This is a genomic window from Xanthomonas bonasiae, from assembly GCF_017163705.1.
In the GTDB taxonomy this organism is placed as follows: Bacteria; Pseudomonadota; Gammaproteobacteria; order Xanthomonadales; family Xanthomonadaceae; genus Xanthomonas_A; species Xanthomonas_A bonasiae.
Genome location: NZ_JAFIWB010000002.1, coordinates 168,211 through 225,881 on the forward strand (window position 1 = coordinate 168,211; position 57,671 = coordinate 225,881).

Here is a 57,671-nt window from a genome sequence, read left to right on the forward strand (position 1 = left end):
GGCTGCTCGGCAACCAGGTCGGCCATGGCAATGGCCGCAAGGCGGCGACCGCGGCCGGCGCAGTGGCCGGCGGCTTCATCGGCAACCAGGTCGACCGCAATCACGTCGGCGGCCGCGTGGTCGATCGCACCGAGCGCCAGTGCCACACCGAGAACAGCACCGCCGAGTCCTCGCGCATCACCGGCTACAACGTGACCTACCGCAACGACGACGGCAGCACCGGCACCATGCGCACCGACAGCAAGCCAGGCAGCCGCATCGCCTTGGGCAAGGACGACGTGGTCAAGGGCTACGAGGTCACCTACCGCTACGACGGCCAGGAGAAGACCGTGCGCATGGACGACAAGCCCAGCAGCGACCGCTTGCCGGTGCTGGACGGGCGCCTGGTCACCCAGACCGCCTCGGCCGGCGACGTGATCAGCCAGCGCTGAGTCTCGCCGCGGCAGCAGGGAGAAAAGGTCGGCCAGGTGCCGGCCTTTTCTTTTTCCGGAGCGCGGGCAGGCCGATACAATGCGGCTTTCGCCTGCCGAGTCCCGCCATGCCGTTGCCTTGCGACGATCTGTTCAACGTGGCCGCGCTGCTGAGCGAGGAGGAGCGCGCGATCCAGCAGGCGGTGGCGCGCTTCGTCGATGCCAGGGTGCTGCCGATCATCGGCGACGCGTTCGACCAGGCGCGGTTCCCCGCCGAACTGGTGCCGGACCTAGCGCAACTGGGCCTGCTCGGCGCCACGCTGCCGCCCGCCGACGGCGGCGCCGGGCTCAATGCGGTCTGCTACGGCCTGATCTGCCAGGAACTGGAACGCGGCGACAGCGGGCTGCGCAGCTTCGTCAGCGTGCAGTCCTCGCTGTGCATGTATCCGATCCACGCCTATGGCAGCCAGGCGCAGCGGCAGCGCTGGTTGCCGGCGATGGCCGCCGGCACCGCGATCGGCTGCTTCGGCCTGACCGAGGCGCAGGGCGGTTCCGACCCGGCCGCGATGCAGACCCGCGCGGTGCGCGACGGCGACGGCTGGCGCCTGAGCGGCAGCAAGATGTGGATCACCAACGGCAGCCTGGCCGACGTGGCGATCGTATGGGCGCAGACCGAGGACGGGGTGCAGGGTTTCCTGGTCGAAGCCGGCACGCCGGGCTTCGCGACGCAGGACATCGCGCACAAGATGAGCCTGCGCGCCTCGGTGACCTCGGCGCTGTTCCTGGACGACGTGCGCGTGGCGGACGCGCAGCGGCTGCCGGGCGTGCGCGGGCTGAAAGGCCCGCTGGGCTGCCTGACCCAGGCCCGCTACGGCATCAGCTGGGGCGCGATCGGCGCGGCGATCGCCTGCCTGCGCGAGGCGCTGGCCTATGCCGGCGAACGCATCCTGTTCGGACGCCCGCTGGCGGCCACGCAGAGCGCGCAGATCAAGCTGGCCGACATGGCCCGGCGCATCGCCGGCGCGCAGCTGTTGGCGCTGCAGCTGGGCCGGCTCAAGGATGCAGGCGCACTGCAGCCGGCGCAGGTGTCGCTGGCGAAGTGGAACAACGTGCGCATGGCGCTGGACATCGCCCGCGAATGCCGCGACCTGCTCGGCGGCGCCGGCATCACCACCGAATACGGCGCCATCCGCCATGCCTTGAACCTGGAATCGGTGATCACCTACGAAGGCACCGAGACCGTGCACCAGCTGGTGGTCGGCCGCGAGCTGACCGGCATCAATGCGTTCTGAACCGGTACGCGCCGCGGCCATGGCGCCCGGGGCAATGGACAGGCACGAGGAGGCGAGGGCATGAGCATTTTCGATCTGCAACTGGACACCGGGCGTCTGCTGCTGCGCCCGCCGAGCGCGGCGGATTTCGACGACTTCTGCCGGTTCACCGGCGATGCCGAGACGATGCGCCATCTGGGCGGCGTGCAATCGCCGCCGGTGGCCTGGCGTGCGCTGGCGGCGCTGGTCGGCAGCTGGCAGTTGCAAGGGTTTTCGATGTTCTCGGTGATCGAGAAGCGCAGCGGGCAATGGATCGGCCGGGTCGGGCCGTGGCAACCGCATGGCTGGCCGGGGACCGAGGTCGGCTGGGGGATCGCGCGCCCGTACTGGGGTCAGGGCTATGCGCCGGAAGCGGCGCGCGCCTCGATCGACTGGGCGTTCGCGCAATTGGGCTGGACCGAGGTGATCCACACCATCGCCGCCGACAACGCCAATTCCAAGGCGGTCGCGGCCAAGCTGGGCGCGCGCTACCTGCGCCAGGATCGCCTGCCCGAGCCGCTGCAGGCGCACGAGGTGGAAGTGTGGGGGCAGTCGCGCGCGGACTGGCAGGGGCGGCGCTGAGCGGCCTGGCGGCGGTCGCCCTGGCCGTATTCACCTGGCCGCGCTGCGCCGGCGGCTAGGCTGCAAGCCCCAAATCGGTCAGGAGTACGCCATGAGCCAGTACCGCATCGCCGTCTTCGTCGGCAGCCTGCGCAAGGAGTCGTTCAACCGGCGCCTGGCGCTGGCGCTGGAGAAACTGGTCGGCGACCGCGCCCGCTTCGAGTACGTGGAAATCGGCGACCTGCCGCTGTACGACCAGGACCAGGATCACGACTATCCGGAGCAGGGCAAGCGGCTGAAGGCGCAGGTCAGCGACGCCGACGCGGTGCTGTTCGTCACCCCCGAGTACAACCGCTCGATCCCCGGCCTGCTCAAGAACGCGATCGACCTGGGCTCGCGGCCCTACGGCGACAGCGCCTTCGCCGGCAAGCCGGCAGCGGTGTGCGGAGCGTCGCCGGGCACGCTCGGCACCGCGCTGGCGCAGCAGCACCTGCGCAACGTACTGGCCTACCTGGACATGCCGGTGCTGAGCCAGCCGGAGGTGTTCGTGCAGTTCAAGGACGGCCTGATCGAGGCCGACGGCAGCATCGGCAACGACGATACGCGCAAGTTCCTGCAGGGCTTCGTCGACAAGTTCATCGCCTGGGTCGACGAACTGCAGGCCTGAGCCGGCGAACCCGCGATCTCAGTGGATGCGACGCACAACGGCGATGCTGCATCGCCGCGGCGATCGCCTTGCGTGGCGCGGCCTGCGCGCAGTTCTCAACGGGTTGTCCACAGACTTGTCCCTAGCCGCGCCGCACGCCGCTGACTAAGATGGCCGGCCGGGTCGCGCCATCGGCGCCGCCCGCCGACCGCGCCCCCCAGAGAGAAGATCCAGCCCATGTCCGCCCGTCCCGGCTACCGCGGCGACCGCAAAAGCGAGCGTGGCGAACGCAGCGAGCCGCGTATCGATCAGTTGCGCGTGCCGCCGCATTCGATCGAGGCCGAACAGGCCGTGCTCGGCGGCCTGATGCTGGCGCCCGACGCCTACGATCGGGTCAACGACCAGCTCACCGACAACGATTTCTACCGGCGCGATCATCAGCTGATCTACCGCGCGATCCGCGAGCTGGCCGAGAAGGGCCGCCCGTTCGATGCGGTGACCCTGGGCGAGTGGTTCGAGTCGCAGGGCAAGCTGGAGATGGTCGGCGACGGCGCCTACCTGATCGAACTGGCCAGCACCACGCCGTCGGCGGCCAACATCGCCGCCTATGCCGAGATCGTGCGCGACAAGGCGGTGCTGCGGCAGCTGATCGAGGTCGGCACCACCATCGTCAACGACGGCTTCCAGCCGGAAGGGCGCGAGAGCGCGGAGCTGCTGGCCAGCGCCGAGAAGGCGGTGTTCAAGATCGCCGAGGCCGGCGCGCGCGGGCGCAGCGATTTCGTGGCCATGCCCGGCGCGTTGAAGGACGCGTTCGAGGAATTGCGCAGCCGCTTCGAGAACGGCGGCAACATCACCGGCCTGCCCACCGGCTACAGCGACTTCGACGCGATGACCGCCGGACTGCAGCCGACCGACCTGATCATCCTGGCCGCGCGTCCGGCGATGGGCAAGACCACCCTGGCGCTGAACATCGCCGAGTACGCCGCGATCAAGTCGAAGAAGGCGGTGGCGGTGTTCTCGATGGAAATGTCGGCCTCGCAGCTGGCGATGCGCCTGATCTCCTCCAACGGCCGCATCAACGCCCAGCGCCTGCGTACCGGCCAGCTCGAGGACGAGGACTGGGCGCGGGTCACCGGCGCGATCAAGATGCTGAAGGAAACCAAGATCTTCATCGACGACACGCCCGGCGTGTCGCCGGAGATCCTGCGCTCCAAGGCGCGCCGGCTCAAGCGCGAGCACGACCTGGGGCTGATCGTCATCGACTACCTGCAGCTGATGTCGGTGCCGGGCAACAGCGAGAACCGCGCCACCGAGATCTCCGAGATCTCGCGCTCGCTCAAGGGCCTGGCCAAGGAGCTGGGCGTGCCGGTGATCGCGCTGTCGCAGCTCAACCGCTCGCTGGAAACGCGTACCGACAAGCGCCCGGTGATGGCCGACCTGCGCGAATCCGGCGCGATCGAGCAGGACGCGGACATGATCGTGTTCATCTATCGCGACGATTACTACAACAAGGAAAATTCGCCGGACAAGGGCCTGGCCGAGATCATTATCGGCAAGCATCGCGGCGGCCCGACCGGCTCGTGCAAGCTCAAGTTCTTCGGCGAATACACCCGCTTCGACAACCTGTCGCACGATTCGGTGGGCGCGTTCGAGTAGGCGCCGCACGCGACCGCGACGGCGGCCGCGCGATTGCTGCGCTGCAGTGGATGCGGCCGGCGGCGCGCGTATTCATCCGGGCACAGCGATACTTCTGTCACAGAGCGCTTTGACTGCGCTCAACCTCAATCCGTGATGGTCGATACCCGGAGGGAACCCTTCCTGGATCCCCGCCCATGCCGCTGACCGTCACCCATGCGGAAACCGCCGACCGCGATGCCGTCGCTGCGGTCGCCGCGTTGCGCGCGCAACTGGGCGCCGCGCCGCTGGACGCCGTGCTGCTGTTCTGCGATGCCGAATACGATCTGGACGCGTTGGGTCCGGCGATCAAGGCCGGCTTCGACTGTCCGGTGATCGGCTGCACCGCTGCCGGCCAGATCGGCGAGCACGGCTTCCAGAGCAACGGCATCCTGGTCGCCGGCCTGCGCGGCGGCGTGCTGCAGGCGCAGCCGCTGCTGATCGCCCCGCTGAGCGACCTGCAGGCGCAGGTCGCGGTGGTGGCCGAGACGGTGCAGGCGGCGACGGCCGACAAGGCCGGGCAGTGCTTCTCGCTGCTGCTGGTCGACGGACTGTCCACCTGCGAGGAATACCTGGCGGCGGCGCTGTACCGGATGATCGGCGACGTGCCGCTGCTCGGCGGCTCGGCCGGCGACAACCTGCGTTTCGAGCGCACCCTGGTCTACTACGACGGCCGCTTCCTGGCCGATGCGGCGGTGCTGACCCTGTTCCATTCGCGGCACCCGTTCGTGGTGTTCAAGCTGCAGCACTTCGTCGCCAGCGAGATCGAACTGGTGGTCACCGACGCCGATCCGGCGCGGCGCCTGATCCGCGAGATCAATGGCGAGCCGGCCGCGCTGGCCTACGCGCAGGCGATCGGCGTGCCGCTGGAAGAACTGGAGCCGAAGGTGTTCTCGACCTATCCGCTGCTGCTGACCTTGAGCGGCGAGCCCTACGTGCGTTCGATCCTGCGCGTCAACGAGGACTTGTCGATGACCTGCTACTGCGCGGTGGAAGAGGGCATGGTGGTGTCGGTCGGCCAGGCGGTGGACGTGATGGAAACGCTGCAGCAGGCCTTTGCCGAAGTGCACGAGACGATATCCGACCCGGCGCTGGTGATCGGTTGCGATTGCATCCTACGCCGCCTGGAGTTCGGCCAGTCGCAGATGCAGCAGCAGGTCGGCGCGTTCATGGCGCAGCAAGGCGTGTTCGGTTTCTCCACCTACGGCGAGCAGTTCAACGGCTTGCACGTCAACCAGACCTTTACCGGCGTGGCGATCGGGAGATGAGCATGTCCGCAGATGCAGCGACGGTCCCGATCCTGGCGCATGCCGCAACCGCGCCGCTGGAGAGCGGCGAGACGGCGTTGATCGCCGAGTTGCGCCGGCAACTGGCCGCGCGCGACAAGGTGATCGCCGTGTTGAAGAAGCGGGTCACCGCGCGCGACGATGCGGCGGCCTCGCCGCTGGCGACGCTGCAGCAGAACATCGCGCTGGGCAAGGTGGTGGCGCTGAAGACGCAGGAGCTGAGCCGCGAGCGGCAGGAGCTGGAGCATGCCCTGGCCGACCTCGGCAAGGCCCAGGTCGCGCTGCTGCAGGCGCAGAAGATGGAGTCGATCGGCCAGCTCGCCGCCGGCATCGCCCACGAGATCAACACGCCGGCGCAGTACGTGCGCGACAACCTGGCCTTCGTGTGCAAGGCCAAGCAGATCCTCGACCACGTGTTCGACATGACCTTCGCTATCGTCGATGCGGCGCGTGCGCAGGGCGTGGCGCCGGAGCTGGTCGCCGCGCTCGACGCGCAGGTGACCTCGTCCAAGTTCCAGTACCTGCGCAAGCAGACCCCCGAGGCCTTGCAGCAGTCGCTGGAAGGGCTGGACCGCATCACCAAGATCGTCAGTGCGATGAAGACCTTCTCGCATCCCTCGGCCGGCGAGAAGGAACCGGTCGACCTGCGCGAGCTAGTCGCCACCACCATCACCGTCGCCCGCAACGAGTGGAAATACGTGGCCGAGATCGAGACCGATTTCGCCGCGGACGTGCCAATGGTGCCGTGCCTGCGCGACGAGATCGGCCAGGTGTTGCTGAACCTGGTGGTCAACGCGGCGCATGCGATCGGCGACACGCTGGTGCCGGGCGAGCGCGAGCAGGGCCGGATCCGCATCATCCTGCGGCGTGCCGGCGACAGCCACGTGGACCTGTGCGTCAGCGACGACGGCCCGGGTATTCCCGAGGCGATCCGGACCAAGGTGTTCGATCCGTTCTTCACCACCAAGCCGGTCGGCAAGGGCACCGGCCAGGGCCTGGCGATCGCCTATTCGGCGGTGGTGGAAAAGCACCAGGGACTGATCTTCTTCGAACCGCCGGCGGACCAGCGCGGCACCACGTTCGTGGTGCGGCTGCCGTTGAACGCCGTGGCGGGCTGAACGATGCGCGTGCTGTTCGTCGACGACGAGAAGCAGGTACTGGCCGGCCTCGAGCGCACCATGTTCATGGCCGACCGCGATTGGGACGTGGCCTTCGCCGGCAGCGGCGCCGAGGCGCTGGTCGCGCTGCGGGCGCAACCGGCCGACGTGGTGGTCTCGGACATGCGCATGCCGATGATGGACGGCGCCGAACTGCTACGCCAGGTGCGCGACAGTTGCCCGCGCACCATCCGCATCATCCTGTCCGGGCATACCGAACAGGAAGCGGCGCTGCGTTCGCTGGACGTGGCCCACCAGTTCCTGGCCAAGCCCTGCGAGGGCGATGCGCTGATCGAAGCGATCGACCGCGCCGTGGCGCTGCAGGTGCTGCTGAACGATCCGGCGGTGCAGGCGGTGGCCGGACGCATCGGCGGGTTGCCGTCGGCACCGCGCATGTTCGCGCGGCTCAACCGCCTGCTCGGCGACCCCGCTGCCGGCCTGGCGCAGGTGGCCGCGGTGGTGGAAGGCGACCCGGCGCTGGCGGCCAAGGTGCTGCAGCTGGCCAATTGCGCGTTCTTCGGCAACGGCCATCGCGTGGCCGAGATCAAGGACGCGGTCAACCGCATCGGCATCGGCCTGCTGCGTACGCTGGTGCTGGCCAGCGAGGTGTTCCACAGCGACGCCGGCGACTCGGCCGACGCGATCCGCACCGATGCGGTGCGCGCGTCGCGGCTGGCGGCGGTGGTCGGCAAGGGCCACGTCGCCGAGGACGTGGTCACGACCGCGGCGCTGCTGGCCAACGTCGGCGCGTTGCTGCCGGACGTCGAGCGCCTGTGCCGCGATGCCGATCCGCACGGGCGCGGCTTCCCGTCGCATGCGGAGATCGGCGCCTACCTGCTCGGCGTGTGGGGCCTGCCCGGGGCGATCGTCGAGGCGGTCGCCCATCACCGCGCGCCGCGCCGGGTCGAGCATCGCCAGTTCGACGCGATCGGCGTGGTGCATGTGGCCGTGGCGCTGGCCCAAGGCCAGGCGCCGGACCTGGAGTACCTGCAGGCGATGGGCGTGGCCGCGCAGCTGCCGCAGTGGCAGGCGGCGTGCGCGCAGATTCGCGAAGCGGAGATCGTGTCATGAGCGAGCCGGAACTGCCGCGCATCCTGTGCGTGGACGACGAACCCAATCTGCTGGCGGCGCTGGAGCGCAACCTGTTCGGCCAGTTCGACGTGGTCACCGCCAACGGCGGCGAGGCCGGACTGGCCGCGATCGCCGCCGGCCCGCCGTTCGCGGCGATCGTGTCGGACATGCGCATGCCGGGCATGGACGGCGCCGCGTTCCTGGCCGCGGCGCGCGCGCGCGCGCCGGACAGCGTGCGCCTGCTGCTGACCGGGCAGGCCGATGCGACCTCGGCGATCGCCGCGATCAACCAGGGCGCGATCTTCCGCTTCCTGTGCAAGCCGTGCCCGACCGAGGAACTGGTCGCCGCGCTGGAACAGGCGGTGGCGCTGCATCGCGCCACGCTGCTGGAACGCGAGCTGCTGGAAACCACGCTGGCCGGCACCACGCGCATGCTCACCGAGGTGCTGTCAATGGTCGCGCCGTGGGCGTTCCAGCGCTCGGCGCAACTGCAGGCCTGCGTCAGCCACGTCACCGCCAAGCTGCCGTGGCCCAACCGCTGGATGGTGGAAGTGGCCGCGGCGTTGAGCCACATCGGCTGCGTCAGCGTGCCGGGCGACATCGTGCAGCGCGAGATCGCCGGCGACGAACTGTCCGAGGAAGAGCAGAAACTGATCGACGGCCATCCGCTGGTCGCGTACCGGCTGCTGACGGCGATCCCGCGCATGCAGGCGGTGGCCGAGATCGTGCGCTACCAGGCGCTGCCGCCGCCGGCTGACGCCTCGCCGGACGTGGTCCGCGGCGCGCAGCTGCTGCGCGCCTCGCTGCTGCTGGTGCGCGGGCTGGCGCGCAAGCTGCCGTTGGCGCACGCGGTGCAGGAGCTGCGCAAGGTCGAGCCGCCGCTGCCGCGCGGCCTGATCGACGCGCTCGCCGACCTGCAGCTCAATACCCGCAGCGGCATCCGCAAGGCCAAGGTCTGCGATCTGGTGCCGGGCTGGCGCCTGGAGCAGGACGTGGTGTCCAAGCGCGGCATGATGCTGCTGGCGCATGGCAGCGAACTGAGCCTCACCTCGATCCTGGCCTTGCGCAATCTGCAGGCGGCCGGCGCCATCGTCGAGCCGCTGCTGGTCAGCTACGGCAACCAGGAACAGTCCGGCGCGCCGGTCGCGGCCTAGCCAGCACGCCAGCCGGCACCCGCGCCGGCGCCGTGCGCGCTCACGCCGGCTGCGCGCCGGCCCCGCGTATCCTTGCGCGTCCTTTTCCGGCCCGTCCTGCGCATGAGCTACGCCATCGTCTGGTTCCGGCGCGACCTGCGCCTGCACGATCAACCCGCGTTGCACGCGGCGCTGGCCGCCGGGCACACGCCGGTGCCGGTGTACGTGCACAGTCCCGGCGACGAGGGCGCCTGGGCCGCCGGTGCGGCCTCGCTGAGCTGGCTGCAGCGCTCGCTGGCCGCGCTCGACGCGCAACTGCAATCGCGCGGATCGCGGCTGATCCTGCGCCAGGGTCCGGCCGAGACCGTGCTGCGCGAGCTGATCGCCGAATGCGGCGCGGTCGCGGTGTACTGGCACCGCCGCTACGAACCGGCCACGCAGCCGCGCGACGCCCGGCTCAAGCGCGAACTGCGCGAGCAGGGCCTGGAGGTGCACAGCCACAACGGTGCGCTGCTGTTCGAACCGTGGCAGCTGGCGACCCAGCAGGGCGGGCCGTACAAGGTGTTCACGCCGTTCTGGCGCAGCGCGCTGAGCCATTGGCAGGTGCCGGCGCTCTTGCCCGCGCCGAAAACGCTGCCGCCACCGCCGCCGGCACTGCACAGCCTGCCGCTGGAACAACTGGGACTGGCGCCGGCGTTAGGCTGGGACCGCGGTTTCTGGGAGGTATGGCGACCGGGCGAAGCGGGCGCGCACGAGGCGCTGGAGGTGTTCGTCGACGGCGCCCTGCGCGGCTACGTCGCCGGCCGCGACCGTCCCGACCAGGTCGGCACCTCGCGCCTGTCGCCGCACCTGCATTTCGGCGAGATCGCGCCGTGGCGGATCGTCGCCGCACTGGAAAACGAGCGCAGCGCCGCCACCGGCGCGGCGATCGACGGCTACATCCGCCAGCTCGGCTGGCGCGACTTCGCCCATCACCTGCTGCACCATTTCCCGGCCACACCCGAGCACAACCTCAATCCGCGCTTCGCCCGGTTCCGCTGGGCCACGCCGGATCCGGCGCAACTGCAGGCCTGGCAGCGCGGCCGCACCGGCGTGCCGATCGTCGACGCCGGCCTGCGCGAACTGTGGCATACCGGCTGGATGCACAACCGGGTGCGGATGATCGTCGCCAGCTACCTGTGCAAGCACCTGCGCGTGCATTGGTCCGAAGGCGCGCGCTGGTTCTGGGACACGCTGGTCGATGCCGACCTGGCCAACAACACGCTCGGCTGGCAGTGGGTGGCGGGCACCGGCGCCGACGCCGCGCCGTACTTCCGCGTGTTCAATCCGGTGACGCAGGCGCAGAAGTTCGATCCGCAGGGCCGCTATATCGCGCGCTGGGTGCCGGAGCTGGCGGCGCTGCCGGTGGCTGAGCGCTTCGCGCCGTGGCTGTCGCCGCAGCGCCTGGCCGCCAGCGCGCCGCACTATCCGCGGCAGCCGATCGTGGACCTGGCCGCCGGACGCGACGCCGCGCTGGCCGCCTACCGCGAGACCGGCGGCGGCTGACCCGGGCGCACGCGGTGCGCGCGTGCTGCACTGCGGCGTGAACCGCGGCAGCGCGGGGCAGGGCGCCGCGATTGACGCCCTTCGCCGCGCCATGATTCACTCCGGCCAGGCACAGGAGCATGCATGGCCACCAGCACAGCCCGCCGCAAGCCGCGGCGCGAACCGATGTCGCGCGTGGATACCGCCTGGTTGCGGATGGAGCGGCCGACCAATCCGATGATGATCACCGGCGTGCTGATGCTCGACGAGGCGCTGTCGCTGTCGCAGTTCAAGCAGTTGGTGCGCAAACGCTTCCTGTCGTTTCCGCGCTTCCAGCAAAAGCCGGTGGACACCGCGACCGGCGCCTACTGGCAACACGACGACGACTTCGACCTGGACTGGCACGTGCGCCTGTCGGCCCTGCCCGGGCGCGGCGGCAAGAAGGCGCTGGAACGCTTCGCCGGGCAGATGGCGTCCACGCCCTTGGACAAGACCAAGCCGCTGTGGCAGTTCCATCTGATCGAACGCTACGAAGGCGGTTCGGCGCTGGTCGCGCGCATCCACCACAGCTATGCCGACGGCATCGCCCTGGTGCAGGTGCTGCTGTCGCTGACCGACATGCAGCGCGTGCCGGAACCATCGGCGCAGCTCGGCCGCGCCTGGCTGAAGGACGACGGCAAGGAAGTGGTGCGCCGGGTCGGCGCCATCGACCGCTACCTGAAACTGGGCGGGCGCATGCTCGACAAGGGCCGCGAGATGTACCAGGACCCGAACCTGGCGCAGATGCTGGCCAAGGAAGGCGGCCTGATCGGCCGCGAACTGGCCAATGCGCTGCTGCTGTCCGACGATCCGCCGACGCTGCTGCGTGGGCGCCTGGGGGTCAGCAAGCGGGTGGCCTGGGCCGCGCCGCTGGACCTGGACGAAGTGAAGGCGGTCGGCCGCGCCTGCGACTGCACGGTCAACGACGTGCTGATGGCGACGATGGCCGGCGCCCTGCGCGACTACATGCTCGAGCGCGGCGAGCAGTTGGACGGGGTGACCCTGCGCGCCACGGTGCCGGTCAACCTGCGCCCGCTGGAACACGCGCGCAAGCTCGGCAACCATTTCGGGCTGGTGTTCCTGGACCTGCCGGTCGGCGAGGCCAATCCGGTGCGGCGCGTGCAGCGCGTGGCCGAATCGATGCAGCAACTCAAGCAGTCGCGGCAGGCGATGGTGGTGTTCGGGCTGCTGGCCGCGGTGGGCATGGCGCCGGCGGCGCTGCAGTCGCTGGCGCTGGACCTGTTCAGCCGCAAGGCGACCACCGTGGCGACCAACGTGCCGGGGCCGCAGCAGCCGCTGTATCTGGCCGGCAGCCGCGTGCGCGAGATGATGTTCTGGGTGCCGCAGACCGGTTCGATCGGGGTCGGTGTGTCGATCATGAGCTACAACCACCGCGTGCACTTCGGCCTGATCGGCGACGCGCGGCTGATTCCCGACCCGGATGCGGTGATGCGCCGGATCGGCGCCGAATTCGAGAAGCTGCTGTACCTGGCGCTGATGGGCGACTGGGAGCATCCGCTTCGCGCAGCGGATGCGGACGCGCTGCTGCCGGTTTCCTGAACAGGGCGCATGCGGACGCAGCGCGACCCGCGCGGCGTTCATGCCCGTCTCGCAGGCGCTTGTTTATGCTTGCTCCCACTTCAATCCAGATGTGGGAGAGAGCGCGATGAAACGCACCGTCATTCAAGGCATGTCCGTGGCGCTGGCCAGCGCGCTGGTGTTGTCCGCCTGCGCCACCGGCGGTTCCTACGTGCAGCGCGACCAATACGGCAATCCGACCGAACAGCAGAACAACCGCACCGGCCGCGGCGCGCTGATCGGCACCGCGGTCGGCGTCGCCGCCGGCCTGCTCAGCGGCAGCAGCGCCACCGAGCGCCGCCAGCACGCGATGATCGGCGCCGGCATCGGCGCGCTCAGCGGCGCGGCGATCGGCAACTATCAGGATCGCCAGGAACGCGCGCTGCGCGAGCGCACCGCCAACACCGGCATCGACGTGCGCCGCGACGGCGACAACATCACCTTGAACCTGCCCGACGGCATCACCTTCGACTTCAACCAGTCCACGCTGAAGCCGCAGTTCTATTCGGCGCTCAACGGCGTGGCCTCGACCCTGGGCGAATACAACCAGACCATGATCGAAGTGGTCGGGCACACCGACAGCATCGGCAGCGATGCGGTCAACCAGCGCCTGTCCGAGCAGCGTGCCGCCTCGGTGGCCGCGTACCTGACCGCGCAGGGCGTGCAGCGCGAGCGCATCGAGACGCTGGGTGCGGGCAAGAAGTACCCGATCGCCGACAACAGCACCGAGGCCGGCCGCGCGCAGAACCGCCGGGTCGAGATCCGCGTGGTGCCGCTGCGTTCCTGAGCGGCGTCCTCCAAGCCGGAAATGCGAACGGGCCGCGGATGCGGCCCGTTTCGCGTTGTGCGCCACCGGCGCGCCGGCGTGTGCCGAGGTCGTCCCGGGATCGCCGCGCGCAGGACCGGGGCCAGCGGCCGCGGTCGCTGCCCGCTCAGACCAGCGCTTCTTCCTCCAGTTCCGGCACAGGTTCCGCCTCCGCCTCTTCCAGCGATGGCAGTTCGGCCAGCTGCGGCAACGCCAGGGTCTGGGTATTCATCGCCACGCCGCTGCACAGGGTGAACTCGGCGCCGCTGTCGGCGTGTTGCGTGGCCAGCTTGGCCGGGCACTGCGCCAGCATGTAGTTGACGTCGAAGTTGAGCTTGTCGACCAGGAAATCGACGAAGGCGCGGACCTTCGGCGACAGCATGCGCCCGCCGGGAAACACCGCGTTGAAATCCAGGTCCGGGCCGACCCAGCCGCCGAGCACGCGGCGCGCCTTGCCGGCCTCGATCAGCGGCTTGATCGTCGCGTCGCTGGCCAGCACCAGGCCTTCGCCGCACACCAGCCCGCCGATCAGCGCGGCCGAGTCGTTGGCGACCAGGATCGGCTGGATCGCGAAGTCGCCGCTCTGCTTGCCGTTGCGCAGCGGCCAGCTGAGCCGGTTGTTGCCGTTGCGGCCATTGCTCAGCGCCAGCGTGCGGTGGTGTTGCAGGTCGTCCGGATGCAGCGGCTCGCCGTGGCGCTCGATGTAGTTGGGGCTGGCGAACACCTGGGTGCGGAAGGTGGCCAGCTTGCGCGCGACCATGGTCGAGTCCAGCAGAGCGCCCATGTGCAGGGCCACGTCCACGCCTTCGGCGATCGGATCGACCTTGTCGCTGGTCATGACCATTTCCAGGCGCACTTCCGGATGCTGCTTGTGGAATTCGCCCAGGATCGGCGCCACCCAGGAAATGCCGGCGGAGTAGGGCACGCTGAAGCGCAGCCAGCCGCGCGGGCCGGCCTGCAGCTGCCCGACCGCGCTCTCGGCTTCCTCCAGTTCGCGGGCGATGCGCTGGCAATGTTCGTGATAGACCGCGCCGGCTTCGGTCAGGCCAAGGCGGCGCGTGGTCCGGTGCAGCAGGCGCGCACCCAGGCGCGCCTCCAGATCCTGCACCTTTCTGCTGACGGTGGTCTTGGGCAGGCCGAGCGCATTGGCCGCGGCGATGAAGCTGCCTTGCTCGACCACCTTGACGAAGATCAGGGTGTCGTTCAGATCGTGGGTCATGGCGGGTTCCTGAGGGGTGGAGACGATTGGACCGGTGACGGGACGATTATTCCCCTTAATTCGGACTAATCAAGTGCGGCTTTGGCGCCTAATTTGTACGCATTCGCCGCCACCCAGGCCATTTGCTCATGCTGTTGCGCACTCTGTTCCAGTTTCTCGCAGGCGTCCGTCGCCCGAATCGAGTCGATGGTACGCCCATCGACGCGCTGGAAACCGGTTACCTCAAGGCATTTCGTGAATTCACCCCGCCGCCGCGCAGCCAGGCCGGCAGTTCGATGCAGCTTGGCCAGCGCGGCAGCGGCCGACTCGGTCGGATCTCGATTGTCCCGTTTGCGGGAGTAAAAGTCCCGTGAGCGGGACGCTGGACCCGGAGGTGCTGGTGCTCGGCGGCACCGGCAACATCGGTCTGGGCGTGGTCCGCGCCTTGCTCGAAGCCGGCAGTCCGGTCGTGGCCGTGGCGCGCGACCGCGGCCGGTTGCGCGCCTTGCGCGATCGCTACAGCGACGAACCGGCGTTGGACGTGCTGCAGGGCTCGGTCGCCAACGATGCCACGGCCGCCGCCCTGGCGGCGGCCGTGGCGCAGCGGCCGCGGCCGCTGGCCGGGGTGGTCGCCAGCCTCGGCAGCCCGTTGCGCTGCGGGCGCCTGCTGGACCAGCCGGTGACCGCGCTGCGCCGGCGCATGGAAGCCGACCTGCTGCCGCATCTGGCCGCCGCCCGGCACCTGCTGCCGCTGCTGGCGCAGGCCGAGCGCGGCGGCCGCTACATCCTGCTCGGCAGCCCGTGCGCGTTGCGCGCCTGGGCCGGGCATGGCGAAAGCTCGGTGGCCGCGGCCTCGATCCGCATGCTCGCCCAGGTCCTGCACGAAGAAGCCAAGCCGCTGGGCGTGCGCGTGCAACTGCTGTCGCTGACCCATCCGGTCTGCCGCAGCGAAGCCGGCGCCGACGACTGCCCGGAATGGTTCACCACGCTCAGCGTGGGCCGCGCCGCGGTGGCGCTGCTCGCCGACGCCGGCGTGCCGGGCCAGGCCATCGTCGACATCGACAAACACCACTACGCGCATCCACGCACCTCGTTGATGACCGCACCGCATTTTTCTCCTTCCACTCACGAGGTTTCTCCATGAACCCGATTCCGATGTCGTTCCATTCCCCATCGCGTGCCCTGCGCCCGCTGGCCATCGCGCTGCTGGCCGCGGCCCTGGCCGCCTGCGGCGGCAAGGCCGAACAGCAGGGCGCGCCGCCGCCGCCGGCGGTCGGCGTGGCGCCCGCGCTGCAGAAGGAAATCAGCCAGTGGGACGAGTTCAGCGGCCGCGTCGAGGCGGTCGAACACGTCGACCTGCGCCCGCGCGTGTCCGGCTACATCGACAAGGTCAACTACGTCGAAGGGCAGGAGGTGAAGAAGGGCGATGTGCTGTTCACCATCGACGCGCGCAGCTACCGCGCCGAACTGGCGCGCGCCAACGCCGAACTGGCGCGGGCGCGGACCCAGTCCAAGCTCAGCGGCAGCGAGGCGTCGCGCGCCAAGAAGCTGTCCGACCAGCAGGCGATCTCCACCGAGACCTGGGAGCAGCGCCACGCCGCCGCCGAACAGGCCGATGCCGACGTGCTCGCCGCCCAGGCCGCGGTGGACACCGCGCGCCTGAATCTGGAGTGGACCCAGGTCCGCGCGCCGATCGACGGCCACGCCGGCCGCGCCCTGGTCACCGCCGGCAATCTGGTCAGCGCCGGCGACAGCGCCAGCGTGCTGACCACGCTGGTGTCGCTGGACAAGGTGCATGTGTATTTCGATGCCGACGAAGGCACCTTCCTGCGCTATGCGCAGATGGCGCGCAAGGGCGAGCGGCCCAGCGAGCGCGACGGGCAGTTGCCGGTGCAGGTCGGCCTGGTCGGCGAGGACGGGTTCCCGCACGCGGGCAAGGTCGATTTCCTCGATAACCAGATCACCCGCAGCACCGGCACCATCCGCGTGCGCGCCGTGCTCGACAACGCCGATCGCAGCTTCACCCCGGGCCTGTTCGCCCGCGTGCGCCTGCTCGGCAGCGGCCGCTTCAACGCGCTGCTGATCGACGACAGGTCGGTGCTGACCGACCAGGATCGCAAGTATGTCTATGTCGTCGACAAGGACGGCAAGGCGCAGCGTCGCGACGTGCAGCTGGGACGCAGCGCCGAAGGCTTGCGCATCGTGCTCGGCGGGCTCAACCCCGGCGACCGCGTCATCGTCGACGGGGTGCAGAAAGTGTTCATGCCGGGCATGCCGGTGCAGGCCAAGCCGGTGGCCCTGGCCACGGCGTCGCCGGCGGCCGCACGCAAGGCCGTCGCGCTCGACTGATCGCTTCCGACTGACGCCGGAGGCGCGCACAGCGTCGTAGACCGGCCGCGCTGGCGGCCGGTGCTTGCCGGCCGGGCCACCGTCGTGGCCCGGCGTAGCCGCCGCTTTGCCCGCCTTCCTGTTCGGCCATCCGTTTCACCTTAGTTTCCAGGACCACCACCCATGGACTTTTCCAGATTCTTCATCGACCGGCCGATCTTCGCGGCCGTGCTGTCGATCGTCATCTTCGCCGCGGGACTGATCGCGATCCCGATGCTGCCCATCGGCGAATACCCCGAAGTGGTACCGCCGTCGGTGGTAGTGCGCACGGTGTATCCGGGCGCCAACCCCAAGGTCATCGCCGAGACCGTGTCCACGCCGCTGGAGGAAGCGATCAACGGCGTCGAGAACATGATGTACATCAAGTCGGTGGCCGGCTCCGACGGCGTGCTGCAGATGACCGTGACCTTCCGCCCGGGAACCGACCCGGACGACGCCGCGGTCAAGGTGCAGAACCGCGTCGCACAGGCGCAGGCGCGCCTGCCCGAGGACGTGCGCCGGCAGGGCGTGACCACGCAGAAGCAGTCGCCGACCTTCCTGATGGTGGTGCACCTGACCTCGCCCAAGGGCAAGTACGACAGCCTGTACCTGCGCAACTACGCGCGCCTGCACGTCAAGGATGCGCTGGCGCGGATCCAGGGCGTGGGCGATGCGCAGGTGTTCGGCGGCGGCGACTACGCCATGCGCGCCTGGCTGGACCCGGAGCGGGTGGCCGCGCGTGGGCTCACCGCCGGCGACGTGGTCGCGGCGATGCGCGAGCAGAACGTGCAGGTCTCGGCCGGCCAGCTCGGCGCCGAGCCGATGCCCGACAGCAAGTTCCTGACCCTGATCAACGCGCAGGGCCGCCTGCGCAGCGAAAAGGAGTTCGGCGACATCGTGCTCAAGGTCGGTACCGATGGCGAAACCGTGCGCCTGGGCGACGTCGCGCGCCTGGAGCTGGGCGCCGGCGACTACACCCTGCGCTCGCAGCTGGACGGCAAGAACGCGGTCGGCATCGGCATCTTCCAGGCGCCGGGCGCGAACGCGCTGCAGATCCGCGACCAGGTGATCGCCAAGATGGACGAGCTCACCAAGCAGTTCCCGGAGGACGTCAAGTACGAGGCGGTCTACGACACCACGATCTTCGTACGCGACTCGATCACCGCCGTGGTCCACACCTTGCTGGAAGCGGTGCTGCTGGTGGTGCTGGTGGTGATCCTGTTCCTGCAGACCTGGCGCGCCTCGATCATTCCGTTGATCGCGGTCCCGGTGTCGGTGGTGGGTACCTTCGCCGCGCTGTACGTGCTGGGTTTCTCGATCAACACGCTGACCCTGTTCGGCCTGGTGCTGGCGATCGGCATCGTCGTGGACGATGCGATCGTGGTGGTGGAGAACGTGGAACGCAACATCGAGGAAGGGCTGGCCCCGCTGGCCGCCGCCCACCAGGCGATGCGCGAGGTGTCCGGCCCGATCGTGGCGATCGCGCTGGTGCTGTGCGCGGTGTTCGTGCCGATGGCGTTCCTGTCCGGTGTGACCGGCCAGTTCTACAAGCAGTTCGCGGTGACCATCGCCATCTCCACGGTGATCTCGGCGATCAACTCGCTGACCCTGTCGCCGGCGCTGGCCGCGCGCCTGCTGCGTGCGCACGACGCGCCCAAGGACGGCCCGTCGCGGCTGATGGACCGCCTGTTCGGCGGCTGGCTGTTCCGTCCGTTCAACCGTTTCTTCAACCGCAGCTCCGAGCGCTACCAGGGCAGCGTGTCGCGCATCCTCGGCAGGCGTGGCGTGGTGTTCGTGGTCTATCTCGGCCTGCTGCTGGTCACCGGCGTAATGTTCAAGGCGGTGCCGGCCGGCTTCATCCCGACCCAGGACAAGATGTACCTGATCGCCGGCGTGAAGCTGCCCGAAGGCGCCTCGCTGGAACGCACCGATGCGTTGCTGCGCAAGGTCACCACCATCGCCATGCAGACCGAGGGCGTCGAGCACTCGATCTCCTTCCCCGGTTTGAACGCGTTGCAGTTCACCAATACGCCCAATACCGGCGTGGTGTTCCTGACCTTGAAGCCGTTCGCCAAGCGCCATCGCAGCGCGTTGGAGATCAACGCCGAAATCAACCAGCGCATCTCGCAGTTGGGCGAAGGCATGGCGTTCGCGTTCATGCCGCCGCCGATCCTCGGCCTGGGCAACGGCAACGGCTATCAGCTGTTCATCGAGGACCGCGCCAACCTGGGCTACGGCGCGCTGCAGAATGCGGTCAGCACGATGCAGGGCGCGGTGGCGCAGACCCCGGGCATGAGCTTCCCGATCGGCACCTACCAGGCCAACGTGCCGCAGCTGGATGCCGAGGTCGACCGGGTCAAGGCCAAAGCGCAGGGCGTGGCCCTGACCGATCTGTTCGATACCTTGCAGACCTACCTGGGCTCGGCCTACGTCAACGACTTCAACCAGTTCGGCCGCACCTGGCAGGTGATCGCCCAGGCCGACGCGCCGTTCCGCGAGAACGTGGAGGACATCGCGCGGTTGCGCACCCGCAACGCCGCCGGCGAAATGGTGCCGATCGGCTCGATGGTGACGATCAAGCAGAGCTTCGGTCCGGATCCGGTGTTGCGCTACAACGGCTATCCGGCGGCCGATCTGGCCGGCGAGGCGGATGCGCGCATGCTGTCCTCGGCCGAAGCGATGGCCAAGATCACCCAGATCGCCAAGCAGGTGCTGCCCAACGGCATGGAGATCGAATGGACCGACCTGAGCTATCAGCAGGCGAGCCAGGGCAATGCGGCGATGGTGGTGTTCCCGCTGGCGGTGATGCTGGCGTTCCTGGTGCTCGCCGCGCTGTACGAAAGCTGGACGCTGCCGCTGGCGGTGATCCTGATCGTGCCGATGACGCTGCTGTCGGCGCTGTTCGGGGTGTGGTTGACCGGCGGCGACAACAACGTGTTCGTGCAGGTCGGCCTGGTGGTGCTGATGGGCCTGGCGTGCAAGAACGCGATCCTGATCGTCGAGTTCGCCCGCGAACTGGAGCTGCAGGGCAAGGGCATCGTGGAATCGGCGCTGCAGGCCTGCCGCCTGCGTCTGCGTCCGATCGTGATGACCTCGATCGCGTTCATCGCCGGCACCGTGCCGCTGGTGTTCTCGCACGGCGCCGGCGCGGAAGTGCGCTCGGCCACCGGCATCACCGTGTTCGCCGGCATGCTCGGCGTGACCCTGTTCGGCCTGTTCCTGACCCCGGTGTTCTACGTCGCCCTGCGCAAGCTGTCCGGGCGTCCGCTGGTGTCGCACGCGCCGCCGCACGCCGATGCGCCGATCCACGCTTGATCCTTTCATTCCCCCTTTTCAGGACATCCGCATGAACACGACCCACAAGATCGCCCTCGTCACCGGCGCCACCCGCGGCATCGGCCTGCATACCGTGCGCCAGCTGGCCGAGGCCGGCGTGCACACGCTGCTGGCCGGCCGCGATTCCACCCGCACCACGGCCGCTGCGCTGGAACTGCAGGGCGAAGGCTTGCCGGTGGAGGCGCTGACCCTGGATGTCACCGACGCCGCCAGCATCGCCGCCGCGGTGGAGGCGGTGCAGGCGCGCCATGGCCGGCTCGACATCCTGGTCAACAACGCCGGCATCATGATCGACGATATGAAGCTGGCGGTCTCGCAGCAGAGCCTGGAGACCTGGCGCAAGACCTTCGACACCAACGTGTTCGGCCTGATCGCCGTCACCCAGGCATTCCTGCCGCTGCTGCGCGCCGCGCCCGCCGCGCGCATCGTCAACGTGTCCAGCCTGCTCGGCTCGCTTGCCCTGCACAGCCAGCCCGGCTCGCCGATCTACGACTTCAAGGTGCCGGCCTACAACGTGTCCAAGAGCGCGGTGAACGCGTGGACCGTGCAACTGGCCTACGAACTGCGCGACACCCCGATCAAGGTCAACACCATCCACCCCGGCTACGTGAAGACCGACATGAATTCCGGCGAGGGCGAGCTGGAAGTGGCCGACGGCGCGCGCAGCAGCGTGATGATGGCGCTGCTCGACGCCGATGGCCCGACCGGCAGCTACACCCATGTGGGCCAGGTGCTGCCATGGTGATCCGTCCCGCGATCGGCGCGCTGGCGTTGGCGCTGCTCAGCGCCTGCGCCAGCGTCGGCCCCAACTACCGCGCCCCGGAACAGGCGCCGGTGACGCTGCAGGGCGCGGCGGCACCGGTGTTCGCGACCGCCTCGCCGGTGGCATCGTGGTGGGCGCAGTTCGACGACCCGGTGCTGGAACAGCTGGTGCACCAGAGCCTGGTCGCCAACCTCGACCTGCGCATCGCCCTGTCGCGGGTGCACGAGGCGCGCGCGGTCTTCGCCGAACGGCGCCTGGACCAGGCGCCGCACGTCACCGCCAACGGCGACTACAGCCGCGGCAAGGCGCCGGATGCGGACGCCGGCGGCGCGCGGGTGCTGACCGAGAGCTACAGCCTGGGCTTCGATGCCGGCTGGGAACTCGATCTGTTCGGGCGCCAGCGCCGCGCCACCGAGGCGGCGCGCGCCGACCTGGAAGCCGAACAGGCCGGCATGGCCGATGCGCAGGTCACCGTGGCCGCGGAAGTGGCGCGCAACTACTTCGAGTTGCGCGGCGCGCAGAAGCGCATCGCGGTGGCGCGCACCACGCTGGACAACCTGCGCGATACCCAGCGGCTGACCGAGACCCGCTGGCAACTGGGCGCCGGCAGCGAACTGGACGTGCAGAGCAGCCGCGCCCGGCTCAAGGCGATCGAGGCCGACATCCCGTTGCTGGAAGTCAGCGAAGCGCAGGCCCGGCATCGGCTGGCGGTGCTGCTGGGCCGCCCGCCCGGCGCGCTGGACGAGCTGCTGGCGCCGCGCGCGACGCCGGCCTATGCGCGCGCGCTGCCGCTGGGCGATACCACCCAGCTGTTGCGCCGGCGTCCCGACGTGCGTATCGCCGAGCGCCGGCTGGCGGCGGCGACGGCGCGGATCGGCGTGGCCACCGCCGACCTGTTCCCGCGGATCAGCCTCAGCGGCTTCGTCGGCTTCCTGTCCGGCGATGCCGGCTCGCTGCTGCAGGGCAGCAGCAAGGCCTGGTCGCTGACCCCGTCGATCAGCTGGGCGGCGTTCGACTTCGGCACCGTGCGGGCGCGGCTGCGCGCCAGCGAGGCGCAGGCCGACGGTGCCGCCGCCGACTACGAGAAGGCGGTGCTGGGCGCGCTGGAGGATACCGAGAACGCGTTGACCTCCTACGCCAAACAGCAGGCGCGGCTGGCGATCGTCGCCGAGCAGGCGCAAGCGGCAGGCCGTGCCGAAGCGCTGGCGCAATTGCGCTACCGCGAGGGGTCGGAGGATTTCCTGACCCTGCTCGATACGCAGCGCACCAAGCTGTCCGCCGACGATGCCCTGGCCGATGCCGAGGCGTCGGTCAACGTCGGCGTGGTGCGGGTGTACAAGGCGCTCGGCGGCTGGGGCCAGGATGCGGTGCTGCCGCCGGAGGTGGCGCTGGCGACGCCGCCTGCGCCGGCGCCAGTTCCGCGCTGACCGCCTGGGCGTTTTCTCGCTGCTGTTTACGGCCGCCGGTCTCTCGCTGGCGGAGCGACCCCAGTCGCGTTGGGCGGTAGCGAAAACGCCCAGCGCGACTGAGCAGCGCGTGGCAGGCGAGGGCGCTGCGGCCGGCATGCCGCGGCAGCTGCGCGGCAGAGGATGGTGCGACCGCGCATGGCGACAACATCGCCATGCAGGTCGATGCCGATCCTGCCGCCCTTGCCCAGGCATCGTCGGCAGTGCGGCCCGCTGGCGCACCACCGGCGCCAGCGATCAGCCCTCGATCAGGTCGTCGGCGATCACGTAGGTGTCGCGGCCGCCGTTCTTGGCGTGGTACAGCGCCGCGTCCGCGCGCGAAAACCAATCCTGCCAGTGTTGCTCGCCGCACAGCATGGCCGCGCCGAGGGAGACGCTGATGCGGCCGCCGGGGCCGCGCAAGGCCTCACGCGTGACCTGGTGCAGGCGCTTGGTGAAGGCGGCCAGCTCGCTGCGCGACTGCACGCGCGTCACCACCACGAATTCCTCGCCGCCGAAGCGGAACACCTCGTCCGGCGCGCGCACCTGGAAGCGCAGCAGTGCGGCCAGCTCGGCCAGCGTGCGGTCGCCGGCGGCGTGTCCGTAGAGATCGTTGACCTCCTTGAAGTGATCGATGTCGATCACGATCAGCCCATGCCGGCGCGGCTTTCGGCGCGCATCGGCCACGCGCTGCGACAGGCTGCGTTCCAGCATGCGCCGGTTCGGCAGCCCGGTCAGCGCGTCGTTCGACGCCAGCTGTTCCAGCTGCACGCGGTCGCCCTCCAGGCGCAGCGACAGCACGTAGCCCAGGCCGGTGATCAGCAGGGATACCGCGAGCAGCGAGAACGTGTGCTCGGTGCCGAGCAGGGTGCCCGGGGTGACCAGCATGATCACGATCAAGGTGGCGTTGCAGGCCAGCCCGACGCCGCGCGCGACCACGAAGAAGTTGCTCATCATCGCCAGGTACAGCCACGGCACCGCGGCCTGGTGAAGGGCATGGCTGGCCAGCGCGCTGCCCAGCAACCAGCTCAGGGTCAGCAGCGCGTCCATGCGGCCGTCGCCGCGGCGCAAGGCCAGCGAGGTGGCCAGCGCCGCCAGGCCGGCCAGCGTGGCGCCGGCGGCGGCGCTCCAGGCATGGCCCTGGAGCCACTGATAGGCCCCGAACAGCAGCAGTACCGCGGCGGTGGTCGGCCCCAGGATCTTGATGATGCCGAGCCGGAAGTGCCGGCGCATCGATGCGCTCACGGCCGTACGGCGCTCTGCGTGGCGTGCGCTATCGGCTTGGCAACGACACGCTGGGGAACGGGGAGAAAGGCGTGCATGCGGGCATCGCGCTGCGTTAGGGTCGCAGTGAACAGGCAAATTCTGTGCCGTCCGCCGCATCGGCTGCGTGAGTGCGGCAGGGCGGGGAGATCGCGAGGCAGCTGGCGTCGCCCCGGTCGTGGCCGCGTGCCGGTTCGCCGTGCCCCGTATCGGCGCAAGGCGTGAGCCGGCGCAGCGCCGGCGTCGCACCCGCGCGCTTTACTCCCGCACAGGCATAGGCGCAGCTGCCGCCGCGGGCCCGGGCCCGGTGCCGGCGACGCGGGCGGCGTGCGGCCTGGCGGCCTGGCTCGGGTCGGGCGCCAGCCGCTGGCAGTCGTGGTGGAACGTGGCCTGCGGCAGGCGTTCGGCCAGGAAATCGACGAAGCTGCGGATCGCCGGCAGCAGGCCGCGGCGGCTCGGGTAGACGAAATGCAGCAGGTCCTGGGCGGTGCTGTAGTCCGGCAACACCCATTCCAGCATGCCGTTGGCGAGCAGCGGGGCGCAGAATTCCTCGGGCAGCAGCGCCACGCCGCAGTCCTGTACGGCCGCGGCCATGAGCACGGAGAAATCGCCGCTGACCAGCCGCGGCGTCATCTCCACCGCGGTCTTGTTGCCGTCGCCGTCGAGCAGTTCCCACAGCTGCGCGCCCTCGTGTTCGAACATCGACAACGCCGGCAGCCGGACCAGCTCCTGCAGCGTCTGCGGACGGCCCTGCGCGTCCAGGAACGCGCGGCTGGCCACCAGCATGCCGCGCGCATGGCCGATGCTGCGCACCACTAGGGTGGCATCGGTATCGAGCTTGTCGCGCACCCGGATCGCCACGTCGTAGCCTTCGCCGATCACGTCCACGCGGCGGTTGGTCGCGGTGAGCCGCACCTGCACCTTGGGGTGCGCGAGCAGGAACGCCGGCAGGATCGGGCCCAGCACGTTCTGCGCCAGCGACACCGGGCAGCTGACCCGGACCACCCCGCGCGGTTCGGTGCGCAGTTCGTCGACCGCCTCCTGCGCGGCGCGCGCTCCTTCCAGCACCGCGCGGCAATGCTGGTAGAAGCGCGTGCCGACCTCGGTGACCACGAAGCGTCGCGTGGTCCGCTGCAGCAGGCGCACGCCGAGCCGCTCCTCGAGCTGGGCGACGCGCTTGCTCAGCCGCGACTTGGGCAGGCCCAGCGCCCGCCCGGCGGCGGAAAATCCGCCGTGTTCGACCACCGAAGCGAAGAAATACAGATCGTTGAGGTCGTGCAGGACGCCGTCCATCGTCGGGATCATCGTTTCTCGTTGCGAACGATCAGTGTACTTCAGGCGGACTAATCGTTCGATTGTTTCGCATGTATCGTCTCCGCCATGCCGCTCCGCGGCCAACGCAAAGGAACCTTCCATGAAACTCCTGCACATCGACAGCAGCGCGCTCGGCGCGCATTCCGTCTCGCGCGGACTGACCGCGGCCATCGTCGCCGAGTTCGTCGCCGCGCATCCGGGCGTGGACGTCGCCTACCGCGACGTGCACGCCGCGCCGCTGAGCCACTGGGCGCCGCCGGCCGGCGATGCCGACCCGGCAGCCATCGAAAATAGCCAGGTGCTGGAAGAGTTCCTGGCCGCCGACGTCGTCGTGGTCGGCGCGCCGATGTACAACTTCGGCATCGCCAGCTCGCTGAAGGCCTGGATCGACCGCCTCGCCGTGGCCGGCAAGACCTTCCGCTACGGCGCAGCCAGTCCGGAAGGCCTGGCTGGCGGCAAGCGCGTGATCGTCGCGTCCTCGCGTGGCGGCATCTACAGCCCGGGCAGCCCGGCGGCGGCGCACGATTTCCAGGAGACCTACCTGCGCGCGGCATTCGGCTTCTTCGGCATCACCGACATCGCGTTCGTCCGCGCCGAAGGCGTGGCGATGGGCGACGACCATCGCACCCAGGCGATCGGCGGCGCGATCGCGGGCATCGGCGGCTTGTTGCGCGAGGCGGCGTGAACCGTCGCTTCGCGCGTTGCCGGGACGTCTGCCGGTAGGGCGGGGCATCGGTGAGGCAAGAGCGGTCGGCGCAAATAGGCCCGGCCGCTTTGGCATGTGTGCTGGCGTGGCGCGTGTTTCGCGCAGAGCGTCGGCAACAGCCAGCATGGCCTCGATGGCAAGACTGCGCGTGGGCCATGCCGCAGAGATCGGGATGCGCCCGTCGATCCGATGGCGTCCGTGCCACCGCGCGCGGCCGTTGCCGGCGCCAGCCGGCGCCGTGGCTGCTCTACGGTGTTTCGCCGTCGATCAGGCGCATGCCCTGCGGGCTGAGCGCGATGTCGCCGTCTTCGCCTTGCGCGGCGTGGTTTTCGCGCACCGCCCAGTTCGCCTCTTCTTCGGTGACCGGCTTCGTGGCGTGGATGTCTTGCAGAATGCGCAGTTGTTCGCGGGTCAGTTGCATGGCGCACCAGGGTGGCAATCGATGCCGTCACCGTACAGGCCGCGCGTGATGGGTATGTCGCCGGCATCGGCCTGGGCTGGCTGCGTTTCTTCGGGCGGCGCAGCGCCACACACCGTCCATTGTGGGATCCGCAACGCAAGTCTGGATGCCGCCCCTCGCATGTCGTCGTTCCGACATGCCGCGAGGACATGTTCCTAACAGTGCCTGCCGCATCCTTGCCCTACCAGCTGTGCGGCCGTAGGTAAAATCTCAGGGCTGCTTCAAGGGTGCAGGCATCCGCGGCTGGACCATTTCCTTTCGACGTGTTGCAGATGCCCCACCGCTGGGCGTCTGCGATCTTCTGCTGCGCCGTGCGCTACCGGCGCTCCCGTAACGACTCGCAGCAACTCCGATCCGCTCGCTTGCAGCATCGAACCGACGTGCTGGGCGAAGCGGTTCGCTGCGAAGCCTGCCCGTCGCGGTCGCTCCGCGATGGTCGCGCCTATCCCGGAGCCGCGCGCAGATGCATCGCTGTGCCGTCAACGGCGTCCTGTCGGTGGCAGGGGTACAAACAAAAAAGGCCGGATTGCCCTGGAATCCAGGAAAATCCGACCCTTGTCGTACGTCCGCGAATTGCTGCGAACGTTCAGATGGTGGAGGTGGGCGGAATCGAACCGCCGTCCGAAGGCACTCCATCCCCGGCACTACATGCTTAGCTCATCGTTGGATCTCATCCCGGAACAGCACGATGTGCGAAGCGCATCCCGGGACCAGCCTGCTTTATTTAGCCAATGGCTGACAGGCAGCCACCACCGGCGATTCCGTGATAATGACCCTACGTCGCGAGCACGGACACAAGCGATTTCGGGGCTAGGCCTTAAGCGGCCAGTGCGTAGTTGTCGTCGTTGGCAACTATAAGTTTGCTGCTGGATTTACGAGGAAAGCGGCCCCCTCGGCATGCGCCAAGCGATTTTGCAACCCCCGTCGAAACCAGTGCACCCCCGGGGAAAACGTAAAACGCTGACCGACACAGTGTAGGGATCGGGGAGGGCAGTCACAAGTCTTGCGACAGGGGCGGCTTAAGCTGGCTTCACTCGGTGCGGCAGTTGGCGGTAGGCGCCGACGGATCTCCCCCAGGCATGGAGCACCGCGATGGCAACCAGGCAACAGCGTGCGCGCGACGGCGGGCGCGATGGGAAACGAGCAGCCGCGGCAGCGGTCGCCGCAGCGAAACCAGCGAACGCGTCCGTCCCGGCCGGCCGGGCAGGGCCTGCACGGCAGGGCGTTGCGGCGAAGAAGGCCAAGCCCAAGAAGGCCGCCGCGCAGCGGGTCGAGGCGAAGAGCGCGGGAAAGACGGCCGCTCGGTCGAGCGGGCCGGCGCGGCGCAGCGCGGCGAAGGCAGTGGCTGGCGACAGATCCAGGACAGGCGCGCCCAAGGCGGCCAAGCCCAAGACAGTCAAGCCCAAGACGGGTAGATCCGGGGCAGCCAAGCCGGACGCCGCCGCCAAGCGCGCGCCGTCGTCTCATCGCGGCACAGATGCCGCCACCGCCGCCAGCGTTCAGGCCCCTGCGCGCAACACCAGGCCCAAGGCCACCGGCGAAGGCTCGCTGGCACAGGGCCAGGCGCGCACGGTCATCTACATCCATGGCATCGGCAACAAGCCGCCGGCCGAGGTGCTGCGCTGCCAGTGGGATCGTGCCCTGTTCGGCCGCGAGATGGGCGAGCGCACGCGCATGGCGTACTGGGTCAGCCGCGAGCGCTATCCGTCGCCGGAACCGGGCAGTTGCCAGGACCAGGACCGCGGCCCGGCGCTGAACCAGGCCGAGCAGCGGGTGCTCGGCGCGCTGGGCGTGGTGCCGCAGCTGGCCGATCTGCGCCAACTGGCCGATACGCTGGCCGGCAGCGACGCCGAGCGCGCGTGCCTGCGGCAGTTGCTGGACGAGGTGCAGGCCGCCGCGCCGGAGGCGGCCGGCCTGCATGCGCAGGGCCCGATCGACGTGCTGAACCGGATGCTGCTGAAACTGATCTCCGCCGCGCTGCTGCAGGACGTGCACGATTTCTTCTTCGTGCCGGCGCGGCGCGCGCAGATGCGCGAAAGCCTGCTGCAGCGCATGCGCGCCGGCGGCGGTCCGTTCGTGGTGGTCGCGCACAGCCAGGGTTCGCTGATCGCCTACGACGTGCTGCGCGAGTTCGAGGCCGAGGGCTGCGAAGTGTCGCTGCTGCTGACCCTGGGGTCGCCGCTGGGCCTGCCGGTGGTACGCAGCATGTTCAAGCAGTGGACCGGCACGCCGAAGTTGCCGTTTCCGGCCTGCGTGAAGCGTTGGGTCAACGTCGCCGAGCGGCGCGATCCGGTGGCGCTGGACGACGATCTGAGCGACGACATCGCCGATGCGCAGGGGCGCTTCCACAACATCGCCGGATCGCGCATCAACCCGGATTGGCAGCGCAATCCGCATTCCGGCTCCGGCTATCTGTCCATCCCCGAGGTCCGCGCCGAGGTGCGGCGCGCGGTGGGCGTGGGCTTCGATCAGCCGATCGCGCATCCGGTGCTGATCAAGGATCTGTCCGACCAACTGGAGGCGCACGCGCCGGACTATCGCCACGAGGTGCTGATCGAGCTGGACCGCCTTCCGGACGCGCGCGAGCCGGCGCAGTTGAAGCGCGACCTGGTCGCGGCGCTGCGCGAGCTGACCCAGGCGTCCACCGGATTGCACGGCGAGGCGCTGGACGCGGCGATCGAGCTGGAAGACACGCTGCAGCGCTACGTGTCGGCGCGCCTGACCCGGTTCGAGATCGAAAGCCTGCGCGAGCGCTATCGCACGTTGAGCCTGAAACGGCTGTGGCGCGACGCCGGCAAGCGCGCCCTGATCTACCAGTCGCGCAGCACCGTGCAGGCCGATGCGGCGCAGGTGGCGTACCGCGCGCTCGGCACCGGCATCGGCTGGGCGGTGCTGGACAGCGGCATCGCCGCGGCGCATCCGCATTTCCAGCAGCCCGGTCTGCCGGAAACGGTGCTGGCGCAATGGGACTGCACGCAGCGCGGCCGCGCCCGCGAACTGCGCCACGGCGATGGCGCCGGTTTCGCCGTGCTGGACGGCAACGGCCATGGCACCCACGTGGCCGGGATCATCGCCGGGCAGTGCGAGGCGCCGCTGCCCGGGGCGGCGCCGGCCACGCCACTGCGCTTCGCCGGCATGGCGCCGCAGGCGCGGCTGTACGGGCTGAAGGTGCTGGACGACGACGGCAACGGCCGCGACTCGTGGATCATCAAGGGCGTGCAGCAGGTCGCCGAGATCAATGAGCGCGCCGGCGAGCTGGTCATCCACGGGGTCAACCTGAGCCTGGGCGGCTACTTCGATGCGGAAAGCTACGGCTGCGGCTTCACCCCGCTGTGCAACGAACTGCGTCGGCTATGGCGGCAGGGCGTGGTGGTGGTGATCGCGGCCGGCAACGACGGCCTGGCCTGGCTGATGCAGGACGATGGGCAGGCCTACCCGATGAACCTGGACCTGAGCATCGGCGACCCGGCCAACCTGGAGGAGGCGCTGGCGGTGGGCTCGGTGCACAAGAGCAGCCCGCACAGCTATGGCGTGTCGTATTTCTCCTCGCGCGGCCCGACCGCCGATGGCCGGCACAAGCCGGACCTGGTGGCGCCGGGCGAGAAGATCGTCTCGGCCCACCATCGCTACGACGCCGATGACCCCAGCACCTGGATGGTGGAGATGAGCGGCACCAGCATGGCGGCCGCGCACGTGTCCGGGCTGATCGCCGCCTTCCTGTCGGTGCGCCGCGAGTTCATCGGCTTCCCGGACCGGGTCAAGCAACTGCTGCTGGACCAGTGTCTGGACCTGCAGCGCGATCCCTACATGCAGGGCCGCGGGTTGCCGAGCCTGATGCGGATGCTTGGCGGGACGTGATGGGGTGCCGGGAATCGGGAATGGAGAAACGGGAATAGGAAAAGCGGCATTGCGGCCGTGCGCTGTTCCGTGGCGATGGGGCAGGCAGCTTGCTCACCCTTCGCGGGTGATGCGGAGTGTCAGGAACCTGCTTGTCACCATTCCCGATTCCCCACTCCCCATTCCCAGTTTTCACGCATTTTTATTGTGCAGCCGCATGATCCGCTGCTTGTCGCGGGCCCAGTCGCGGTCCTTGGCGGCATCGCGCTTGTCGTGGTCCTGCTTGCCCTTGGCCAGCGCGATCTCGAGCTTGATCTTGTTCTTGCTCCAGTACATCGCGGTGGGCACCAGGGTGTAGCCGTCGCGCTCGACGCGGCCGATCAGCTTGTCGATCTCGCTCCGGTGCAGCAGCAGCTTGCGGGTGCGGCGGTCGTCGGCGACCACGTGGGTGGAGGCCTGGATCAGCGGGGTGAACTGCGCGCCGAACAGGAACAGCTCGCCCTGGCGCACGAACGCGTAGCTCTCGCCGATGTTGGCGCGGCCGGCGCGGATCGACTTGACCTCCCAGCCCTGCAGGGCCAGGCCGGCTTCGTAGCGGTCCTCCAGGTGGTATTCGTGGCGCGCACGCTTGTTCAACGCGATGGTCTTGTTGGCCGTCGCGCCGTTTGCTTTATCCTTGGCGGGTTTCTTGCTCATCTTGCTATTGTCTCCGATTCGGGGCCTCCCGAACGTCTTGGTCCACTTTCCCCGCACCGAATGCCTATCATCCGCCGCAGCGCCCTGGTCGAACACCCCGCAACGCGCATGTTCGACCTGGTCAATGATGTCGCCGCCTATCCGCGCCGCTTCGCCTGGTGCGATGCGGCGCATGTGCTCGAGCACAGCGACCAGTACCTGGTGGCGCGGCTGGACCTGGGCGTGGGCTCGTTCCGCACCTGGTTCACTACCGAAAACCGGCTGCAGCGCCCCGACCGCATCGATATGCTGCTGCGCGACGGCCCGTTCAAGCGCCTGCAGGGGCAGTGGGAGTTCCAGGGCTTCAACGAGCATGCCAGCAAGGTCAGCCTGACGCTGGACTTCGAGCCGGCCTCGCGGTTGCTCGGGCCGGCGCTGGCGCTGGGCTTCCAGAGCCTGGCCGACCGCATGGTCAACGACTTCGTGCGCGTGGCCGACCGCGAAGACGCATGAGCGGGCTGCGGGTCGAGGTGGTGCTGGCCTGGCCGGAGCGCTTCGTCGCGCGCACGCTGCAATTGCCCGAAGGTTCCACCGTCGCCGATGCGTTGAGCGCAGCGGCCTTGGCCGAGGCGACGCCGGGCATGCCCTGCGCGATCCATGGCAGCGTCGCCGCGCCGACCCAGCTCCTGCACGATGGCGACCGGGTCGAAGTGCTCAGGCCATTGCTGGCCGATCCGAAGGACGCCCGGCGGCGGCGCGCGAAACCGCGCTAGCGCCGCCAGGCGCGTTGCCGGCGCTGCTTACTCGCTGCGGCGCTGCTTCTTCTTGTCCTTGGCCAGGTTGCGGCCGAACTGGCGCACGCTGTTCTTGGCCAGCTCCGAATCGTTGTCCGGGAAATAGTCGCCTTCCCAGCGGGTCACCGTGTCGTTGTCGAAGTAGACGACGAAATTCTTGATCTCGGTCCGGCCGAGGCGATCAAGGCGCTCGGTCGAGGTGTAGTCCCAGCGTTGGGCATGGAACGGATCCGGGATCGACGGGGTGCCGAGCAGCGCGTTGACCTGCTGCTTGCTTTGGCCGACCTTGAGCTGATCGACGGCCCCCTGCTTGATCAGGTTGCCTTGGTAGATAGGCTGCTTGTAGATGATCCCGCAGCCAGCGGTGGACAGGGCAACAGCGGCGACCAGCAAGAGATTGCGCATCGGGGACAGTACTGAGGGAAATCGGGTCGATGATACACTCCCGACGACCGCCGCGACCCATCCCGAGGCAGCTGGCGCTAAACCAGCTATGAACGGAGACGCCATGGAATCCCACGATCTGCGCAAAGTCGGCCTGAAGGTCACGCATCCCCGGATGCGCATCCTGGAGCTGCTCGAGCAGAAATCGGCGCGCCACCACATGACCGCGGAAGAGATCTACCGCCAGTTGCTCGATCACGGCGACGAGATCGGCCTGGCCACCGTGTACCGCGTCCTGACCCAGTTCGAGGCGGCCGGCCTGGTGCTCAAGCACAATTTCGAAGGCGGCCAGGCGGTGTACGAACTGGACCGCGGCGGCCACCACGACCACATGGTGGACGTGGATACCGGCAACGTCATCGAGTTCGAAAGCGCCGAGATCGAGGAACTGCAGCGCAAGATCGCCGCCGATCACGGCTACGAACTGGAAGAGCACTCGTTGGTGCTGTACGTGCGCAGCAAGCGCCCGGCCGGCAAGAAGGGCTGAACCGCCGCCCGTGCGGGCGCGTTCGCGCTCGACCTAGAACCGCCGCCGTTGGCGCTGCGTGCGGCAGGATTGGATCGGCGCTGGCGCTATCGTTACTGGTGCCTCGCGCAGGCCTGGGTGCGGCGCGCCTGTTGCGAGAACTTGGTTCTGGGGTCGCGGCCATCGCACCACCCGTGTGCCGGCTGTATGCCGGACAGGCCAGCGTGCCTAGTGCGTTCGTCTTGGTCCGGTTGATCGCTAACCACGTGGAATCGTTCCTGTGGCGTCTCAGTAGACAACCGAGTGCCCTGTGAAGAGGGTGGTTTGAGGGGCGTCGGTCTCTGTGGATTGCCCAACCGTCACGGATCCCGACTCCGTTCGTCGCGACTGAAGTCGCTCCCACCGGGGCGTGCGGCTGGCCGGCCGGGTGCACTAGGGAGCGACTCCCGGTGGCTTTGGCATCGGGCCTGATTGCCGCCGAAATCGGTTGGCTGGATGGCTTCGTTCGTCGCGGTTGAAACCGCTCCTACAGGGGGACTGGCGGCGAACCGGCTGGGTGCACTGTGGGAGGCGCTTCAGCCCCGACTGCTTCCGAGTCCGGAACAGCTAATGGCTCCGTTCGTCGCGGTTGAAACCGCTCCTACAGGGAGGACTGGCGACGAACCGGCTGGGTGCACTGTAGGAGGGGCTTCAGCCCCGACCCGACCCCATCCGAAGCCTGCAAGCTTCCTATCAGCTGATGGCTCGGGACTCCCCGGTGCATGCGCGCGTGGACACCCCACGCTACCGAGCCGAAATCCAGGCCGCCATTCCGGTGGAACGGTACTGCAGGCGCTTCAACAGTGGCGTCAGCGTGGCCGAATCCAGGAACAGCCGCTCTCAGCCGGCGCTCTGCAGCAGCCGCTTGGCCGCCGCGCGGGCTTCCTTGCTGACCTCGACCCCGCCCAGCATCCGCGCCAGCTCTTCCTCGCGCTGGCGCGGCGCCAGCAGTTCGACCGAGCTCTGGGTCATGCCCTCGACCGGGGCCTTGCTGACCCGGTAGTGGGCGTGGCCCTGCGCCGCGACCTGCGGCAGGTGGGTCACGCACAGCACCTGGCGCTGCTCGCCGAGCGCGCGCAGCTTCTTGCCGACGATGTCGGCGACTGCGCCGCCGATGCCCGAGTCCACCTCGTCGAACACCATCGTCGGCACCGCGTCCAGGCCCAGCGCGGCGACCTCGATCGCCAGCGAGATGCGCGACAGCTCGCCGCCGGAGGCGACCTTGCGCAGCGCCCGCGGCGGCTGGCCGGCGTTGGCCGCGACCAGGAATTCGACGCGCTCGGCGCCGGCCGGGTCGGGGCGCTCGGCCTCGTGCGGCTCGAGCTGGATCTCGAAGCGCCCGCCGCCCATGCCCAGTTCGCCGATCAGCGCGGTGGTGTCGCGCGACAGCGCCTGCGCGCCGCGCTGGCGGGTGCCGCTGAGCGCGGCGGCGGCGTCGCGCCAGGCCTGGGTGGCGCGGGCGATCTCCGCATCCAGCACGTCCAGCCGTTCGCCGGCCCCGCGCAGGCCCTCGACCTCGGCCAGCAGCGCGTCGCGGTGCTCGCCCAGCGTGTCCGGGGTGACCCGGTGCTTGCGCGCCAGGTCGTGCAGCCGGCCCAGCTTGCGTTCCATGTCCTCGAACTGCGCCGGATCGGCATCGAGGTCGTCGCGCACCCGGTCGACCAGCGCCAGCGCCTCTTCCAGCTGGATCGTGGCGCTGTCGATCAGCGCTTCGACCTCGGCCAGGCGCGGCTCGTATTCGCCGACCTTGCCGAGTTCGTGGCGGGTCTGCTGCAGCAGTTCCAGCACCGCCGGCGCTTCGTCGCCGTTGAGCCGCTGTGCGGCGCCCTCGCAGGCGCCGATCAGCGCCGCGGCGTGGGCCTGGCGGCGATGGTTGGCGTCCAGCGCAGCGATCGCCGCCGGCTCCAGGTCCTCGCGCTGCAGCTCGGCCAGCTGGTGCTCGAGGAAGCCGATGCGGTCGGACACGTCGCCCTGCGCCAGCAGCGTCTCGCGCTCGGCCAGCAGCGCCTGCCAGCGCGCGGCAGCGGCGCGCACCGCGGCGCGTTCGGCCTCGTTGCGGGCGTAGGCGTCGAGCAGGCCGAGCTGGCTGCCGCGCGACAGCAGCGCCTGGTGTTCGTGCTGGCCGTGGATCTCGACCAGGTACCCGGCCAGTTCGGCCAGCTGCGACAGGGTCACCGGGCGGCCGTTGATCCAGGCGCGCGAGCCGCCGTCGGCGCGGATCACCCGGCGCAGCTGGCATTGGTCGTCGTCGTCGAGCTCGTTCTCGCGCAGCCAGGCGCGCGCCGGGGCGGCCTCGGGCACGGCGAATTCGGCCGACAGTTCGGCGCGGTCGGCGCCATGGCGGACCACGCCGCTGTCGGCGCGCAGCCCGGACAGGAAGCCGAGCGCGTCCACCATCAGCGACTTGCCGGCGCCGGTTTCGCCGGACACGACGGTCATGCCAGCGCCGAATTCCAGTTCGGTGCCGCGGACGACGGCGAAATCCTTGATCGAGAGATGTCTGAGCATGGGGGTCGGGATCCAGGGGCGCGCAACGCTAGCACGCGGGGGTAGGTGGGCCAATGACTTGCCAAGCCGGCATGCAGCCATTATCTAGTGTCCAGTCTCACGGATTGATTGCATGCGCGCCTCCCCGGTCCACTCCTCGCTCGACCCACGCGCCCGGCAGCTGTTGCGCACGCTGATCTCGCGCTATATCCGCGACGGCGAACCGGTCGGCTCGCAGACCCTGGCCCGCCACGCCGGGCTGGACGTGAGTCCGGCGACGATCCGCAACATCCTCGCCGACCTGGAGGACGCCGGCCTGCTCAGCTCGCCGCACACCTCGGCCGGGCGCATTCCCACCGCCACCGGCTACCGGGTGTTCGTCGACAGCCTGGTGCAGATGCGCCCGCCGGGCGAGGGCGAGGTGGCGCGGCTGCGCGCGGAGATGAGCAATGCCGCCGGCACGCAGGCGCTGCTCGGCAGCGCCTCGGAGCTGCTGTCGGCGATGACCCACTTCGTCGGCGTGGTCAGCGCGCCCAAGCGCGAGCAGTTCGCGTTCCGGCACATCGACTTCGTGCCGCTGGACGCGCGCCGGGTGCTGGCGATCCTGGTGTTCGCCGACAACGAGGTGCAGAACCGGGTCATCGAACCGCGCAAGGCCTACGAACCGGCCGAGCTGGAACGGGTGGCCAATTACCTGAACGCGCATTTCGCCGGGCGTGCGCTGGCCGACATCCGCGCCAGCCTGGTGCGCGACCTGCGCCACGCGCGCGACGAGATGGAGCTGCTGCTGGCGCACAGCGTGGAGCTGGCCGAGCAGGCGCTGGCCCCGGCCGGCGACGACATGGTGCTGGCCGGGCAGACCAAGCTGATGGGGGTGCAGGACCTGTCGGACCTGGAGCGGCTGCGCGAGCTGTTCGAGATCTTCGCCAGCAAGCGCGAGATCCTGCAGCTGCTGGAGCGCACCATCCGTGCGCCGGGGGTGCGCATCTTCATCGGCGAGGAAACCGGGGTGGTGCCGCTGGAGAGCGTGTCGCTGGTCACCGCGCCGTACATGGCCGGCGGCCAGGTGCTGGGCGTGCTGGGGGTGATCGGCCCCAAGCGCATGGACTACGACCGGGTGATCCCGCTGGTGCAGACCGCCGCCGAAGTCCTGGGCGCGGCCCTGGACCCAACCCCGCCAACAGAGCGCTAGCGCGCAGGGCAATGCGGCCAGCCGGCGGCCGCCCCCCGCGGTTGCCGCCTGCTTTTCCCATTCCCGATTCCCGTCTCCCCATTCCCCCAAATGCAACACAGCATCTTGAATCCGCCCCGCACGCCCACATAGGTGGTCCGGTAGGGCGGGTGCATCTCCCGCCAGGGAACCGGAAATGAACCAAGACCACCCCGAATTCGATTCTGAACACCTGTCCGAGGCGCAGCAGCCGGCGACCGATCCGCTGCAGGCGCAGATCGAGACGCTGCGCACCGAGCTGGCGCTGCTCAAGGCCGACGTGCTGCGCGAGCGCGCCGACCTGGAAAACCAGCGCAAGCGCATCGCCCGCGACGTCGAGCAGGCGCGCAAGTTCGCCAACGAGCGCCTGCTCGGCGACCTGCTGCCGGTGTTCGACAGCCTGGACGCCGGCCTGAGCGCCGCCGGCAGCGAACCCAGCCCGCTGCGCGACGGCCTGGAGCTGACCTACAAGCAGCTGCTCAAGGTCGCCGCCGACAACGGCCTGACCCTGCTCGACCCGACCGGGCAGCCGTTCAACCCGGAGCACCACCAGGCGATCAGCCAGGCCGAGGCCGACGGCGTCGCCCCCGGCCATGTGATCCAGGTGTTCCAGAAGGGCTACCTGCTCAACGAGCGCCTGCTGCGGCCGGCGCTCGTGGTGGTCGCCAAGCACGATTGACGCGTGGCGCCGGCGGTGCGCGCCTGAATCGGGCGCGGCCGCGGCAGAACGCTAATTTGCGGTGATGGCTTGAATGACCTGCGGCCATCCCTATATCCGAACCAGACCCCGGCAGCGGCCGGACACCAGAAATTTTCAGGAGTCATCCAATGGGCAAGATCATCGGCATCGACCTGGGCACGACCAACTCGTGCGTGGCGATCATGGACGGCGGCAAGGCCCGCGTCATCGAAAATTCCGAGGGCGACCGTACCACGCCCTCGATCGTCGCCTACACCAAGGACGGCGAAGTGCTGGTGGGCGCCTCGGCCAAGCGCCAGGCGGTCACCAATCCGAAGAACACCTTCTACGCGGTGAAGCGCCTGATCGGCCGCAAGTTCACCGACGCCGAAGTGCAGAAGGACATCGGCCTGGTGCCGTACGGCATCGTCCAGCACGATAACGGCGACGCCTGGGTGGCCACTGCCGACGGCCGCAAGCTGGCCTCGCAGGAAATCTCCGCCCAAGTGCTGGAGAAGATGAAGAAGACCGCCGAGGCGTTCCTGGGCGAGACCGTCACCGAGGCGGTCATCACCGTGCCGGCGTACTTCAACGACAGCCAGCGCCAGGCGACCAAGGACGCCGGCCGCATCGCCGGCCTGGACGTCAAGCGCATCATCAACGAGCCGACCGCCGCGGCGCTGGCCTACGGCCTGGACAAGGGCCAGGGCGGCGATCGCAAGATCGCGGTGTACGACCTGGGCGGCGGCACCTTCGACGTGTCGATCATCGAGATCGCCAACGTCGACGGCGAGAAGCAGTTCGAAGTGCTGGCCACCAACGGCGACACCTTCCTGGGCGGCGAAGACTTCGACAAGCGCGTCATCGACTACCTGGTCGAGGAATTCAACAAGGACCAGGGCATCGACCTGCGCAAGGATCCGCTGGCGCTGCAGCGCCTGAAGGATGCGGCCGAGCGCGCCAAGATCGAGCTGTCGTCCTCGCAGCAGACCGAAGTCAACCTGCCGTACGTCACCGCCGACGCGTCGGGCCCGAAGCACCTCAACATCAAGCTGACCCGGGCCAAGCTCGAGGCGCTGGTCGAGGACCTGGTCAAGCGCACCATCGAGCCGTGCCGCACCGCGCTCAACGACGCCGGCCTGCGCGCCAGCGACGTGACCGAGGTGATCCTGGTCGGCGGCCAGACCCGCATGCCGAAGGTGCAGCAGGCGGTGGCCGAGTTCTTCGGCAAGGATCCGCGCAAGGACGTCAACCCGGACGAAGCCGTGGCGCTGGGCGCGGCGATCCAGGGCGGCGTGCTGGCCGGCGACGTCAAGGACGTGCTGCTGCTCGACGTGACCCCGCTGAGCCTGGGCATCGAGACCCTGGGCGGCGTGTTCACCAAGATCATCGAGAAGAACACCACGATCCCGACCAAGGCCTCGCAGACCTTCTCCACTGCCGAGGACAACCAGTCCGCGGTGACGGTGCACGTGCTGCAGGGCGAGCGCGAGCAGGCCCGCTACAACAAGTCGCTGGCCAAGTTCGACCTGTCCGGCATCGAGCCGGCGCCGCGCGGCCTGCCGCAGGTGGAGGTGTCCTTCGACATCGACGCCAACGGCATCCTGCACGTGTCGGCCAAGGACAAGAAGACCAACAAGGAACAGAAGGTCGAGATCAAGGCCGGCTCCGGCCTGTCGGACGACGAGATCCAGCGGATGGTCGCCGACGCGGAAGCCAACCGCGAGGAAGACAAGAAGTTCCATGAGCTGGTGCAGGCGCGCAACCAGGCCGACGGCCTGATCCACGCCACCCGCAGCGCGATCACCGAGCACGGCAGCAAGGTCGGCGGCGACGTGATCGGCAAGGTCGAGTCGGCCCTGGCGGACCTGGAAACGGCGATGAAGGGCGACGACAAGGGCCAGATCGAGGCCAAGACCAAGGTGCTGGAAGAAGCCGGGCAGTCGCTGTACGCGGCGGCGGCCGCCGGCGAGCAGCCGGGCGCTGCGCCGGGCGGCGCGCAGGCCGCGGCCGGCGACGACGTGGTCGACGCCGAGTTCACCGAGGTCAAGGACGACAAGAAGGCGTGATCCAGGCTTAGGGAATCGGTTCTCGAAGGAGCGGTGCTCAGGCTCCGCTCCTTCGCCGTTTTAAGGTTCCCGGTTCCATCGCCGCTATGACTATCGCTACAGGATGCCCGTTTTGAACCATTCCCCATTCCCCATCGCCCATTCCCAGCCATGAGCAAACGCGACTACTACGAAGTGCTGGGCGTGGCCCGTACCGCCAACGACGACGAGCTGAAGAAGGCCTATCGCCGTTGCGCGATGAAGTTCCACCCCGACCGCAATCCTGGCGACCACGCCGCCGAGGCGGCGTTCAAGGAGTGCAAGGAGGCCTACGAGGTCCTGTCCGACGGCAACAAGCGGCGCATGTACGACGCGCACGGCCATGCCGCGTTCGAGCACGGCATGGGCGGCATGGGCGGCATGGGCGGTGCTGGCGGCCCGGACATGGGCGACATCTTCGGCGACATCTTCGGCAACATCTTCGGGGGCGCCGGCGGCGGTGGCGGCCGCGCGGCGCGGCGCGGCGCCGACATCGGCTACGTGCTGGAACTGGATCTGGAAGAGGCGGTGGCCGGGATCGAGCGGCGCATCGAGATTCCGACCCTGGGCGAATGCGAACACTGCCACGGCAGCGGCTCGGAAGACGGCAAGGTGGAGACCTGCACGACCTGCCAGGGGCGCGGCCAGGTGCGGATCCAGCGCGGCATCTTCGCGATGCAGCAGAGCTGCCCGCATTGCGCCGGGCGCGGCCAGATCGTGCAGAACCCGTGCGGTACCTGTCACGGCGCCGGTCGCGTCGAGGAAACCAAGGTGCTGTCGGTGAAGATTCCGCCCGGCGTGGACAACGGCGACCGCATCCGCCTGTCCGGCGAAGGTGAGGCCGGTCCGGCCGGCACCCCGCCTGGCGATCTGTATGTGGAAGTGCGGGTGCGCGAGCATGCGATCTTCCAGCGCGACGGCGACGACCTGCACTGCGAAGTGCCGATCCGCATCTCTCAGGCCGCGCTCGGCGACACCGTGCGCGTGGCCACGCTGGGCGGCGAGGCCGAGATCCGCATTCCGGCCGAGACCCAGACCGGCAAGCTGTTCCGCTTGCGCGGCAAGGGCGTGCGTTCGGTGCGCAGCCGCAGCGAGGGCGACCTGTACTGCCGCGTGGTGGTGGAAACCCCGGTCAATCTCACCGCCGACCAGCGCAAGCTGCTGGAGCAGTTCGAATCCACCTTCACCGGCGAGGACGCGCGCAAGCATTCGCCGAAGTCGGCCACCTTCATCGACGGGGTGAAGGGGTTCTGGGACCGGATGACGTCGTAGAGCCGGGATTGGGGATTCGGGATTGGGGATTCGCAACGGCGGGTCCCTAGCGGCGGTCGCGAGTGCGTGGACCGATGGAAGAGGCACGTGCAGGGCGAGAGCCCGGTACGTGCCTTTTTCAGTTTTCTGGATTGCGATCGATTGCGTGCGAATCGAATGCCGGTTTCGGGAGGGATCGCCGCGGTGCTGCTGTCACCAATCCCCAATCCCGCATCCCAATCCCAGCCCTTGAACTACGGCAATGCACGGAAGGGGGTCTGGGACCGGATGACTTCCTGATCCTTCCGCGCGGGCTGCGTCGGCACTATGCCCACGCGGCCGCGCTGGCGGCGCATCGCTAGCGTGCGCCGTCTGCGCCGCGTCACCCTGCGTGGCGCAGTCCGGCATGCGAACATGCCGCTACGCCGATCGCGGCGCATCTGGAGTGCAGGGTTCGCCATGGACATCGGCCGTTCCGTTGTTGCCCGCCTTGCCGCGCTGCTGCTGTGCGCTTGCCTTGCGGCACCCGCGCTCGCCAGTTCCGATGCCGGTTGCGACTCCAGCCTGCTGCTGGATTTCGGCGACTACAGCGGATGCCAGAACACCGTGGCGCTGGCGCCGGGCAGCGACACCCGGGTCAATCTGCTGCTGTTGATGCGCGATGGCGCCGCGCCGGCGGTGGCGCCTGCCAGCCCGCTCGAACCGGCGTTCACCTGGGAGGCGGCGGTGCAGGCGCTGCAACCGCCGGCGACCGATCAGGTCGCTGCTGCCGACGGGATGCTCGACGGCGAGGCGAACCGCTGCAACAGCAATGCGCGCGGCGGCAGCGAGTTCAACGAGGCGCTGAACGCGAACGCGCGCGTGCCGGCGGCGGAAAAAGCGCGCTTGGTCCAGGCGCGGCCGGCGCAGTGCCCGGACCAGCAAATCGCTGCGCCCGACGGCGTGTCGTCGGCCGCAGGCAGGGAATTCGCGCAGTACCTGCAGGCCGCCAGCGCGTTCTATGCCGGCGCCTTCGACGCGTCCGCGCAGGGCTTCGATACGCTGGCAAAGGCGGCCGACCCCTGGCTCCGGGAGACGGCGCGCTACATGCTGGGGCGGGTCGCGCTCAACGCGGCGCAGGTCGATGGTTTCGACGAATACGGCGTGCAGCGCGATCCACCGCAGTTCGACCAGGCCGCGTTGGCGCGCGCCGAGCGGGGGTTCGCCGCGTACCTGCACGACTATCCGCAAGGACGCTACGCCGTATCTGCACGCGGATTGCTGCGGCGGGTGTACTGGCTCGGTGGCGACACGCCGAAGCTGGCCGCCGAATACGAACGCTTGCTGCGCCTGCCCGCGGCGCAGCGCGGCCTGTCGGACCAGGAGCTGGCCCAGGAAATCGACAACAAGCTGCTGGCCAACGCCGCTCCCGCGGCGCTGACCACGCCGCTGCTGCTGGCCGTGGCCGATCTCAAGGCGATGCGCTCGGGCGATGGCAGCGATGGCCACGGACTGTCGCCGGCCGCGCTGGAGGCGCAACGGCCGCGCTTTGCCGGCGAGCCGGACCTGTTCGCGCTGCTGCTGTCCAGCTACCAGTACTACGTGGCGCGGTCGCCGGCGCAGGCGCTGCGCCTGCTGGATGCCGGCAAGGGGCCGGCCAAGCGCGGCAGCGTGGCCTTCGCCGCCGCCATGCTCAAGGGCTTGGCGCTGGAGGACACCGGGGCGCCGGACCTGGCGGCCTACTGGCGGCGCCTGCTGGACAGTGCCGAGCCGGCGCTGCAGCAACCGCTGGTGCAGCTGGCGCTGGCGCGGCGCCTGGAGCGCGACCGTGCGCTCGACCAGGCGTTCGCCGCGGATTCTCCGATCGTCAACCAAGCCATCCGCGACCAGTTGCTGATCTACGCCGCCGGTGCCGACCTGCTGCGGCGTCGCGCGACGGCGACGGACGTGCCGGCGCACGAGCGCGAACTGGCCGCCTTCGTGTTGCTGTACAAGGAACTGTCGCGCGGCCAGGCCAAGGCCTTCCTGCAGGATCGCGTGCTGCTTGCCGACGTGCCGCACGACACCAGCGATCCCCGGCCCGGTCCTTACTGGTTGCCCCAGTCGTCGCCGCCGCTGGCGGTGTTCTCCGGCCCGTTCGAGCAGGGCGAGGATGCGTGTCCGGCGATCGAGGCGGTGGCAAAGACCTTGGCGTCTGCCCCCGCCGACGCCCATGCGCAGTTGTGCGTGGCCGAGTTCGTCCGGGTCATGAACTGGGATCACTTGCCGATCAACCTGCCACCGTCGGCCACCGAGCTCGGCGGAGCGCCGTCGCAGTTTCCCGGTCCCGCATATTTCCGTTTGCCGGTCTACCAGCGCGTCATCGATGCCGCGGATGTGCCTGCCAACGACAAGGCGTATGCGCTGTATCGCGCCATCAACTGCTACGCGCCCAGCGGGAACAACGGTTGCGGCGGCAAGGACGTGCCGGTGAGCGAGCGCAAGCGTTGGTTCCAGCGCCTGAAACGGGAGTTTCCGTCAACGGCCTGGGCGCAGGACCTGAAGTACTACTGGTGAGCGGCGCCATGCCCGGGCGCTGCGCCGTGCTGTTGGCGCTGTGCATGTCGATGGGCGCGGCGATCGCCGCACCGGTGGATGCGCGCCGCTACGATGCGTTTTGGCTCTGGGCCGGGGTGCGGCCGCAGCCGGTGCTGGCCAACGCGCGCCGCGTGTACCTGCTGCAGGCCGAGGTGCCGCTGGACGCCGGCGCGCCGGCACGACTGGTGGCGCAACGCGCCGCGCTGCCGCAGCTGCGCCACTGCCAGGTGTGGATGGTGTTGCGGGTGGAACGCATCGACTGGACGCCGGCATTGTTCGAGGCGGTCCTGGTGCAGCTGCAGCGCTGGCATGCGGCCGGCAACGACGTGGTCGGCCTGCAGATCGATTTCGATGCCCGTACCCGCCACCTCGCGCAGTACGTGGCGTTCCTGCGCACGCTGCGTGCGCGCTTGCCGGCCGGCTACCAACTCGGCATCACCGGCCTGCTGGACTGGAGCGTCAACGGCCGCGCCGAGGCGCTGGCCGGATTGCGCGGCGTGGTCGACGAGGTGGTGCTGCAGATCTACCAGGGACGCGCGGTGATCCCCGACTATCCGGTCTATGTCGCCCGGCTCGGCAGGCTGCGGGTGCCGTTCCGCATCGGCCTGCTGCAGGATGGCGACTGGCAGCCGCCGCAGGGCCTGCAGGACAATCCGTGGTTCCGCGGCTACGTGGTGTTCCTGCGCAACCGCTGAGCGGTGCCGGTACGCCGCCGTCGCTGCCGCGGCCTAGAATGTGCGGATGAACGCATCCACTGCCAGCCATCTCGTCCACGGCCGTCGCCAGCGTCCGGATGGACCGTCGCCGATCGACGTGATCTCGGTACAGTCGCAATTGGTCTACGGCCACGCCGGCAACAGCGCGGCGGTGCCGCCGTTGCGCGCGCTGGGCCTGCGCGTGGCCGAAGTCCCCACGACCTTGCTCAGCAACGCGCCGTTCTACGACACCTTGCGCGGCAAGGTGCTGCCGTCGGACTGGTTCGCCGATCTGCTGCTCGGCGCCAGCGAGCGCGGCTTGCCGCAGCGTGCGCGCATGGTGGTGTCCGGCTATTTCGGCAGCGTCGGCAACGGCACTGCGTTCGCCGACTGGCTCGACGCCACGCTGCCGCAGTGCCCGTCGCTGCGCTACTGCCTGGATCCGGTGATCGGCGATACGCATACCGGACCCTATGTCGAGCCGGGCTTGGAAGCGGTGTTCGCCGAACGCCTGTTGCCGCATGCGTGGCTGGTCACGCCGAATGCGTTCGAACTCGGCCGCCTGACCGGCCTGCCGGCGCTGGCGCAGGACGATGCCATCGCCGCAGCGCGCGTGCTGCTGGCGCGCGGGCCGCAGTGGGTGTTGGCGCACAGCGTCAGCGGCGACGCAGGCCAGCTGGTGACCCTGGCGGTGAGCCGCGAGGCGGTCTACCGCTGGTGCTCGCCGCTATTGCCGGTGGACGTGGCCGGCACCGGCGACGTGCTGATGGCGCTGCTGGTCGCGTTCCTGCTGCGCGGCGACGCGTTCGAGCTGGCGATCGGCCGCGCCGTCGCCGGCGTGCATGCGGCGCTGGAAGCGACCCTGGCCAGCGGCTACGAGGAACTGGATGTGCTCGCCGCCGCGCCCGCGGCGCTGGCCACGCCCCTGCGCTTCGCCGCCGAGCGCCTGGCGTGAGCCTGCGCCCGGTCGTCGGCATCGTCGGCAGCGCCGGCGCCTATGGCCGCTGGCTGAGCCGGTTCTTCCGCGAGCGCATGCAGCTGGAGGTGGTCGGCCACGATCCGGCCGACCCGCAGTCGCTGGATCCCGATGCCGTGCTGCAGCGCGCGCAGGTGCTGATCTTCTCCGCGCCGATCCGGCACACGCCGGCGCTGATCGGCGACTACGTGCGCCGCGCCGCCGGGCGCGAACGCGAGCAACTGTGGCTGGACGTGACCTCGGTCAAGCGCGAGCCGGTGGCGGCGATGCTGGCGTCGCAGGCGGAAGTGGCCGGGCTGCATCCGATGACCGCGCCGCCGAAGTCGCCCACGCTCAAGGGCCGCGTGCTGGTGGTGTGCGAAGCGCGGTTGGCGCGTTGGAGCGAGTGGCTGCAACAGCTGTGCACGGCGCTGGAAGCCGAATGCGTGCGCAGCACGCCCGATCACCACGACCAGGTGATGGCGCTGGTGCAGGCGATGGTGCACGCCAGCCACCTGGCCCAGGCCGGCGTGTTGCGCACGCACGCGCCGACGCTGGGGCCGCTGGAGGCATTGATGCCATACCGTTCGGCCTCGTTCGAACTGGATACCGCGATCATCGCGCGCATCCTGGCGTTGAATCCGGCGATCTACGAAGACATCCAGTTCGGCAATCCGCATGTCGGCGGCGTGCTCGATGGCTTGATCGCGCAACTGTCGCGGCTGCGCGACCAGGTGAGCCGTGGCGACGATGCGGCGCGTGCGCAATTCCGCGCCGATTTCCTCGACGCCAATCGCCAGGCGCTGGGCGCGGCGGCGATCGCGCACGGCAACTACAGCTACGAACGCGTCGGCTATCTGCTCGCGGACCTGACCGAGCAATTGACGCTCAGCGTCTACCTGCCCGAAGACCGCGCCGGCTCGCTGCGAAGCTTGCTGTACGTGTTCGAGCGCCACGGCGTCAGCCTGGCCTCGATCCATTCCTCGCGCACGCCGGCCGGCGAACTGCATTTCCGCATCGGCTTCGACCCGGCCACCGTGGCGACGGCATTGGACGCCGCGGCGGCGGAGATCGACGCCAGCGGCATCGGCCGGGTGTTGCCGCGCTAGTCCGGCGCAGACGGCCACCCTGTAGGAGCGGCTTCAGCCGCGACAGGCAGTGCCGATCAAGCGATGGGGTGTGGTCGGTGGGCAGCATGTTGCGCATGCATGTGCGTGGCCAGATAGTCACGGTCGCGGCTGAAGCCGCTCCTACAAGGGGTAGAGAGAACACCCTGTAGCTGCAGCCGCACTTCATCCACAGGCGGTGTGGATGGAATGCGCGCAAACATGTGGATAAGTGTCTGCGCGCCTTGCTGGGCGGGCGTGTCAAGAGGCTTGGTCAATAATTGACCACTGGCCCGTCGCGCGTGCCGCGCACGAGGCGGACAGATCGCACTGCCGCTCGTCGTCGCTACGCGGCAGCGCGCGCGCTCACACCGCGGTCAGGGTCAGTTCGCCGCCGGTGGTGGTGAACTGCTGGCCGCGGCGGATCAGTTTGCGCCCGTCGGCCAGTTCGTAGCGCAGCGCCGGCGTGGACGGCGCGTCGTGCTGCGCCTGCTGCTGATGCTGGACTTCGTCCTGGAACTCGGTGATCAGATAGGCCTCGCCGTCGGGGCCGAGGGCGGGCAGTTGGCGAAAGGACATGGCTTGTCTCCTGAAGGCGATTCGTCGAACCGGATTGCGCCGGAAAACGCTGCCGGCGCCTTGCGCCGCCGCCGTTGCGTGGGGCGCAGCGGGACCGTAGTCCCGCCGGTGTTAGCACGGCGTGCTCAGTCGATGAATTGCAGCCGTGCCAGTTCCGCGTACAGGCCGCCCTGCGCCAACAGCTCGGCATGGGTGCCCTGGGCGACGATGCGGCCGTGGTCCATCACCACGATGCGGTCGGCCTTGAGCACCGTTGCCAGGCGGTGCGCGATGACCAAGGTGGTGCGCCCGGCCATCAGGCGTTCCAGCGCCTGCTGCACGGCATGTTCGCTCTGCGCGTCGAGCGCGCTGGTGGCTTCGTCCAGCAGCAGGATCGGCGCGTCCTTGAGCAGGGCGCGGGCGATGGCGATGCGCTGCTGCTGGCCGCCGGACAGGCGCGCGCCGCGCTCGCCCAGTTCGCTGGCGTAGCCGTCCGGCAACTGGCGGATGAAGGTGTCGGCTTCGGCGGCGCGCGCCGCGGCCTCGACCTCGGCGTCGCTGGCCGCGAGCCGGCCGTAGCGGATGTTGTCGGCGGCGCTGGCCGCGAACAGGGTCGGGTGCTGCGGCACCAGGCCGATGCCTTCGCGCAGCTGCGCCGGATCCAGTTCGCGCAGGTCGGCGCCGTCCACCCGCACCGTGCCCGATTGCGGATCGTGGAAGCGCAGCAGCAGCGACAGCACGGTGCTCTTGCCGGCGCCGGAGGGACCAACCAGGGCCACGCTCTCGCCGGGCCGCACGTGCAGGTCGAAGCCGTCCAGCGCCGGATGGTCGGGGCGTTGCGGGTAGCGGAACACCACGTTGTCGAAGCGCACTTCGCCGCGCAGCGGCTGCGGCAGCGCCCGCGGCTGCGCCGGCGCCAGCACCTCGGGGCGTTCGGCGAACAGTTCGGCGATGCGGCCCATGCCGCCGGCCGCGCGCTGCAGGTCGTTCCAGACTTCGGCCAGCGAAGCCACCGAGCCGCCGCCGAACATCGCGTACAGCACGAACTGGCCGAGCGCGCCGGCGCTCAGTTCGCCGGCCGCCACTTCGTGCGCGCCGGACCACAGCACCAGCACGATCGCACCGAACACCAGCACGATCGCCACCGCGGTGATCAGCGCCTGCGCGCGCACCCGGCGGCGCGCCACGTCCACCGACAGCGCAAGCGCCTGGCCGAAGCGGCCGCGCTCGTAGGGTTCGCGCGCATGCGCCTGCACCGTGCGCACCGCGCCCAGGGTTTCGGCGGCCAGCGTGTTGGCGTCGGCGACGCGATCCTGGCTGGCGCGCGAGATCTTCTGCAGGCGGCGCGCGCCGAGCACGATCGGCAACACCGCCAGCGGGATGCCTAGCAGCGCGTAGGCGGCCAGGTGCGGGCTGGTCACGAACAGCATCACGATGCTGCCGATCGCCGTGACCGTGCTGCGCAGCGCCACCGACATGGTGCTGCCGATCACCCCGCGCAGCAGTTCGCTGTCGGCCGACAGCCGCGACACCAGCTCGCCGCTGCGGTTGCGGTCGTGGAAGCCGGCGTGCAGGCCGATCAGGTGCGCATACAGGCGCCCACGCAGGTCGGCGACGACCTTCTCGCCCAGCAGCGACACGAAGTAGAAGCGCAGCGCGGTGGCGATCGCCAGCACCACCGACACCGCGAACAGCAGCGCGAAGGACTGGTTGATCCTGCTGCCGTCGCTGAAACCGTGATCGATCATCTGCCGGACCGCCACCGGCAGGCTCAGCGTCGCGCTGGAGGACACCGCCAGCGCCAGCAGCCAGGCGCCGAACAGGCCGCGCTGGCGCTGCACGAACGGCCACAGGGTGCGCAGGCTGCCGAGTTTGCGCAGCGACTTGGCCTGGTCGGCCGACGGATCGTTCATGCGGGGGAGGTTTCCGAACAGCGGACCCTGTTCCGAGTGGCGTCGCGCAGCCGCGTTTTCAAGGCGTCCACGCGATCGCTGGGCAGGCGCAGGTGCAGTTCGGCGCCGTCGGCGTCGAAGCGTTCATCGAGTTTTTCGGCGGCGCAGGCGCTCAGCGCCGCGTGCACCGCGCCCAGATCGTCGAAGCCGCAGTGCAGGGTGATCAGGCTCAAGGCCAGCAGCGGCTGCCGCGGCGCCAGGCGCAGGCACTCGGCGGCGGTGCCGCCGTAGGCGCGGACCAGGCCGCCGGCACCGAGCTTGATGCCGCCGTACCAGCGCGTGACCACCACCACCACGCGGTCGAAGCCCTGGCCGTCGATCGCCGCCAGGATCGGGCGGCCGGCGGTGCCGGCCGGTTCGCCGTCGTCGCTGGAGCGGTAGTCGTCGCCGTGGCGGTAGGCCCAGCAGTTGTGGGTGGCATCGGCCACCGCGACCCGCTGCACGAACGCCAGCGCCGCGCCGGCGTCGGCGATCGGCGCCGCCTGTGCCACAAAGCGGCTGTGCTTGATGTCCACGCTGTGGCTGACGAGGTGGGGAAGCGTATCGGGCATCGGCGCCATTCTAGACGAGGCGCCGTGGTCAGCTGCGGTTGACTGCGGTTCGGCGGCAACGTGCAGCCGGATGCCTGCGCTGCGCACGACCGCGGCGTCGGGCGTACCGGCGACGGCGCGCATCGTCTTCGATCGCGCAAGGCGATTCAGTCGTCGAGCAGGTCGCGCAGGTCGTCGGGGATACGCGCGTGCGGATGCTCGCGTTGGAAGCGTTGCAGGCTGGCGTGCGCGGCGGCCTGCTCGCCGGCGTCGCGGCGCTCGCGGATGCGCGCCAGCCAGCGTCGCGGCGACAGGCGCGCGTCGCTCTCCGCCGCTGCCGCAAGCGCCGGATCGGTGCCGGAGGCGCGCGCGGATGCCGTCAACGGTGCGGTGTCCGCCGCGACCGGTGCAGCCGGCATCGCGGCTGGTGCCGGTGCCGGCGCCGCGCTGAGGTTGCCTTCGACGCGCGCGGCGTATCCCTCCGCTTCCTGCGCCTGTGCCTGTGCGCTTGCCGCGTCGCTGCCGTCGCGCTCGGCGAGGTCTGCGCTGCGTTGCTGCAGCATGCGCCGGTCTTCGCGCTGCATGGCATTCGCCTCGCGCGTGCGCGCCGCCGGCTTCGCCAGCGCCTGCGGTGCCTGTGCGGGAGGCGTCAGCGCTTTTGCCGGGGCCGGCGGCGCGGGCGGTGCGGGAGGCGAGACCACGATCGGCGCGGGAGGCGGCGGCGCCAGCATCGGCGCCGGCTCGGCCGCAACCGGGGCCTCCGCGGGTGCTGCCGATGGTGCGGGCGCGGCGCGCATCGCGTCGAGATCGTTCGTTGCCGGCACCTGCTGCGGCGCGGACGCTGGTGGCGCCGGCGCCGGCGCCGGCGCCGGCGCCGGCGCGTCGGTGGGCGCGGTTGCCGCGCCGGACGCGACCGCCGCGTCTTCGGCGCCGGCCGACTGGGCGGCAATGGTGCGCTCGGCCGCCGCTTCGGAAGCGGCTGGTGCAGGAGCGACCGCGTCGGGAGCGACCGGCGCGGCCACCGGCGGTGTCGGGGTGCGCAGCTGCCAGGCGATGCCGACGGCCAGGGTCAAGGATGCCGCCAGCCCGGTCCAGGCCGGCCAGCGCGCGCGGCGCTGCGGGGCCGTGCCGGAACGGGCATGGTCCGCTGGCGCTGGCGCGGTTGCGCTCGCAACGGGTATCTGCGCCGCTGCCGGCTCGGCGTCGGCGCTGTGCGGCTGCGCGGAAGCGGTCGGCGCAGACGCCACCGCGGCACGCGCCGCGGCCAGGATCGCGGCGTCCAGCGCCGCCGACGGCGACGCCTGCCGGCCCAGCCGCAGGCGTTCGGCGAGGGCGCGTTCTTCCGGCGTCAGCGGTTCGTCGGCACTCATCCACCCAGCCTCGCGCGCAATTTGTCCATCGCATAGCGCAGCCGCGACTTCACCGTCTCGCGGCCGACGCCGGTGATCTGTGCGATCTCCTCCAGGCTCAGTTCCTGTTCCAGGCGCAGCAGCAGCACTTCGCGTTGATCCTCCGGCAAGTCGTCGAGCGCCAGTTGCAGTTGGCGCCGCTGTTCGAACGCGGACAGCTGACGCTCCGGCGTGTCCGGGTCCGGCACGCTGGCGGTCCGCAGTTCGGCATCGGCCGGCGCGGCCGGGCGGTGCTTGGCCGCGCGCCAGTGGTCGCCGAGCCGATTGTGGGCGATGCGCAGCAGCCAGGTGCTGAATGCGGCCTGCGGTTGCCAGCCCTGGCGCGCGGCGATGACCCGCTGCCACACGTCCTGGAACATTTCCTCGGCCAGCGCCACGTCGCGCAGCTGGCGCAGCAGGTAGTGATAGAGGCGGCCGCGGTGGCGCGCGTACAGGGTCTCGAACGCGCCGGCGTCGCCGGCCGCATAGGCCAGCATCAGGGTTTCGTCGCTCGTTTCGACCAGGGCGTCCACGGCGGCAAGCCTAAGCGTTCGCCGGCCCGGCGCATAGCGTGGCGTGAGGGTGGTGACGGCGGGCGGGGGCGGAATGGCAGCGGGCATCGTAGACAGTGAACGCGCCAGCGGCGCGCATGGGGTCATCGCGCGTGCGCCTGTTCACGTAAAAGGTATGCTGGCGTCTAAGGGGGAGGCGTGGGGCGGGTCCTACGTCATGCAGGAGTTGTTGTCGATGTTGTTTGAGCCGTCCGCGATCGACCGCCAGGATCACCCCGACGGCCCCGCTTCCATGCAGACCGCGGTTGCCTTGTGCGGCTTGCTGCCGCCCGGTAGCGACGTGGCCATCGCATGCGGCGACGGCACCGTCGGCGGACGCGTGTTCGGCGCTACGCCGGATGCGCCGGCATGGCTGCCGACGCTGGTCCGGCGGTGTCTCGCCGAGACCGTGCCGGCGCCTGCGCAGGCCTTGCTGCACGTGCTGAAGACGCCCGAGGGCGCCTGCGTGGCCGTGGCCGCCCGGCTGCAGCAGCCGCTGTCCGAGCCGCAGCGCGCCGCCTGGTGCGAGATGGCGGCCGCGTTCGGCCTGGCGCTGCTGGAAACCGAGCGCATGCGCGCGCGCATCGAGGGCCTGGAGAAGTCCAAGCAGCTGCAGCAGGCGCTGTACGAGATCGCCGACCTGGCCGGTGCGGATCTGGAAATGGGGCAGATGCTGCAGCACGTGCATTCGGTGCTGGACTCGCTGATGTACGCGGAGAACTGCTACATCGTCGAGTACGACGAAGACCAGCAGAGCATGCGCTTCCTGTATTTCTCCGACCGGCACGACGATTTCGTCGCCGATCCGGAACGGCTGTACTACCAACGCGACATGCCCAACAGCCTGACCTTCGCCCTGCTGCGCCACGGCCAGGCGGTGCGCGGGCCGTCGCCGCAGGTGCGCGACCGCCTGCGGGTGGACTACGACGCCCTGCATGGCCCGGACAGCAAGGATTGGCTGGGCGTGCCGATGCTGCGCGAGGGCCGCGTCTGCGGCGCGATCGTGGTGCAGAACTACGACCGTGCGTTGCACTACACCGATGCCGATCGCGCGCTGCTGGCGTACGTCGCCCAGCACGTGCTGACCGCGATGGACCGGCGCCATGCGCAGGTGCAGCTGGAGCGGCGCGTGCAGTTGCGCACCCAGGAACTGCAGCGCGCCAACCACGACCTGCAGGACGAGATCCAGGAGCGCAAGCGCGCCGAAACCCTGCAACTGGCCTTGTTCCGCATCGCCGAGCTGGCGATCCGCTCGGAGAGCCTGCAACAGTTCTACGCCGAGGTGCATGCCATCGTCGGCGGGCTGATCGATGCGCGCAATCTGTACATCGCGCTGCTGTCCGACGACGCCAAGATGCTGGAGTTCGTCTACTCGGTGGACGAGCACAGCCCGCGGCGCCCGCTGCGGCGGCGGGGCAGGGGCCTGACCGAGTACGTGATGCGCAAGCGCCGGCCGATGCTGCTGGAACTGGCGGAGATCGAAGCGCTGGTCGCGCAGGGCGAAGTGCAGGAATACGGCACGCGTTCGCACAGCTGGCTGGGCGTGCCGCTGTTCGACGAGGGCGAGGTGGTCGGCGCGATCGTGGTGCAGAGCTACACCACGCAGGTGCGTTTTACCGAATACGACCAGCGCCTGCTGACCTTCGTCGCGCACAACGTCGGCGGCGGCCTGGCGCGGCAGCGCGCGCAGGAACGGCTGCGGCTGGCGCATGCCGAATTGGAGCAGCGGGTGGCCGAGCGCACCCGCGAACTGGCCGAGGTCAACCAGCAGTTGCTGGCGCAGATCGCCGAGCGCTGGCGTGCCGAGCAGCGGTTGACCCATCAGGCGCTGCACGACGCGCTGACCGGCCTGCCGAACCGCTCGCACCTGCTGGACCGGCTCGGCGAAGCGATCAACCGCGCGCGCAACGGCGACGGCATGGCGTTCGCGGTGCTGTTCCTGGACCTGGACCGGTTCAAGCTGGTCAACGACAGCATCGGCCACGCCGCTGGCGACGACATGCTGGTGGAGGTGGCCAAGCGCATCGTCTCCACGCTGCGCAGCGACGATGTGGTCGCGCGCCTGGGCGGCGACGAGTTCGCGATCCTGGTCAGCTGCGAAGAGGGGCTGGAAGGCGTGCGCGAGTTGGCGCAGCGCCTGCTCGGCGTGCTCGGCCAGCCGATGTGGGTGGCCGGCCGCGAGTTGTTCCCGTCCGGCAGCCTGGGCATCGCCGCCTGGCATCCGCGCTATCGCAGCGGCGAGGAGCTGCTGCGCGACGCGGACGCGGCGATGTACCGGGCCAAGGCGCAGACCCAGGACCGTTGCGCGGTGTTCGACGAGGAGATGCGCGAGGCGGCGCTGCGCAGCCTGGACCTGGAGGCGGACCTGCGGCGAGCGATCAAAAGCGGCGACTTCGAGCCGTTCTACCAGCCGATCGTGCGCCTGATCGACGGCGAGGTGGTCGGCCACGAGGCGCTGCTGCGCTGGCGCCACGAGAGCCGCGGATTGCTGGTGCCCAGCCAGTTCATCGATCTGGGCGAGGACAGCGGGCTGATCGAGCAGGTGGACTGGCTGCTGTACGAGCAGGTGATCCAGCGTCTGGCGCGAAGCGGCACCGGCTACGTGTCGGTCAACGTCTCGCCGCGGCATTTCCGTTCGCCGGACTTCACCGAGCGGCTGTTCGGCCTGATCGATACCGCTGGCGCGGATCCGCGGCGGCTGCGGGTGGAGATCACGGAGGTGGCGCTGCTCGACGATGCGCCGCGCACGTTGACGATCCTGCAGGCGCTGCGCGAGCGCGGGGTGTTGGCGCAGTTGGACGATTTCGGCACGGGGTTTTCGGCGCTGTCGTATCTGCACCGGTTTCCGATCTCGGCGTTGAAGATCGATCAGAGTTTCGTCGCCGGTCTGCATGGCGAAAGCGGTGCGGGCAGTTATGCGCTGGTGCGCAGCATTCTGGCGTTGGCCAGTACGCTGGGTATCGAGACGATCGGCGAGGGCATCGAGACCGAGCAGCAGTTGGATACGCTGCGTGAGCTGGGTTGCGACTATGGGCAGGGGTATCTGTTGGGGCGGCCTGCGCAGCACGATTGATGGCGCGTACGTAAGTGCACGCGTGCGTGCGTTGGTTTGGTTTGGGTGGGTTTGGAGAGAAGCAAGAAGCAAAAGCTTTCGCGCTTTGGCGCGAGTCACTTTTCTTTGCTCGTGCAAAGAAAAGTAACCAAAAGAAAGCACGCCCTGCCTTGCGCCTTCCGCGCTGCGCGCTACAGGTCCGCGTCCATGACGGGGATTCGCGGAAGGGGCATCCTGCCCCTGCCGCGAACGGCGCACATCCATGTGCGCCGCCCTTCGGGTTTTTCCCCGCCATGGCCGCCGCTGCGGAAGGGAACCCGGTAAATCAAAAGCAACAGCAACAGCAACGGCAGCAACAGCAACAGCAGCAACAGCAGCAACAGCGGCTAGCCCGGCTGAAGCCCCTTGTGGGAGCGACTTCAGTCGCGACGAACGTAGTGGGGAATCTGCAGGCTTCGATTCGGTCGGCTCGGGGCTGAGGCCCGTCCACAGCGCGCCGACCGGCGCTCCGACGTCCCTGTAGGAGCAGCTTCAGCCGCGACAGACATCGCCCGCATGCGGCGGACTGTGCGGCTTCTCGGGACTGAAACCTCTGCCGGCGATGCAGGGCGCGTCGCCACGCGCCCTGAGAGCGGCTGGTTAAGAGCGGTGGGTTTCAGCGCAGCGCGTTGCGGCGCTTTTCGTCGATCCACTTCGACGCCTGCGCCGGGGTGTAGTCGTGCATCCAGGCCAGCATCGTGTCGATGTCGTCGCCGTACCACAGGTCGGCGCGCTGGTCCGGGTGCAGGAAGCGTTCGGCGACCATGCGGTCGATCATGCCGATCAGCGGGGCGTAGAACGCTTCCACGTCCAGGAACGCGCAGGGCTTGTTGCCGATGCCGAGCTGGCGCCAGGTCAGCATCTCGAAGATCTCTTCCATCGTGCCGAAGCCGCCGGGCAGGGCGATGAAGCCGTCGGACAGGTCGAACATGCGCGACTTGCGCTCGTGCATGGAGCCGACGATTTCCAGTTCGGTGAGGCCGCGGTGCGCCACTTCCCAGTCGGCCAACTGCTTGGGGATCACCCCGGTGACCTGGCCGCCGGCGGCGAGCACCGCATTGGCCACGGTGCCCATCAGTCCGACGTTGCCGCCGCCGTAGACCAGGCGCAGGCCCTGCTCGGCGATGCGCGTGCCCAGCGCGGTGGCGCGCTCGGCGTAGGCGGGTTTGTTGCCGGCGTTGGAACCACAATAGACGCAGATGCTTTTCATGGGATTGGGGATTCGGGATTGGGGATTCGTAAAAGCGGGGTGTTGCATGCGTGAGCGTTCACGGTGCTGGGAGCAGGACAAGCGTCGTGGGTCGACTGCTTCAGTATTTTGCGGTTATCCGCAAAGCACAACGCCGGGCTTTCGCCCGGCGCTATGCCATTGCCGGAACGATGCGGGATGGGGCCGCCGCTTTTGCGAATCCCCAATCCCGACTCCCGATTCCCGGCTTTAATTGGCCTTGTGGATGGCGCGCTTGTTCACCGCCATCGCGGCGTCGTGGATCGCTTCGGACAGGGTCGGGTGGGCGTGGCAGATGCGCGCCAGGTCGTCGGCCGAGCCGTTGAACTCCATCGCCAGCACGCCTTCGTGGACCAGTTCGGAGACGCCGACGCCGACCAGGTGCAGGCCGAGCACGCGGTCGGTCTCGGCATGCGCGATGACCTTGACGAAGCCGGCCGGCTCGCCCATCGCCACCGCGCGGCCGATCGCCGCGAACGGGAAGCTGCCGGTCTTGTACGGCACGTCCTCGGCCTTGAGCTGCTGCTCGGTCTTGCCGACCCAGGCGATTTCCGGCTCGGTGTAGATGACCCACGGAATCGTGTCGAAGTTGACGTGGCCGGGCAGGCCGGCGATCAGTTCGGCGACCGCGATGCCTTCCTCGAAGCCCTTGTGCGCCAGCATCGGCCCGCGCACGCAGTCGCCGATCGCCCACACGCCGTCGACGCCGGTGTGGCAATGCGCATCGACCTCGATCTGGCCGCGCTCGTTGACCTTGACCCCGGTGCCTTCGGCCAGCAGGCCCTTGGTCGCGGCGCGGCGGCCCACGGCCACCAGCAGCTTGTCCACAGTCAGGCTCTTCTCGCCTTCGCCATCGGCATAGGTGACGACGACTTCCTGCTTCTTGCCCTTGCCGGTGACCTCGGTCTTGGAGACCTTGGCGCCCAGCTTGATGTCCAGGCCCTGCTTCTTGAATTCCTTCAGCGCGGTCTTGGCCACTTCGGCATCGGCCAGGGCCAGGAAGTCCGGCAGCGCCTCGAGAATGGTGACCTCGGCGCCCAGGCGCTTCCACACGCTGCCCAGCTCCAGGCCGATCACGCCGGCGCCGATCACCGCCAGGCGCTTGGGCACTTCGCTGAAGTCGAGCGCGCCGACGTTGTCGACGATGGTGGCGCCGTCGAACTTGGCGAACGGCAGTTCGATCGAATCCGAACCGGCGGCGAGGATCACGTTGGTGCCCTTGAGCTCGACGACGCTGCCGTCGTGCTGCTTGACCTTGACCACGTTGCCCGCCTGCAGCTCGCCGAAGCCGTAGTACGGGGTGATCTTGTTCGCCTTGAACAGCATCGCGATGCCGCCGGTGAACTGTTTGACGATCTTGTCCTTGCGCCCGACCATCGCCTCGACGTCGATCTTGGCGTCCTTGAAGCTGATGCCGTGCTCGCCGAACAGATGGCCCATGTTCCAGAACTGGCGCGAGGAATCCAGTAGCGCCTTGGACGGGATGCAGCCCACGCGCAGGCAGGTGCCACCGAGGGCGGGCTTGCCGTCCTTGCCCAGCGCCGCATCGATGCAGGCGACCTTCATGCCCAGCTGTGCGGCGCGGATTGCAGCGTGATAACCGGCCGGACCGGCACCGATGACGACGACGTCGAATTGTTCGCTCATTTCATTTGCTCACACGGGAATGGGGAAGAGGGAATGGGGAATCGCAAAAGCGCATGCGCCTGCCGCCTCCCATCCAGGTCCAGGCGGGAACAGGGCGGGGAAGTGGGCGCTTGTCCCATTCCCCGCTCTCCATTCCCGATTCCCGGCTCTTACAGACCGAACAGCATCCGGCCCGGGTTTTCCAGCTGGTTCTTGATGTCGACCAGAAACTGCACCGAGTCCTTGCCGTCGATGATGCGGTGGTCGTAGGACAGCGCCAGGAACATCATCGGCGCGATCACGACCTGGCCGTTCTCGGCGATCGGACGCTCCTTGATCGCGTGCATGCCCAGGATCGCGCTCTGCGGCGGGTTGATGATCGGGGTCGACAGCAGCGAGCCGAAGGTGCCGCCGTTGGTCACGGTGAAGGTGCCGCCCTGCAGTTCTTCCAGGCTCAGCTTGCCGTCGCGCGCCTTCTTGGCGTAGTCGGCGATGCCCTTCTCGATGTCGGCGAACGACTGCCGCTCGACGTTGCGCAGCACCGGCGTGACCAGGCCCTTCTCGGTCGAGACCGCGATCGAGATGTCGCTGTAGCCGTGATAGATGATGTCTTCGCCGTCGATCGAGGCGTTGACCAGCGGGAAGCGCTGCAGCGCGTTGGCGGCGGCCTTGACGAAGAAGCTCATGAAGCCGAGCTTGATGCCGTGGGCCTTCTGGAACTCGTCCTGCAGCTCCTTGCGCGCGGCCGAGACCTTGGCCAGGTTGACCTCGTTGAAGGTGGTCAGCATCGCGGTCGAGTTCTTCGACTGCATCAGGCGCTCGGCGATGCGCTTGCGCACGCGGGTCATCGCCACGCGCTCTTCCGGACGCGCGCCGGCAGCCTTGCCGGCGCCGCCGTTCTTGGCGTAGTTGAGGATGTCTTCCTTGGTCACCGCGCCGCGGCGGCCGGTGCCGTCGACCTGGGCCGGATCCACGCCCTCGGTGATCGCCGAGAAACGTGCGCCCGGGGGCAGGCTGGAGACGTCGCCGGCGGCCTTGGCCGATTCGACCTTGGCGGCCTTCGGCGCTTCGGCAGCGGCGGCCTTCGGCGCCTCCGCCTTCGGTGCGTCGGCGACCTTGGCCTCGGCCGGAGCCGCGGCGGCGGTCGCGCCTTCCTCGATGATCGCCAGGATCTGCGAGCTGGTCACGGTGGCGCCGGCCTCGAACTTGATCTCCTTCAGTACGCCGTCGACCGGGGAGGGCACTTCCAATACGACCTTGTCGGTCTCCAGGTCCACCAGGTTCTCGTCGCGCTTGACCGCGTCGCCGGCTTTCTTGTGCCAGCTGGCGATGGTGGCATCGGATACGGATTCGGGCAGTACCGGAACTTTGACTTCGGTGGCCATTGCAGAGGGCGTCCTAGTGGGTCTTTTGAAGGGGA

47 protein-coding genes, 1 other RNA gene and 1 pseudogene (1 of these 49 running past the window's edge) are annotated in these 57,671 nt (G+C 69.3%); 32 read left to right on the forward strand and 17 right to left on the reverse strand.

From position 1 onward, the window contains the following. The 12 genes from JR064_RS03455 to JR064_RS03510 form a co-directional block, all read left to right on the forward strand. Positions 1-431 carry the 3' portion of a glycine zipper 2TM domain-containing protein gene (locus JR064_RS03455; RefSeq protein ID WP_179565213.1) on the forward strand. 382 nt of this gene lie to the left of the window's left edge, so the window shows 431 of its 813 coding nt (coding positions 383-813); its start codon lies off the left edge, out of view; it ends in the stop codon at positions 429-431. A gap of 107 nt (positions 432-538) precedes the next feature. Beyond that, positions 539-1,702, forward strand: a complete 1,164-nt coding sequence (locus tag JR064_RS03460; protein WP_179565211.1) for an acyl-CoA dehydrogenase family protein — start codon at positions 539-541, stop codon at positions 1,700-1,702. Positions 1,703-1,762: 60 nt separating this feature from the next. Beyond that, positions 1,763-2,302: a GNAT family N-acetyltransferase gene (locus JR064_RS03465; protein ID WP_206228828.1), complete on the forward strand. Its 540-nt coding sequence runs from the start codon at positions 1,763-1,765 to the stop codon at positions 2,300-2,302. 91 nt (positions 2,303-2,393) lie between these two features. Continuing rightward, positions 2,394-2,948 (forward strand): NADPH-dependent FMN reductase, encoded by a 555-nt coding sequence (locus JR064_RS03470; protein ID WP_206228829.1) that lies wholly within the window; start codon positions 2,394-2,396, stop codon positions 2,946-2,948. A 216-nt stretch (positions 2,949-3,164) separates the two neighbouring features. Then, positions 3,165-4,583, forward strand: coding sequence for a replicative DNA helicase (locus JR064_RS03475; protein WP_179565205.1), 1,419 nt, complete (start codon positions 3,165-3,167; stop codon positions 4,581-4,583). A gap of 176 nt (positions 4,584-4,759) precedes the next feature. Then, a complete protein-coding gene (locus tag JR064_RS03480; RefSeq protein WP_179565203.1) occupies positions 4,760-5,869 on the forward strand; it encodes an FIST N-terminal domain-containing protein in 1,110 nt (369 codons plus the stop codon). Between the two features lie 2 nt (positions 5,870-5,871). Next, positions 5,872-7,005, forward strand: coding sequence for a sensor histidine kinase (locus JR064_RS03485; protein ID WP_179565201.1), 1,134 nt, complete (start codon positions 5,872-5,874; stop codon positions 7,003-7,005). A 3-nt stretch (positions 7,006-7,008) separates the two neighbouring features. Next, complete coding sequence (locus JR064_RS03490; RefSeq protein ID WP_206228830.1) at positions 7,009-8,115, forward strand: HDOD domain-containing protein; 1,107 nt, start codon at positions 7,009-7,011, stop codon at positions 8,113-8,115. After that, the gene (locus tag JR064_RS03495; RefSeq protein WP_179565197.1) at positions 8,112-9,269 is read left to right on the forward strand and encodes an HD domain-containing phosphohydrolase; all 1,158 of its coding nucleotides are present in this window, start codon (positions 8,112-8,114) and stop codon (positions 9,267-9,269) included. The genes JR064_RS03490 and JR064_RS03495 overlap by 4 nt, the downstream gene beginning before the upstream one ends. A gap of 102 nt (positions 9,270-9,371) precedes the next feature. Then, positions 9,372-10,793, forward strand: a complete 1,422-nt coding sequence (locus tag JR064_RS03500; protein ID WP_206228831.1) for a cryptochrome/photolyase family protein — start codon at positions 9,372-9,374, stop codon at positions 10,791-10,793. A 123-nt stretch (positions 10,794-10,916) separates the two neighbouring features. Next, positions 10,917-12,371 carry a WS/DGAT/MGAT family O-acyltransferase gene (locus JR064_RS03505; RefSeq protein WP_179565193.1) on the forward strand — a complete coding sequence of 485 codons (1,455 nt, stop codon included), beginning with the start codon at positions 10,917-10,919 and terminating at the stop codon, positions 12,369-12,371. 106 nt (positions 12,372-12,477) lie between these two features. Beyond that, positions 12,478-13,176: a YiaD family glycine zipper/OmpA-like lipoprotein gene (locus tag JR064_RS03510; protein WP_179565191.1), complete on the forward strand. Its 699-nt coding sequence runs from the start codon at positions 12,478-12,480 to the stop codon at positions 13,174-13,176. A gap of 145 nt (positions 13,177-13,321) precedes the next feature. On the opposite strand, the gene JR064_RS03515 is transcribed toward JR064_RS03510, so the two are convergent. Next, complete coding sequence (locus JR064_RS03515) at positions 13,322-14,413, reverse strand: LysR family transcriptional regulator (protein WP_179565189.1); 1,092 nt, start codon at positions 14,411-14,413, stop codon at positions 13,322-13,324. Positions 14,414-14,541: 128 nt separating this feature from the next. Here JR064_RS03515 and JR064_RS03520 point away from each other — a divergent pair, with 128 nt between their 5' ends. From JR064_RS03520 to JR064_RS03545, 6 genes are all read left to right on the forward strand, one after another. Then, on the forward strand, positions 14,542-14,766 hold the full coding sequence (locus JR064_RS03520) for a hypothetical protein (RefSeq protein WP_179565187.1): 225 nt from the start codon (positions 14,542-14,544) through the stop codon (positions 14,764-14,766). Then, on the forward strand, positions 14,763-15,536 hold the full coding sequence (locus JR064_RS03525) for an SDR family NAD(P)-dependent oxidoreductase (RefSeq protein WP_179565185.1): 774 nt from the start codon (positions 14,763-14,765) through the stop codon (positions 15,534-15,536). Before JR064_RS03520 ends, JR064_RS03525 begins: the two co-directional genes overlap by 4 nt. Before the next feature lie 11 nt (positions 15,537-15,547). Beyond that, a complete protein-coding gene (locus JR064_RS03530) occupies positions 15,548-16,741 on the forward strand; it encodes an efflux RND transporter periplasmic adaptor subunit (RefSeq protein WP_191824263.1) in 1,194 nt (397 codons plus the stop codon). A 162-nt stretch (positions 16,742-16,903) separates the two neighbouring features. Continuing rightward, positions 16,904-20,074 carry an efflux RND transporter permease subunit gene (locus JR064_RS03535; RefSeq protein WP_206228832.1) on the forward strand — a complete coding sequence of 1,057 codons (3,171 nt, stop codon included), beginning with the start codon at positions 16,904-16,906 and terminating at the stop codon, positions 20,072-20,074. Positions 20,075-20,105: 31 nt separating this feature from the next. Further along, positions 20,106-20,840, forward strand: coding sequence for an SDR family oxidoreductase (locus JR064_RS03540; RefSeq protein ID WP_206228833.1), 735 nt, complete (start codon positions 20,106-20,108; stop codon positions 20,838-20,840). After that, positions 20,834-22,285, forward strand: a complete 1,452-nt coding sequence (locus tag JR064_RS03545; RefSeq protein ID WP_206228834.1) for an efflux transporter outer membrane subunit — start codon at positions 20,834-20,836, stop codon at positions 22,283-22,285. The genes JR064_RS03540 and JR064_RS03545 overlap by 7 nt, the downstream gene beginning before the upstream one ends. Before the next feature lie 276 nt (positions 22,286-22,561). Here JR064_RS03545 and JR064_RS03550 read toward each other — a convergent pair whose 3' ends face one another. Continuing rightward, entirely contained in the window at positions 22,562-23,536 is a 975-nt protein-coding gene (locus JR064_RS03550) for a GGDEF domain-containing protein (protein WP_179565177.1), read from the reverse strand. Positions 23,537-23,824: 288 nt separating this feature from the next. Continuing rightward, positions 23,825-24,859, reverse strand: a complete 1,035-nt coding sequence (locus JR064_RS03555) for a LysR substrate-binding domain-containing protein (RefSeq protein ID WP_206228944.1) — start codon at positions 24,857-24,859, stop codon at positions 23,825-23,827. 121 nt (positions 24,860-24,980) lie between these two features. On the opposite strand from JR064_RS03555, the gene JR064_RS03560 reads away from it, so the two are divergent. Beyond that, the gene (locus JR064_RS03560) at positions 24,981-25,565 is read left to right on the forward strand and encodes an FMN-dependent NADH-azoreductase (protein ID WP_206228835.1); all 585 of its coding nucleotides are present in this window, start codon (positions 24,981-24,983) and stop codon (positions 25,563-25,565) included. Positions 25,566-25,833: 268 nt separating this feature from the next. On the opposite strand, the gene JR064_RS03565 is transcribed toward JR064_RS03560, so the two are convergent. After that, complete coding sequence (locus JR064_RS03565; protein ID WP_179565175.1) at positions 25,834-26,007, reverse strand: hypothetical protein; 174 nt, start codon at positions 26,005-26,007, stop codon at positions 25,834-25,836. Between the two features lie 630 nt (positions 26,008-26,637). Then, positions 26,638-26,989, reverse strand: a transfer-messenger RNA (tmRNA) gene (gene ssrA, locus JR064_RS03570). A gap of 534 nt (positions 26,990-27,523) precedes the next feature. Here ssrA and JR064_RS03575 point away from each other — a divergent pair. Then, positions 27,524-29,904 (forward strand): annotated as a pseudogene (locus tag JR064_RS03575) (S8 family peptidase). A 171-nt stretch (positions 29,905-30,075) separates the two neighbouring features. Here JR064_RS03575 and smpB read toward each other — a convergent pair. Next, on the reverse strand, positions 30,076-30,579 hold the full coding sequence (gene smpB, locus JR064_RS03580; RefSeq protein ID WP_206228836.1) for an SsrA-binding protein SmpB: 504 nt from the start codon (positions 30,577-30,579) through the stop codon (positions 30,076-30,078). Between the two features lie 60 nt (positions 30,580-30,639). On the opposite strand from smpB, the gene JR064_RS03585 reads away from it, so the two are divergent. Together JR064_RS03585 and JR064_RS03590 are read left to right on the forward strand one after the other, a co-directional pair. Continuing rightward, positions 30,640-31,071 (forward strand): type II toxin-antitoxin system RatA family toxin, encoded by a 432-nt coding sequence (locus JR064_RS03585; RefSeq protein WP_191824049.1) that lies wholly within the window; start codon positions 30,640-30,642, stop codon positions 31,069-31,071. After that, positions 31,068-31,331, forward strand: coding sequence for an RnfH family protein (locus tag JR064_RS03590; protein WP_179565173.1), 264 nt, complete (start codon positions 31,068-31,070; stop codon positions 31,329-31,331). The genes JR064_RS03585 and JR064_RS03590 overlap by 4 nt, the downstream gene beginning before the upstream one ends. A gap of 27 nt (positions 31,332-31,358) precedes the next feature. Here JR064_RS03590 and JR064_RS03595 read toward each other — a convergent pair whose 3' ends face one another. Further along, positions 31,359-31,757, reverse strand: coding sequence for an outer membrane protein assembly factor BamE (locus JR064_RS03595; RefSeq protein ID WP_179565171.1), 399 nt, complete (start codon positions 31,755-31,757; stop codon positions 31,359-31,361). Between the two features lie 103 nt (positions 31,758-31,860). Between JR064_RS03595 and fur the strand changes: the two genes are divergently transcribed. Beyond that, on the forward strand, positions 31,861-32,283 hold the full coding sequence (gene fur / locus JR064_RS03600) for a ferric iron uptake transcriptional regulator (RefSeq protein WP_179565169.1): 423 nt from the start codon (positions 31,861-31,863) through the stop codon (positions 32,281-32,283). A gap of 858 nt (positions 32,284-33,141) precedes the next feature. On the opposite strand, the gene recN is transcribed toward fur, so the two are convergent. Next, entirely contained in the window at positions 33,142-34,809 is a 1,668-nt protein-coding gene (recN, locus tag JR064_RS03605) for a DNA repair protein RecN (RefSeq protein WP_191824050.1), read from the reverse strand. 112 nt (positions 34,810-34,921) lie between these two features. Here recN and hrcA point away from each other — a divergent pair, with 112 nt between their 5' ends. The 8 genes from hrcA (at position 34,922) to JR064_RS03645 (ending at position 45,330) form a co-directional block, all read left to right on the forward strand. After that, positions 34,922-35,980 (forward strand): heat-inducible transcriptional repressor HrcA, encoded by a 1,059-nt coding sequence (hrcA, locus tag JR064_RS03610; protein ID WP_179565165.1) that lies wholly within the window; start codon positions 34,922-34,924, stop codon positions 35,978-35,980. A 175-nt stretch (positions 35,981-36,155) separates the two neighbouring features. Next, positions 36,156-36,677, forward strand: coding sequence for a nucleotide exchange factor GrpE (gene grpE / locus JR064_RS03615; RefSeq protein WP_179565163.1), 522 nt, complete (start codon positions 36,156-36,158; stop codon positions 36,675-36,677). A gap of 149 nt (positions 36,678-36,826) precedes the next feature. Continuing rightward, positions 36,827-38,746 (forward strand): molecular chaperone DnaK, encoded by a 1,920-nt coding sequence (gene dnaK / locus JR064_RS03620; RefSeq protein ID WP_206228837.1) that lies wholly within the window; start codon positions 36,827-36,829, stop codon positions 38,744-38,746. Between the two features lie 150 nt (positions 38,747-38,896). Beyond that, on the forward strand, positions 38,897-40,036 hold the full coding sequence (gene dnaJ, locus JR064_RS03625) for a molecular chaperone DnaJ (protein WP_206228838.1): 1,140 nt from the start codon (positions 38,897-38,899) through the stop codon (positions 40,034-40,036). Between the two features lie 393 nt (positions 40,037-40,429). Next, positions 40,430-42,550 carry a PA5441 family protein gene (locus JR064_RS03630; protein WP_206228839.1) on the forward strand — a complete coding sequence of 707 codons (2,121 nt, stop codon included), beginning with the start codon at positions 40,430-40,432 and terminating at the stop codon, positions 42,548-42,550. Further along, positions 42,547-43,266, forward strand: a complete 720-nt coding sequence (locus JR064_RS23290) for a DUF3142 domain-containing protein (RefSeq protein WP_206228840.1) — start codon at positions 42,547-42,549, stop codon at positions 43,264-43,266. Before JR064_RS03630 ends, JR064_RS23290 begins: the two co-directional genes overlap by 4 nt. Before the next feature lie 46 nt (positions 43,267-43,312). Beyond that, positions 43,313-44,221: a pyridoxal kinase gene (gene pdxY, locus JR064_RS03640; protein WP_179565155.1), complete on the forward strand. Its 909-nt coding sequence runs from the start codon at positions 43,313-43,315 to the stop codon at positions 44,219-44,221. Next, positions 44,218-45,330, forward strand: a complete 1,113-nt coding sequence (locus JR064_RS03645) for a prephenate dehydrogenase (protein WP_179565153.1) — start codon at positions 44,218-44,220, stop codon at positions 45,328-45,330. Before pdxY ends, JR064_RS03645 begins: the two co-directional genes overlap by 4 nt. A 363-nt stretch (positions 45,331-45,693) precedes the next feature. Here the strand turns inward: JR064_RS03645 and JR064_RS03650 are convergent, their stop codons facing one another. The 5 genes from JR064_RS03650 to JR064_RS03670 all read right to left on the reverse strand — a co-directional run bounded on the left by JR064_RS03650 (position 45,694) and on the right by JR064_RS03670 (position 50,288). Then, positions 45,694-45,906, reverse strand: coding sequence for a hypothetical protein (locus tag JR064_RS03650; protein ID WP_179565151.1), 213 nt, complete (start codon positions 45,904-45,906; stop codon positions 45,694-45,696). A 125-nt stretch (positions 45,907-46,031) separates the two neighbouring features. Continuing rightward, entirely contained in the window at positions 46,032-47,798 is a 1,767-nt protein-coding gene (locus JR064_RS03655; RefSeq protein ID WP_206228841.1) for an ABC transporter transmembrane domain-containing protein, read from the reverse strand. After that, positions 47,795-48,388 carry an IMPACT family protein gene (locus JR064_RS03660; protein ID WP_191824056.1) on the reverse strand — a complete coding sequence of 198 codons (594 nt, stop codon included), beginning with the start codon at positions 48,386-48,388 and terminating at the stop codon, positions 47,795-47,797. The genes JR064_RS03655 and JR064_RS03660 overlap by 4 nt, the downstream gene beginning before the upstream one ends. A gap of 146 nt (positions 48,389-48,534) precedes the next feature. Then, positions 48,535-49,737, reverse strand: coding sequence for a hypothetical protein (locus JR064_RS03665; RefSeq protein ID WP_206228842.1), 1,203 nt, complete (start codon positions 49,735-49,737; stop codon positions 48,535-48,537). Then, positions 49,734-50,288 carry an RNA polymerase sigma factor gene (locus tag JR064_RS03670; RefSeq protein ID WP_179565137.1) on the reverse strand — a complete coding sequence of 185 codons (555 nt, stop codon included), beginning with the start codon at positions 50,286-50,288 and terminating at the stop codon, positions 49,734-49,736. The genes JR064_RS03665 and JR064_RS03670 overlap by 4 nt, the downstream gene beginning before the upstream one ends. A gap of 214 nt (positions 50,289-50,502) precedes the next feature. On the opposite strand from JR064_RS03670, the gene JR064_RS03675 reads away from it, so the two are divergent. Continuing rightward, positions 50,503-53,379: a bifunctional diguanylate cyclase/phosphodiesterase gene (locus JR064_RS03675; protein WP_191824058.1), complete on the forward strand. Its 2,877-nt coding sequence runs from the start codon at positions 50,503-50,505 to the stop codon at positions 53,377-53,379. 170 nt (positions 53,380-53,549) lie between these two features. Here JR064_RS03675 and JR064_RS03680 read toward each other — a convergent pair whose 3' ends face one another. The 4 genes from JR064_RS03680 to sucB form a co-directional block, all read right to left on the reverse strand. Further along, the gene (locus tag JR064_RS03680) at positions 53,550-53,738 is read right to left on the reverse strand and encodes a hypothetical protein (protein WP_241092835.1); all 189 of its coding nucleotides are present in this window, start codon (positions 53,736-53,738) and stop codon (positions 53,550-53,552) included. Between the two features lie 275 nt (positions 53,739-54,013). Then, positions 54,014-54,607: an LOG family protein gene (locus tag JR064_RS03685; protein WP_206228843.1), complete on the reverse strand. Its 594-nt coding sequence runs from the start codon at positions 54,605-54,607 to the stop codon at positions 54,014-54,016. Positions 54,608-54,835: 228 nt separating this feature from the next. Then, a complete protein-coding gene (gene lpdA / locus JR064_RS03690; protein ID WP_206228844.1) occupies positions 54,836-56,272 on the reverse strand; it encodes a dihydrolipoyl dehydrogenase in 1,437 nt (478 codons plus the stop codon). Between the two features lie 149 nt (positions 56,273-56,421). After that, positions 56,422-57,636 carry a dihydrolipoyllysine-residue succinyltransferase gene (sucB, locus tag JR064_RS03695; protein WP_206228845.1) on the reverse strand — a complete coding sequence of 405 codons (1,215 nt, stop codon included), beginning with the start codon at positions 57,634-57,636 and terminating at the stop codon, positions 56,422-56,424. Positions 57,637-57,671: the final 35 nt, after the last annotated feature.

Coding starts and splice junctions, on each gene's coding strand:
- JR064_RS03535 (WP_206228832.1), top strand. CDS start 16,904: ATGGACTTTTCCAGATTCTTCATCGACCGGCCGATCTTCGCGGCCGTG.
- JR064_RS03585 (WP_191824049.1), top strand. CDS start 30,640: ATGCCTATCATCCGCCGCAGCGCCCTGGTCGAACACCCCGCAACGCGC.
- JR064_RS03490 (WP_206228830.1), top strand. CDS start 7,009: ATGCGCGTGCTGTTCGTCGACGACGAGAAGCAGGTACTGGCCGGCCTC.
- JR064_RS03655 (WP_206228841.1), bottom strand. CDS start 47,798: ATGAACGATCCGTCGGCCGACCAGGCCAAGTCGCTGCGCAAACTCGGC.
- JR064_RS03685 (WP_206228843.1), bottom strand. CDS start 54,607: ATGAAAAGCATCTGCGTCTATTGTGGTTCCAACGCCGGCAACAAACCC.
- JR064_RS03530 (WP_191824263.1), top strand. CDS start 15,548: ATGTCGTTCCATTCCCCATCGCGTGCCCTGCGCCCGCTGGCCATCGCG.
- JR064_RS03665 (WP_206228842.1), bottom strand. CDS start 49,737: ATGAGTGCCGACGAACCGCTGACGCCGGAAGAACGCGCCCTCGCCGAA.
- JR064_RS03540 (WP_206228833.1), top strand. CDS start 20,106: ATGAACACGACCCACAAGATCGCCCTCGTCACCGGCGCCACCCGCGGC.
- JR064_RS03460 (WP_179565211.1), top strand. CDS start 539: ATGCCGTTGCCTTGCGACGATCTGTTCAACGTGGCCGCGCTGCTGAGC.
- JR064_RS03560 (WP_206228835.1), top strand. CDS start 24,981: ATGAAACTCCTGCACATCGACAGCAGCGCGCTCGGCGCGCATTCCGTC.
- JR064_RS03510 (WP_179565191.1), top strand. CDS start 12,478: ATGAAACGCACCGTCATTCAAGGCATGTCCGTGGCGCTGGCCAGCGCG.
- JR064_RS03650 (WP_179565151.1), bottom strand. CDS start 45,906: ATGTCCTTTCGCCAACTGCCCGCCCTCGGCCCCGACGGCGAGGCCTAT.
- JR064_RS03485 (WP_179565201.1), top strand. CDS start 5,872: ATGTCCGCAGATGCAGCGACGGTCCCGATCCTGGCGCATGCCGCAACC.
- JR064_RS03515 (WP_179565189.1), bottom strand. CDS start 14,413: ATGACCCACGATCTGAACGACACCCTGATCTTCGTCAAGGTGGTCGAG.
- JR064_RS03505 (WP_179565193.1), top strand. CDS start 10,917: ATGGCCACCAGCACAGCCCGCCGCAAGCCGCGGCGCGAACCGATGTCG.
- JR064_RS03565 (WP_179565175.1), bottom strand. CDS start 26,007: ATGCAACTGACCCGCGAACAACTGCGCATTCTGCAAGACATCCACGCC.
- JR064_RS03590 (WP_179565173.1), top strand. CDS start 31,068: ATGAGCGGGCTGCGGGTCGAGGTGGTGCTGGCCTGGCCGGAGCGCTTC.
- dnaK (WP_206228837.1), top strand. CDS start 36,827: ATGGGCAAGATCATCGGCATCGACCTGGGCACGACCAACTCGTGCGTG.
- smpB (WP_206228836.1), bottom strand. CDS start 30,579: ATGAGCAAGAAACCCGCCAAGGATAAAGCAAACGGCGCGACGGCCAAC.
- JR064_RS03495 (WP_179565197.1), top strand. CDS start 8,112: ATGAGCGAGCCGGAACTGCCGCGCATCCTGTGCGTGGACGACGAACCC.
- JR064_RS03480 (WP_179565203.1), top strand. CDS start 4,760: ATGCCGCTGACCGTCACCCATGCGGAAACCGCCGACCGCGATGCCGTC.
- JR064_RS03675 (WP_191824058.1), top strand. CDS start 50,503: ATGTTGTTTGAGCCGTCCGCGATCGACCGCCAGGATCACCCCGACGGC.
- JR064_RS03500 (WP_206228831.1), top strand. CDS start 9,372: ATGAGCTACGCCATCGTCTGGTTCCGGCGCGACCTGCGCCTGCACGAT.
- sucB (WP_206228845.1), bottom strand. CDS start 57,636: ATGGCCACCGAAGTCAAAGTTCCGGTACTGCCCGAATCCGTATCCGAT.
- grpE (WP_179565163.1), top strand. CDS start 36,156: ATGAACCAAGACCACCCCGAATTCGATTCTGAACACCTGTCCGAGGCG.
- JR064_RS03475 (WP_179565205.1), top strand. CDS start 3,165: ATGTCCGCCCGTCCCGGCTACCGCGGCGACCGCAAAAGCGAGCGTGGC.
- JR064_RS03555 (WP_206228944.1), bottom strand. CDS start 24,859: ATGGACGGCGTCCTGCACGACCTCAACGATCTGTATTTCTTCGCTTCG.
- fur (WP_179565169.1), top strand. CDS start 31,861: ATGGAATCCCACGATCTGCGCAAAGTCGGCCTGAAGGTCACGCATCCC.
- JR064_RS03520 (WP_179565187.1), top strand. CDS start 14,542: ATGCTGTTGCGCACTCTGTTCCAGTTTCTCGCAGGCGTCCGTCGCCCG.
- JR064_RS03465 (WP_206228828.1), top strand. CDS start 1,763: ATGAGCATTTTCGATCTGCAACTGGACACCGGGCGTCTGCTGCTGCGC.
- JR064_RS03470 (WP_206228829.1), top strand. CDS start 2,394: ATGAGCCAGTACCGCATCGCCGTCTTCGTCGGCAGCCTGCGCAAGGAG.
- dnaJ (WP_206228838.1), top strand. CDS start 38,897: ATGAGCAAACGCGACTACTACGAAGTGCTGGGCGTGGCCCGTACCGCC.
- JR064_RS03630 (WP_206228839.1), top strand. CDS start 40,430: ATGCCGCTACGCCGATCGCGGCGCATCTGGAGTGCAGGGTTCGCCATG.
- JR064_RS03550 (WP_179565177.1), bottom strand. CDS start 23,536: ATGCGCCGGCACTTCCGGCTCGGCATCATCAAGATCCTGGGGCCGACC.
- lpdA (WP_206228844.1), bottom strand. CDS start 56,272: ATGAGCGAACAATTCGACGTCGTCGTCATCGGTGCCGGTCCGGCCGGT.
- JR064_RS03545 (WP_206228834.1), top strand. CDS start 20,834: ATGGTGATCCGTCCCGCGATCGGCGCGCTGGCGTTGGCGCTGCTCAGC.
- pdxY (WP_179565155.1), top strand. CDS start 43,313: ATGAACGCATCCACTGCCAGCCATCTCGTCCACGGCCGTCGCCAGCGT.
- hrcA (WP_179565165.1), top strand. CDS start 34,922: ATGCGCGCCTCCCCGGTCCACTCCTCGCTCGACCCACGCGCCCGGCAG.
- recN (WP_191824050.1), bottom strand. CDS start 34,809: ATGCTCAGACATCTCTCGATCAAGGATTTCGCCGTCGTCCGCGGCACC.
- JR064_RS03595 (WP_179565171.1), bottom strand. CDS start 31,757: ATGCGCAATCTCTTGCTGGTCGCCGCTGTTGCCCTGTCCACCGCTGGC.
- JR064_RS03660 (WP_191824056.1), bottom strand. CDS start 48,388: ATGCCCGATACGCTTCCCCACCTCGTCAGCCACAGCGTGGACATCAAG.